Source organism: Salinivibrio sharmensis (assembly GCF_001995985.1).
In the GTDB taxonomy this organism is placed as follows: Bacteria; Pseudomonadota; Gammaproteobacteria; order Enterobacterales; family Vibrionaceae; genus Salinivibrio; species Salinivibrio sharmensis.
The window spans coordinates 288,234-345,904 of sequence record NZ_MUFC01000001.1; the positions used below are offsets into that span (position 1 = coordinate 288,234).

53 protein-coding genes and 5 tRNA genes (2 of these 58 cut by a window edge) are annotated in these 57,671 nt (G+C 51.2%); 28 read left to right on the forward strand and 30 right to left on the reverse strand.

Annotated elements, in window-relative coordinates; all coding sequences use genetic code 11:
• Together BZG74_RS01375 and BZG74_RS01380 are read right to left on the reverse strand one after the other, a co-directional pair.
• Positions 1-667, reverse strand: the 5' portion of a protein-coding gene (locus BZG74_RS01375) for an L-carnitine dehydrogenase (protein WP_077771016.1). It extends 290 nt beyond the left edge of the window; 667 of the gene's 957 nt are visible here — the first part of the coding sequence; its start codon is at positions 665-667; the stop codon falls past the left edge of the window.
• Positions 664-1,575, reverse strand: a complete 912-nt coding sequence (locus tag BZG74_RS01380; RefSeq protein WP_077771017.1) for a BKACE family enzyme — start codon at positions 1,573-1,575, stop codon at positions 664-666. The genes BZG74_RS01375 and BZG74_RS01380 overlap by 4 nt, the downstream gene beginning before the upstream one ends.
• A gap of 285 nt (positions 1,576-1,860) precedes the next feature.
• Between BZG74_RS01380 and BZG74_RS01385 the strand changes: the two genes are divergently transcribed.
• Positions 1,861-2,088: an addiction module antidote protein gene (locus tag BZG74_RS01385; protein ID WP_235605689.1), complete on the forward strand. Its 228-nt coding sequence runs from the start codon at positions 1,861-1,863 to the stop codon at positions 2,086-2,088.
• 453 nt (positions 2,089-2,541) lie between these two features.
• Here the strand turns inward: BZG74_RS01385 and BZG74_RS01390 are convergent, their stop codons facing one another.
• The 7 genes from BZG74_RS01390 to BZG74_RS01420 form a co-directional block, all read right to left on the reverse strand.
• On the reverse strand, positions 2,542-4,266 hold the full coding sequence (locus BZG74_RS01390) for an AIPR family protein (RefSeq protein WP_077771126.1): 1,725 nt from the start codon (positions 4,264-4,266) through the stop codon (positions 2,542-2,544).
• A 333-nt stretch (positions 4,267-4,599) separates the two neighbouring features.
• Positions 4,600-6,294 (reverse strand): UvrD-helicase domain-containing protein, encoded by a 1,695-nt coding sequence (locus BZG74_RS01395; protein WP_077771018.1) that lies wholly within the window; start codon positions 6,292-6,294, stop codon positions 4,600-4,602.
• 46 nt (positions 6,295-6,340) lie between these two features.
• Positions 6,341-8,287, reverse strand: coding sequence for an ATP-dependent nuclease (locus tag BZG74_RS01400; RefSeq protein WP_235605690.1), 1,947 nt, complete (start codon positions 8,285-8,287; stop codon positions 6,341-6,343).
• A 214-nt stretch (positions 8,288-8,501) separates the two neighbouring features.
• Complete coding sequence (locus BZG74_RS01405; protein WP_077771019.1) at positions 8,502-8,924, reverse strand: CBS domain-containing protein; 423 nt, start codon at positions 8,922-8,924, stop codon at positions 8,502-8,504.
• Positions 8,921-9,271, reverse strand: a complete 351-nt coding sequence (locus tag BZG74_RS01410) for a P-II family nitrogen regulator (RefSeq protein ID WP_025674528.1) — start codon at positions 9,269-9,271, stop codon at positions 8,921-8,923. Before BZG74_RS01410 ends, BZG74_RS01405 begins: the two co-directional genes overlap by 4 nt.
• 9 nt (positions 9,272-9,280) lie before the next feature.
• On the reverse strand, positions 9,281-10,063 hold the full coding sequence (locus BZG74_RS01415; RefSeq protein WP_077771020.1) for a DUF1538 domain-containing protein: 783 nt from the start codon (positions 10,061-10,063) through the stop codon (positions 9,281-9,283).
• A complete protein-coding gene (locus BZG74_RS01420) occupies positions 10,060-10,785 on the reverse strand; it encodes a DUF1538 domain-containing protein (RefSeq protein WP_074213141.1) in 726 nt (241 codons plus the stop codon). The genes BZG74_RS01415 and BZG74_RS01420 overlap by 4 nt, the downstream gene beginning before the upstream one ends.
• 226 nt (positions 10,786-11,011) lie before the next feature.
• On the opposite strand from BZG74_RS01420, the gene BZG74_RS01425 reads away from it, so the two are divergent.
• Positions 11,012-11,908 (forward strand): TIGR01777 family oxidoreductase, encoded by an 897-nt coding sequence (locus BZG74_RS01425; RefSeq protein ID WP_077578575.1) that lies wholly within the window; start codon positions 11,012-11,014, stop codon positions 11,906-11,908.
• Positions 11,909-12,022: 114 nt separating this feature from the next.
• On the opposite strand, the gene BZG74_RS01430 is transcribed toward BZG74_RS01425, so the two are convergent.
• A complete protein-coding gene (locus BZG74_RS01430; RefSeq protein ID WP_077771021.1) occupies positions 12,023-14,464 on the reverse strand; it encodes an ABC transporter permease in 2,442 nt (813 codons plus the stop codon).
• Entirely contained in the window at positions 14,454-15,140 is a 687-nt protein-coding gene (locus BZG74_RS01435; RefSeq protein WP_077667497.1) for an ABC transporter ATP-binding protein, read from the reverse strand. The genes BZG74_RS01430 and BZG74_RS01435 overlap by 11 nt, the downstream gene beginning before the upstream one ends.
• Between BZG74_RS01435 and tesA the strand changes: the two genes are divergently transcribed.
• The 3 genes from tesA to BZG74_RS01450 all read left to right on the forward strand — a co-directional run bounded on the left by tesA (position 15,139) and on the right by BZG74_RS01450 (position 17,897).
• Positions 15,139-15,753, forward strand: a complete 615-nt coding sequence (gene tesA, locus BZG74_RS01440) for a multifunctional acyl-CoA thioesterase I/protease I/lysophospholipase L1 (RefSeq protein ID WP_077771022.1) — start codon at positions 15,139-15,141, stop codon at positions 15,751-15,753. The genes BZG74_RS01435 and tesA overlap by 2 nt on opposite strands.
• Positions 15,750-16,610 (forward strand): SDR family oxidoreductase, encoded by an 861-nt coding sequence (locus tag BZG74_RS01445; RefSeq protein WP_235605691.1) that lies wholly within the window; start codon positions 15,750-15,752, stop codon positions 16,608-16,610. The genes tesA and BZG74_RS01445 overlap by 4 nt, the downstream gene beginning before the upstream one ends.
• Positions 16,611-17,042: 432 nt before the next feature.
• Complete coding sequence (locus tag BZG74_RS01450; protein ID WP_077606006.1) at positions 17,043-17,897, forward strand: co-chaperone YbbN; 855 nt, start codon at positions 17,043-17,045, stop codon at positions 17,895-17,897.
• Between the two features lie 3 nt (positions 17,898-17,900).
• Here the strand turns inward: BZG74_RS01450 and cueR are convergent, their stop codons facing one another.
• Positions 17,901-18,362: a Cu(I)-responsive transcriptional regulator gene (gene cueR, locus BZG74_RS01455; RefSeq protein ID WP_077771023.1), complete on the reverse strand. Its 462-nt coding sequence runs from the start codon at positions 18,360-18,362 to the stop codon at positions 17,901-17,903.
• 103 nt (positions 18,363-18,465) lie between these two features.
• On the opposite strand from cueR, the gene BZG74_RS01460 reads away from it, so the two are divergent.
• Both BZG74_RS01460 and BZG74_RS01465 read left to right on the forward strand, forming a co-directional pair.
• Complete coding sequence (locus BZG74_RS01460; protein ID WP_077771024.1) at positions 18,466-21,279, forward strand: cation transporter; 2,814 nt, start codon at positions 18,466-18,468, stop codon at positions 21,277-21,279.
• Between the two features lie 12 nt (positions 21,280-21,291).
• Positions 21,292-21,729 (forward strand): DUF411 domain-containing protein, encoded by a 438-nt coding sequence (locus BZG74_RS01465; protein ID WP_077771025.1) that lies wholly within the window; start codon positions 21,292-21,294, stop codon positions 21,727-21,729.
• A 54-nt stretch (positions 21,730-21,783) separates the two neighbouring features.
• Here BZG74_RS01465 and BZG74_RS01470 read toward each other — a convergent pair.
• A tRNA-Pro gene (locus BZG74_RS01470) sits at positions 21,784-21,860 on the reverse strand.
• Between the two features lie 53 nt (positions 21,861-21,913).
• Positions 21,914-21,990 (reverse strand) — tRNA-Pro (locus BZG74_RS01475).
• A gap of 308 nt (positions 21,991-22,298) precedes the next feature.
• Here BZG74_RS01475 and BZG74_RS01480 point away from each other — a divergent pair.
• Both BZG74_RS01480 and smrA read left to right on the forward strand, forming a co-directional pair.
• Positions 22,299-22,436 carry a DUF3149 domain-containing protein gene (locus tag BZG74_RS01480; RefSeq protein WP_046073685.1) on the forward strand — a complete coding sequence of 46 codons (138 nt, stop codon included), beginning with the start codon at positions 22,299-22,301 and terminating at the stop codon, positions 22,434-22,436.
• Between the two features lie 145 nt (positions 22,437-22,581).
• Positions 22,582-23,166, forward strand: coding sequence for a DNA endonuclease SmrA (gene smrA, locus BZG74_RS01485; RefSeq protein WP_077771026.1), 585 nt, complete (start codon positions 22,582-22,584; stop codon positions 23,164-23,166).
• Positions 23,167-23,236: 70 nt separating this feature from the next.
• Here smrA and BZG74_RS01490 read toward each other — a convergent pair whose 3' ends face one another.
• From BZG74_RS01490 to hemA, 10 genes are all read right to left on the reverse strand, one after another.
• On the reverse strand, positions 23,237-23,854 hold the full coding sequence (locus BZG74_RS01490; RefSeq protein WP_077605845.1) for a LysE family translocator: 618 nt from the start codon (positions 23,852-23,854) through the stop codon (positions 23,237-23,239).
• A 17-nt stretch (positions 23,855-23,871) separates the two neighbouring features.
• Complete coding sequence (gene ybaK, locus BZG74_RS01495; protein ID WP_077771027.1) at positions 23,872-24,345, reverse strand: Cys-tRNA(Pro) deacylase; 474 nt, start codon at positions 24,343-24,345, stop codon at positions 23,872-23,874.
• Positions 24,346-24,442: 97 nt separating this feature from the next.
• The gene (gene ushA, locus BZG74_RS01500) at positions 24,443-26,116 is read right to left on the reverse strand and encodes a bifunctional UDP-sugar hydrolase/5'-nucleotidase UshA (RefSeq protein ID WP_077771028.1); all 1,674 of its coding nucleotides are present in this window, start codon (positions 26,114-26,116) and stop codon (positions 24,443-24,445) included.
• A gap of 272 nt (positions 26,117-26,388) precedes the next feature.
• Entirely contained in the window at positions 26,389-27,735 is a 1,347-nt protein-coding gene (locus BZG74_RS01505) for a Na+/H+ antiporter NhaC family protein (RefSeq protein WP_077771029.1), read from the reverse strand.
• 257 nt (positions 27,736-27,992) lie between these two features.
• Complete coding sequence (kdsA, locus tag BZG74_RS01510; protein ID WP_077771030.1) at positions 27,993-28,844, reverse strand: 3-deoxy-8-phosphooctulonate synthase; 852 nt, start codon at positions 28,842-28,844, stop codon at positions 27,993-27,995.
• 31 nt (positions 28,845-28,875) lie between these two features.
• Positions 28,876-29,685: a SirB1 family protein gene (locus BZG74_RS01515; RefSeq protein ID WP_077605842.1), complete on the reverse strand. Its 810-nt coding sequence runs from the start codon at positions 29,683-29,685 to the stop codon at positions 28,876-28,878.
• Positions 29,686-29,687: 2 nt separating this feature from the next.
• Positions 29,688-30,071, reverse strand: coding sequence for a SirB2 family protein (locus BZG74_RS01520; protein WP_077771128.1), 384 nt, complete (start codon positions 30,069-30,071; stop codon positions 29,688-29,690).
• Positions 30,072-30,102: 31 nt separating this feature from the next.
• On the reverse strand, positions 30,103-30,948 hold the full coding sequence (gene prmC, locus BZG74_RS01525; protein ID WP_077771031.1) for a peptide chain release factor N(5)-glutamine methyltransferase: 846 nt from the start codon (positions 30,946-30,948) through the stop codon (positions 30,103-30,105).
• Positions 30,948-32,036: a peptide chain release factor 1 gene (gene prfA / locus BZG74_RS01530; RefSeq protein ID WP_077605840.1), complete on the reverse strand. Its 1,089-nt coding sequence runs from the start codon at positions 32,034-32,036 to the stop codon at positions 30,948-30,950. Before prfA ends, prmC begins: the two co-directional genes overlap by 1 nt.
• A gap of 11 nt (positions 32,037-32,047) precedes the next feature.
• Positions 32,048-33,307, reverse strand: a complete 1,260-nt coding sequence (hemA, locus tag BZG74_RS01535) for a glutamyl-tRNA reductase (RefSeq protein WP_077771032.1) — start codon at positions 33,305-33,307, stop codon at positions 32,048-32,050.
• 298 nt (positions 33,308-33,605) lie between these two features.
• Here hemA and lolB point away from each other — a divergent pair, with 298 nt between their 5' ends.
• From lolB to BZG74_RS01575, 8 genes are all read left to right on the forward strand, one after another.
• Positions 33,606-34,196 (forward strand): lipoprotein insertase outer membrane protein LolB, encoded by a 591-nt coding sequence (lolB, locus tag BZG74_RS01540; protein ID WP_077771033.1) that lies wholly within the window; start codon positions 33,606-33,608, stop codon positions 34,194-34,196.
• Positions 34,189-35,046, forward strand: coding sequence for a 4-(cytidine 5'-diphospho)-2-C-methyl-D-erythritol kinase (gene ispE / locus BZG74_RS01545; RefSeq protein WP_077771034.1), 858 nt, complete (start codon positions 34,189-34,191; stop codon positions 35,044-35,046). Before lolB ends, ispE begins: the two co-directional genes overlap by 8 nt.
• A gap of 32 nt (positions 35,047-35,078) precedes the next feature.
• Positions 35,079-36,026: a ribose-phosphate pyrophosphokinase gene (locus BZG74_RS01550; RefSeq protein ID WP_046073862.1), complete on the forward strand. Its 948-nt coding sequence runs from the start codon at positions 35,079-35,081 to the stop codon at positions 36,024-36,026.
• Positions 36,027-36,219: 193 nt separating this feature from the next.
• Positions 36,220-36,810 carry an aminoacyl-tRNA hydrolase gene (gene pth, locus BZG74_RS01555; RefSeq protein ID WP_077771035.1) on the forward strand — a complete coding sequence of 197 codons (591 nt, stop codon included), beginning with the start codon at positions 36,220-36,222 and terminating at the stop codon, positions 36,808-36,810.
• Between the two features lie 24 nt (positions 36,811-36,834).
• Positions 36,835-37,926: a redox-regulated ATPase YchF gene (gene ychF / locus BZG74_RS01560; RefSeq protein ID WP_077599572.1), complete on the forward strand. Its 1,092-nt coding sequence runs from the start codon at positions 36,835-36,837 to the stop codon at positions 37,924-37,926.
• A gap of 269 nt (positions 37,927-38,195) precedes the next feature.
• Positions 38,196-38,272 (forward strand) — tRNA-Met (locus BZG74_RS01565).
• Positions 38,273-38,324: 52 nt separating this feature from the next.
• Positions 38,325-38,411, forward strand: a tRNA-Leu gene (locus BZG74_RS01570).
• 17 nt (positions 38,412-38,428) lie between these two features.
• Positions 38,429-38,503: transfer RNA gene (locus tag BZG74_RS01575), tRNA-Gln, on the forward strand.
• A gap of 62 nt (positions 38,504-38,565) precedes the next feature.
• Here the strand turns inward: BZG74_RS01575 and BZG74_RS01580 are convergent.
• Complete coding sequence (locus BZG74_RS01580; protein ID WP_077771036.1) at positions 38,566-39,177, reverse strand: HAD family hydrolase; 612 nt, start codon at positions 39,175-39,177, stop codon at positions 38,566-38,568.
• A gap of 21 nt (positions 39,178-39,198) precedes the next feature.
• Positions 39,199-40,359 carry a 2-octaprenyl-3-methyl-6-methoxy-1,4-benzoquinol hydroxylase gene (locus BZG74_RS01585; RefSeq protein ID WP_077771037.1) on the reverse strand — a complete coding sequence of 387 codons (1,161 nt, stop codon included), beginning with the start codon at positions 40,357-40,359 and terminating at the stop codon, positions 39,199-39,201.
• A 283-nt stretch (positions 40,360-40,642) separates the two neighbouring features.
• Between BZG74_RS01585 and miaB the strand changes: the two genes are divergently transcribed.
• From miaB to BZG74_RS01615, 6 genes are all read left to right on the forward strand, one after another.
• Complete coding sequence (gene miaB / locus BZG74_RS01590; protein ID WP_046073700.1) at positions 40,643-42,067, forward strand: tRNA (N6-isopentenyl adenosine(37)-C2)-methylthiotransferase MiaB; 1,425 nt, start codon at positions 40,643-40,645, stop codon at positions 42,065-42,067.
• Positions 42,068-42,121: 54 nt separating this feature from the next.
• Positions 42,122-43,207: a PhoH family protein gene (locus BZG74_RS01595; protein ID WP_077771038.1), complete on the forward strand. Its 1,086-nt coding sequence runs from the start codon at positions 42,122-42,124 to the stop codon at positions 43,205-43,207.
• Positions 43,204-43,674 carry an rRNA maturation RNase YbeY gene (gene ybeY / locus BZG74_RS01600; RefSeq protein ID WP_077599577.1) on the forward strand — a complete coding sequence of 157 codons (471 nt, stop codon included), beginning with the start codon at positions 43,204-43,206 and terminating at the stop codon, positions 43,672-43,674. The genes BZG74_RS01595 and ybeY overlap by 4 nt, the downstream gene beginning before the upstream one ends.
• Before the next feature lie 18 nt (positions 43,675-43,692).
• Positions 43,693-44,565 (forward strand): CNNM family magnesium/cobalt transport protein CorC, encoded by an 873-nt coding sequence (gene corC / locus BZG74_RS01605; protein WP_077771039.1) that lies wholly within the window; start codon positions 43,693-43,695, stop codon positions 44,563-44,565.
• Positions 44,552-46,117, forward strand: a complete 1,566-nt coding sequence (lnt, locus tag BZG74_RS01610) for an apolipoprotein N-acyltransferase (protein WP_077771040.1) — start codon at positions 44,552-44,554, stop codon at positions 46,115-46,117. Before corC ends, lnt begins: the two co-directional genes overlap by 14 nt.
• A gap of 72 nt (positions 46,118-46,189) precedes the next feature.
• A complete protein-coding gene (locus BZG74_RS01615; RefSeq protein ID WP_077771041.1) occupies positions 46,190-46,768 on the forward strand; it encodes a lipid-binding SYLF domain-containing protein in 579 nt (192 codons plus the stop codon).
• Between the two features lie 114 nt (positions 46,769-46,882).
• Here the strand turns inward: BZG74_RS01615 and BZG74_RS01620 are convergent, their stop codons facing one another.
• On the reverse strand, positions 46,883-48,055 hold the full coding sequence (locus tag BZG74_RS01620; protein WP_077771042.1) for a DUF2066 domain-containing protein: 1,173 nt from the start codon (positions 48,053-48,055) through the stop codon (positions 46,883-46,885).
• 293 nt (positions 48,056-48,348) lie between these two features.
• Between BZG74_RS01620 and BZG74_RS01625 the strand changes: the two genes are divergently transcribed.
• Positions 48,349-49,599 carry a uracil-xanthine permease family protein gene (locus BZG74_RS01625; protein ID WP_077771043.1) on the forward strand — a complete coding sequence of 417 codons (1,251 nt, stop codon included), beginning with the start codon at positions 48,349-48,351 and terminating at the stop codon, positions 49,597-49,599.
• A gap of 73 nt (positions 49,600-49,672) precedes the next feature.
• Here the strand turns inward: BZG74_RS01625 and gltX are convergent, their stop codons facing one another.
• The 3 genes from gltX to zipA all read right to left on the reverse strand — a co-directional run bounded on the left by gltX (position 49,673) and on the right by zipA (position 54,351).
• Positions 49,673-51,097, reverse strand: a complete 1,425-nt coding sequence (gltX, locus tag BZG74_RS01630) for a glutamate--tRNA ligase (RefSeq protein WP_077771044.1) — start codon at positions 51,095-51,097, stop codon at positions 49,673-49,675.
• 167 nt (positions 51,098-51,264) lie between these two features.
• The gene (gene ligA / locus BZG74_RS01635) at positions 51,265-53,280 is read right to left on the reverse strand and encodes an NAD-dependent DNA ligase LigA (protein ID WP_077771045.1); all 2,016 of its coding nucleotides are present in this window, start codon (positions 53,278-53,280) and stop codon (positions 51,265-51,267) included.
• Between the two features lie 111 nt (positions 53,281-53,391).
• Positions 53,392-54,351, reverse strand: a complete 960-nt coding sequence (gene zipA, locus BZG74_RS01640; RefSeq protein ID WP_077771046.1) for a cell division protein ZipA — start codon at positions 54,349-54,351, stop codon at positions 53,392-53,394.
• 309 nt (positions 54,352-54,660) lie between these two features.
• Here zipA and cysZ point away from each other — a divergent pair, with 309 nt between their 5' ends.
• The 4 genes from cysZ to ptsI form a co-directional block, all read left to right on the forward strand.
• Positions 54,661-55,419: a sulfate transporter CysZ gene (cysZ, locus tag BZG74_RS01645; RefSeq protein ID WP_077771047.1), complete on the forward strand. Its 759-nt coding sequence runs from the start codon at positions 54,661-54,663 to the stop codon at positions 55,417-55,419.
• 180 nt (positions 55,420-55,599) lie between these two features.
• Positions 55,600-56,568 carry a cysteine synthase A gene (cysK, locus tag BZG74_RS01650; RefSeq protein ID WP_077771048.1) on the forward strand — a complete coding sequence of 323 codons (969 nt, stop codon included), beginning with the start codon at positions 55,600-55,602 and terminating at the stop codon, positions 56,566-56,568.
• A gap of 318 nt (positions 56,569-56,886) precedes the next feature.
• Positions 56,887-57,144, forward strand: a complete 258-nt coding sequence (ptsH, locus tag BZG74_RS01655) for a phosphocarrier protein Hpr (protein ID WP_077771049.1) — start codon at positions 56,887-56,889, stop codon at positions 57,142-57,144.
• 50 nt (positions 57,145-57,194) lie between these two features.
• Positions 57,195-57,671 carry the 5' end (the start) of a phosphoenolpyruvate-protein phosphotransferase PtsI gene (gene ptsI, locus BZG74_RS01660; RefSeq protein ID WP_077771050.1) on the forward strand. Its footprint extends 1,251 nt past the window's final position, so 477 of the gene's 1,728 nt are visible here — the first part of the coding sequence; the start codon lies at positions 57,195-57,197; the stop codon falls past the right edge of the window.

The window sequence follows — 57,671 nt, forward strand, 5'->3', positions numbered from 1 at the left end:
GCAGGCCACAGCCATAAACCACTGCCGCATCAATTTCCTCGGTGGTCGCCACCCCATCGTTAACCAGGTGCAAGGCTTCACGCCACAGTGCTTCCATCAAGCGGTCAGCAATGTGCCCCTCGATTTCACGCTTAACCACCAAGGGACGCATTGCCAATTCTTGGTAGAGTGCATGGGCGCGATCGATATGATCGGATTGAGTGGCTTCGCCGCCCACCAATTCCACCAACGGCAGCAGGTACACCGGATTAAAAGGATGCGCGACGATGACGCGTCCGGGAAGATGATCACAATCACTCTGCAGCTCGGTAGGCTTAAACCCAGACGTCGATGAGCCAATAATCGCGTTTGGCGCCGCGGCCGCATCAATTGCCGCCAAGGTCTCACGCTTAATATCAATGCGCTCCGGCACGTTCTCTTGAACCAGCTCGGCCTCTTTCACCGCCTGCTCAAGGGTATCAACAAAGGTTAACCGAGCAGGATCTGCGTCTTCAGCCAGCCCTAGCTTTTCTAACGATGGCCAGGCATTGGCCACGAAGGCACGGGTGCGAGTAGGCGCTTGTGGGTCGGGATCATAAGCAACCACGTCCCAGCCTTGCGCCAAAGCGCGCGCAATCCAACCATTACCAATCACGCCAGTGCCGATGACCGCTAACTGCTTGCTCATTGGTCACCTCCTTCAACCGGTTTACCGGTTTTAGGGTCAACCAGTTTCAGCGCGGCGCGCGTTTGTGCAGGGGTCATAATACGACCGCCGAGGTTTTCAATGATGGTGATCGCCTTTTCTACCAAGCCGCCGTTGGTCGCCATTACCCCTTTTTCTAAATAGAGGTTATCTTCCAAGCCCACGCGCGCATGGCCACCCAGCAACATGGCTTGCGCCACCATCGGCATCTGATGGCGACCAATTCCAAACGCCGCCCAGTTGGCGTTTTCCGGCAACTTATTGCGCATTGCCAGCATGGTTTCGGTGTCCGCTTCCGCGCCCCATGGAATGCCTAAGCAAAGCTGAAACAGCGGATCGCCCTCGAGCAAACCTTCTTTTTGCAGCTGACGCGCAAACCAAACGTGGCCTAGGTCAAAGCACTCCAGCTCTGCTTTCACGCCCGCGGCCTGCACCATACGGGCTTGCTCACGCAGCCAGTCAGCGGTGTTAATGTACACCATGTCGCCAAAATTCAGGCTGCCGCAATCTAAGGTACAAAGCTCAGGCAAGAGCTCGCCCACTGGCGCATGGCGCTCGGCTGGGGTTTGCATATCGGTGCCCGGGCCGCCACGGCTTGGGTCTTGGGCATCCGGCACCCAATCCCCGCCACCACCGCCGGTGATGTTCATGACAATATCGACGTCTGATTCGCGAACACGCTCCATCACCTCACGAAAGTGATCAATGTTGTGGCTAATGCGGCCCGTTTCAGGATCACGTACGTGAATATGAGCGACACTGGCACCAGCACGCGCCGCCTCAATACAGTTGTCGGCAATCTGTTTTGGCGTGATTGGCACATTGGGGTTTTTGCCCGTGGTATCGCCCGCACCGGTGACGGCGCAGGTAAGAATGACGCTGCGATTCATGTTCGGCCTCTTGTCGCTTGATTAAACTGGCCACAGTGTGTCCGGAATAACACGCCACAACTTAACACTAAGCGACATAAAAGACGCATAAAGAGACATTGTGAGTTATTGGCAGGCTGACGGAATGGCGCGAAAAGCCACAGGATAGCGTTAACCATGATAAGGTTTATCGATTTTTATTTGAGCATAGCGGATCACAGGCGTTGCTTAAGCGCTAGACTAGAAGGCATGAAAGCGGCGGCAGATAGCAAGACCTCACATGGTAGATGTAAAAGGGATTCAGCGATGATAACGACACACCCATTTGATCCAGCGGTGCTCTTGGACAATCAAGAAACACTTCAAGCTTACTTAGACGAAGCGGTGCAAACGGGCGATCCCGCATTTATCGCCGACGCTCTGGGTGTGATCGCACGCGCCAAAGGAATGGCAGATATCGCCAAGCAAGCCGGTCTTTCACGAGAAACGCTCTACCGCACACTCAGCCAAAAAGGCAATCCCTCAAGACACTGATAGCGATTGTAAATGCGTTAGGGGTGGAGTTGAGACTTGGTGGGTCGAAGCTACTGAATTCATAGTGGCGACAGCGGCACAGCTATCAAATGTGGAATGTCACTCAGCTGGACATCCTGGGAAATGAGCAAGCCCGCACTAAACAATGCGGGCTTTGAGTGGAGTGACACGAAAAGGGTAAGTCGATGTCATTTTGGCTTGGAAATGGACAAAAGTGAGTTACGAATTTCAGCCGATATTTGGATTGAGGATAACCTCAGCTACTGCAAATCATTTAGAACACCACAAAATAACGCCCAATAGTACAGTGTTGCTATCGAAGAGCCTACTCAAAGCCTATAAAAAGCACAAAACTGCTACTTTTAGTTTGCGCATCTAAACCGTCCAGCATAATTAGAAAAAAGGCTCCATTAGGAGCCTTAATCGTTATTAGAAAAGGAATCATCTGATTGATTATGGAGCTTTGATTGCAGCCTTCAAGCCGTTGTAGAGTTCCGGTTGACTCATACTTACGGCTGAAACTATAGCGCGAAAAGACGAAATAGCTTTCTCAATGTCTGTTGTGTTTTTTAAACCACCTGCTAACGCGTCATTCAGATGTATACATAGTGGTAAGGTTGTTTCTACAACAGAACTCCAAATTTGTTTTGCTTCAGACGGTGACATGTTCCCAAATGCAATTCTAAACCTGTTTGGTACTTGTCTACCTAAAAATACCTCAGTACAGGCAGCTATCGCTGATGTGAAAAGGTATATAGAACCACGTTGTCGGAAAAATGCTAAGATATCCTCATCAACTTTTGTTAGTGAAGCTTTTGTTGAAATTTGTTGTTTTTTCTCTGTGATCGCTTTTACAAGACTGTATGCGCACACTATATGCGTCGCTTTCGTATTTTCATTGAAATATTTAGAGTAATATCTGTCGTTAACCCAGATACCTGATTTCTGGTTATAGGCCACAATTGGATCCCCATGAAAAGCTGCCAACGCTTGACCCACAGCATATGATGCTAAAAGGTTAGGCCGTCTTTTTATCGCGTCACCAGCCCCACCACGCCTTCCTCCTTCGTATTCTGCTTCTGGGATATAATTCATTTCATCTTTGAGGCGCTTCTGTATTTTGTCTGTGCTCCTAAAATCCGCAGCTTCAACTTTATTTTGGCTATTGTTGAACTGGATTATACGTTGTACAAGATCTGCATCACCGTTGTCTATTGCAATAAAACGAGCTTGAACCATTGCATGCTTTGAAGGCAACCTCCTCGCACTACCTATTGCGCCAGTCGTTTGTGCTCCATTTACAATGGATAAACCCTCCAGCATCAATTGGTCATTTTCGTAGGAAAAACCATGAGTTAAAATTGTAAGACCGTTGTTATAAGCCCAAAAATTTTGTGGGTCGTTATCCGCAGTGTTCTTTATTCCATTATTTATGTTGGAATTGCTCGAACGAGAACCCAAGTAATCACGAATATTCGCAGAGAATACTTTCGTTTTATGCTTTTTGTATAATCGATATAAATCTTGTAGAGAAATTGCTGTGTTAAATGCTTCCCAATGGGGCCCTTTAACCGTATAGCCATCTTTACATTGTATCGTGACTGTTTCGCTTACTAAAATCGGGGTCTGACATTCTTCATACCAGTCAGACAGCATTGTTTGACCAACTTCATAGGCATGGACATCTAATTTAGTTGCTGGGAAGGCTGCGTTGAGTGCCGTTATGGCAGTCTGCTGTACAGATACAAGCTCATCATGTACGTTTAGGGACTCGGGCAAGTTATGGACATACCAGATGTAAACCGTCTTTATTTGCTTTTCACTTAAAGCTGTTCGGAAGTTAATAGCTGCTGACTTAATTCGATCAGGTACATCAGCAATGTCACGTTGGATAAGCCATGCAAGACCTGTATTGAGATCAGACGCCTTATTGGCAGGGGCTGTAGGACGCTCTTTTGTCGAGTAGTAACACTGACAAATTACAGCGTATTCGTCTTCGGTATTTATATATACGAGATCTAATTTTTTATCATCATACCCATCAGTAATTGCGTCAGCAGCTATGTTTTGAAGATCGTCTACACCAAACTTTAGGGCAAGAGAAAACAGTGCTAGTCCATTATCTCCATATTCAGTTAAATCTGAATTTGACTCGTAAGCATTCTTCCAACTACTCATATGTTCCCTTTTAGCTAACTTTAGTTGCACTGCAACCAATGTATGTTGCATCAGTAACATAATCAACAACGCAATCCAAATAGATGCTTATGACCACATAGCTTTTCAACTTGGTGTGAAGACGATCATCTTATTAAAGTGTCCAGACGATGATAGCCCATCGAATTTACCCTCGTAATACATCGCAGGAGGTCACAGCAAACAGCATTGCCAATTTGGATAACTTTTCATAGGGCTTTTGCTCGTCAATAACTTGTGAATGAGTTTTTACCTAAACAGTTTTGGGGCAAAAATCACTCATTCACTAAAATAGAACAAATTATCCAGTTGCACCTATTCAGGAATAATTACTCTCTGTCCAACCATCCCTAACTTAACCATATCATCCATAATGTTACGTATGTGGGCGTAAGATGAAGGTCCGGTATGTTGCCTTCTCTTTGCGCTTGAAACTAACAGCCTTGACTTTGCCCTTGATAGCGCCACAAAGACTGTAGAGCGTTCTTCATCAAGCTTGCTGTGACTCATACCGAATCGAAAGAATGGAAAATCTTCAAACCCCAACAAGATAACAGCCTCGAACTCCGCCCCTTTGCTCTTATGAATTGTCATCATTCGGACAGCATTTACACCAGAAATCAAATCAACAGCATCAGCCCATGAAGCAGTCTTCAATCTTGCTTTTTCCAATTCACTAAGAACCCCATTAATAGTTTCTGTCACAAAAGCCTTATGTCCATACTGACTCCAAGCATGTCCAAGGTATTCGCAAAAAAACTCATCGATGAATTGATTAGTAACTTCTCGGATATGCTCAACACCAAAAGCCTTATCTTGCATAATATCTCTTACGTTAGATATATAGTATAAGAGCGTACTAAGTTCGTAGTCCTCATAGCGGCCGCATTTAGGGTGGCTATAGAGGTAAAGATCCCTCAGGCACTCCCAAGAGGGTATATCTCTCGTTCTTGTAAGTAATGTTAGAAATGAGACGACAATCTTCCCCAAGGGCTCTGAAAGATGATCTTGCATCGCAGTTTCGTCAAAGCTCAAAACACCACATTTAAGCAATGCATTGCTTATGTGGTAACCATAGTTGTTATTGGTGTTTATTCGAAAGAGCACTGCGATATCATCGGGTTTAATACCATCTTCATTGACCCACTGGGCTATCCTTAGGGCCAATTGTTCTGCTTCTTGCTCTTCATCATGATATACAAGTATTGCGTAATCATTTGGATTAAGCGCAGTAGTTTGAGTTTGTGGGCTTGAGCTCTTATCATTAATTGGCCACCACAAAGAACCCAAGCAATTTAGGTATGTCTTAAGCTCGGGAGCCGCTCTAAAATTCGAATAAATAACTTTCAGCTCAGCATTAAAATCACGCTCGAATCGGTAAAACCCATCAGGCAACGCTTTAGCAAACTTCATAATCGCCTGTTTAGAGTCACCGACAACCGTAACGACACTTTCCGTGTTACAAAACAGCGTTTTTACAAACTCGTATTGGACACCATTTAAGTCCTGAAATTCATCTATAAAAACATACTTATATGCAACCCTAAGTGAAGCCATAAGGTCACTAGATGAATTACAGACTTCAAGGGCGATTGACGTTATATGGTCGAAGTTCAAACTTTTGGGGAAGTTGGAACTCCCACCCGTTATCTCATAATCTAAACTGGGTTGTCTGTGCTTTGGTAATACGCACATAAACCTATCCACGATACTTTTTGTAAAAGCCTCAATTGTGAAGGAGTGAAATCTCTCAGACAATTCATTCCCACACCGTAGTTGCACACGCTCTTTAAGATTCGAAGCTGCTTCCCTTTTACGAGAGATCGATAAAATACTAAATGGCCATTCACAACGTTCCGTCTCTAATAGAAAACAGGCCTTCTGCGCTAAAATTTCAGTTTTGCCTGCTCCGGGACCAGCCCAAACGGCCAAATTGGCATTGCTTTGGATGATTTCAAGTGATTTATCATCAAATGTCAGACCATCTTTGGGAACCCAAGTGTCAATCATATCGCTTACTCCGGTAAAGAAGATACTTCACGAGTAATATGCTTTATCATCTCTTTAAGGCTATGAGGAATCTTGTTTTTGTTTTTTCCGCTTCAAAGTCAATTTCCTCAAGAGCATGAATATGGGAGACTGGTTTCCCTTTGCTACCTAGAAAACGATAGTTGTACCAATTGAATCGTGCGGCATCATTTTGTTCGTTATAAAAGGCTTCAGCTATAGCTTTCGAGTAACTAGGCTTCAAAACTGCAGACTTTAAATCATCCCACGGTTTTGTCCTTGGTCCTTTCTCCCCCTCAAGCTTTACATCATAATATTCAGGAAACGCTACTTGCATTGAGTAGTCCAAATCCAAGGGAGTAGAGAAAAACACACCTTGCCCACTCAGTATCTCCAAAGCGGTTTTATTGTAATCGTTATATTTACATCCCATTGGATTCACTGAGGGATCATCAAAATCAGAATGGGGTTTTATAAGTGGTCTTATACCCCTCAACTCTTGTTGTTGAAGCACATAATCAATTCGCCCCCATCCACCACCATCCCTTCCGTAGTCCAAGTCAAGCAATGTGACATACGGGATATTTAGTCCTTCTAATAGTCGCCAGAAATGGTTTACATGCCTGCCCCCTAAGGGAGCAACACTGACAAAGCTATCATCTATATCAACGCCACAGTGTGATAATAGTTTTGGAATGACGATTTGCTCACTCTCACCCTCCCCCAAAACAACTAACCGGGCGAAATAGATCTCTGGGTATGCCTTGACCGCACCAGCAACAAATTTATATTGCTCATCGCTTGGTTCTGGTAAGTCTATCTTAGAAACAATCGTATTTAGCGACTGCTTCTCTCGCCGGAAATGCCGAATTTGTTTCGGTTCGATCCTACCAACCAAACTAGGTGAGTGTGTAGTAACCGCAACCTGAGCATTGGTCTTTTTAGCAAGCTTTGTCATGGATTTAACTATGCGCCCAAGATAGTGAGGCGCAAGATGATTTTCCGGCTCCTCTAAAGCAAGCATGGTGTATATGGGCCTCTTGAGCCTTTTCTGATCGAAATGACGTCTGTTTTCCATATCCTGGAGCGTTTTTGACTCCATCTCATGGACCGCTTGGATAATTGAGATGTGTAGAAGTGATCTCTGACCATCACTCAATCTTTCCATCGATGCAATAGCACCGGACGTAGACTCAAAAGATAAAGATATTGTTTTCAACAAATCTTCCGACTGTAAGGGTAAGAAATTGAGCTTTGCTTTACTGAAGACCTCACCCGAGTACATCTGTTTCCAGCTATTTTTTAAATGCTCCTCAATAAGGTTTACAGCTCCATTCTTTGATATTTCATTGCTAGCCTTCTCGGTATATTCCACCGCTTTTTGAAGCTCACCGTCTGGCCCTTTATTCCATTGGATAGCATCCAAGAGCCTTCCGAGCAAAATTTTGGTAGAAGAGCTTATTTCCTTAAAAGGGTTGCGGCTCGCTGGGATATAGTGAACTTGAATGTTATTTCTATCAGACCGACGAAGATCGCGTTTATCACGAGCTTCAAATTCATCCTTATCACTAAGAATGAAATAGACTGATTCATTGACAATACCTTCAGGAGACACGTCATCAACGGTTAACTCCGCCTCGAGCCTTATTCTAAGCATTGTTTTTCCACCCCCCTCAGCGTTGAAACACATTTGATTAAATGCACTCGCTACGGCGGTCAGGTCATCTCCTCCTTGAAGCTCGGGAAACTCAAACCAAGCCTCTATAAAAAGCTCTTCAGCACGAGACACACTTGATGATGAACAATGAAAATCATCAACCAAAACCTTTCTAGTGGATTCTGTTACACCAAACATTCTACTTAGAGCATGAAGTGTGGAAGTTTTACCACTACCGTTGAGCCCTATAAGGGTCGTGAGGTCTTCCTCAAACTCAATTTCTGTTGGTTTCTTTCCAAAACATTGGAAGTTTGATATACGGACTTTAGATAACTTCATCTTTAAATCAATAATTTACTGGCTGTAATAATACGTTTGTACCATGTGTTTCATTAGGAAAAACTTGATTTAGATCGCACGAGAGAGCGAATTCAAAGATTAGTTTTAGTAAGTAATATGTCTTGCCTTGCAAGTGAAGTGATCCACAACGTTAAATGGAAATGGGGCAAAAATGAGCTAGCCCCATTCCCTCCAAACCACCTAACATCACCCCCTAATCCTTCCTATGCTGGCTCTCCACTTCTTCAGCGAGCATGCCGTAGATCACGATCAGGTTATAACTGACCATACCGAGGACTTGGCCGTTTTCGATTACAGGGGCGCGGCTGATGCCGAAGCGTTCAAATAAACGGGCGCAGTATTTCACATTCATATTGGGAGAGACGCTAAGCGCGGGTTTGGTCATAATTTCATAAACGTTGACCCGTGATGGCGCGCGGTTTTTGGCGAGCACTTTTTTGGCAATGTCGTTCATTAACACAATGCCGAATTCGTCATGCTCATCGCGTTTATTGACGATAATCGCTTTTACTTCTTCTTTTCGAGCAATGCGGATCGCTTCTTCGACCGTGGTGAGCCCATCAATACACACGGCATGGGCATGCATCACATCTCTTACCGTTTTATGTTGTTTCATAACTCGTCCTTCACCACTTCGGTTAATTCTCGCATTTGGTGGGCCACGCCCACGGCATCTTCCACATCAATTTGCACCGCGATGCCACTGCCGGAGGTGGCATCAAACTCGCCCACATCATTAATGGTTTCGAGTATGGTGCGCGCTAAGTGCTCTTCCACCAAAAAGATGGCCACGTCTCGCTGCACATCCAGCGTCAGCCCTAAAAAGGTTTTCTTTTTCACCAAGCCTTCGCCACGCGCGTTGTTAATAATGGTCGCGCCGGTAGCGCCGGCTTGTCTGGCGGCATCGAGCACCGCATCGGTTTTGGCATCTTCAATAAACGCCATGATTAATTTGAACCGCATAGGCTCTCCTTACGATGAACGCTGTGCGTGCTTTTTCTGTAAATAGGCTGTGATTTGGGCATAGCCCATCACGGTGATCATCGGAAACAAACTGGCAAACGCAATTAAGCCAAACCCGTCAAGCATCGGGTTTCTTCCCGGTACGGTAGAGGCTAGCCCCAACCCCAGCGCCGTCACCAAGGGCACGGTCACGGTTGAGGTGGTCACTCCTCCAGAATCATAGGCCAAAGGCACGATAAACGGCGGAGCAAAATAGGTTTGGATCACCACCACCACATAGCCGGTGATGATGTAATAATGGAGTGGATCGCCCACCACAATGCGGTAGCATCCCAAGGCAATCCCCATTGCCACGCCGAGCGCCACCGAGGCCCGCAAGCCGTTCACCCGAATCGCCCCACCCGACACTTTGGCCGCTTTAATCGCCACTGCAATCAATGAGGGTTCAGCCACCGTGGTGCTAAAGCCAATCGCTGCGGCAAACAGATACACCCAGTAATAGGCTTGCCAGTCGATCTCGCCGCCTGCTTTGAGTGCTGCGCCGACAAAATCAGTGGCAGTAAGCTGCTCGGCCATCGACGAACCGAGTGGAAACAATGCCAGCTCGAGCCCCATTAAAAACAGGCTTAAGCCCAAAATGACATAGAAAAAGCCGAGAAAGATCCGTTTGGGATTGTTAAGCGCTTTGCGCAATACAAACAGCTGAAAGCCAAAGATGATCGCGATAATCGGGATCACATCGCGCACGGTGGAGAAAAAGGTGTCGAAGAACAGGGTGAGTGGATTATTCATGCCACCACCATGCCGTAGGCCATCACGAAGATCATCGGCGATAGCGAGGCAAAGGCAATCAAGCCAAAGCCGTCCACCATAGGATTACGTCCTTTGATCACGGTCGCCAGTCCCACGCCGAGCGCGGTGACCAATGGCACCGTGATGGTCGAGGTGGTCACCCCACCTGAGTCGTAGGCGATGCCGATAATACTCGGCGGTGCGACCATGGTCATCGCCACCACCAGCAAATAGCCGCCAATAATCAAACGGTGGATCGGCCAGCCTTTCATGATTCGCACCACCCCCAGCACAATCGCAAAGCCGACCGAGAGCGCCACGGTTAGCCGCAGGCCGTTGGCATAGTTGTCTTTGGCCGCTTCGCTGGTGTGTATCATCCCGCCATTGGCGGCGACATCTGCCGCCTCTGCCGCCACCGCGGTGAGTGCGGGTTCGGCAATGGTGGTGCCAAAGCCGAGCAAAAACGCGAACGCAATCAACCAACCTAAGCTACCTTTATGGGCAAGGGAGTGCGCCATGGATTCGCCAATCGGGAATAGCCCCATGTCTAAGCCGTATACAAATAAGGTCAGCCCGACGACCACCAGCACCAACCCAAAGGTGATGGATATCCAATTGGGCAGCGGTTGTTGCAGAACAATCACTTGAAAAAAGCCAATCACTAGGATGATAGGTAAGAGATCGCGAAAGCTTCCTAGCAATGATTTGAATAACGCTTGCATGTAGGCGACATGACTCCCTGCGCAATAAAATGAAAAACGCACCTTTTATGTGCCTATTTATGTTAGCACTCCCAATTTGGGGTGCGAGGAGCAGAAGAGAAAACTGCGCGATCAAACCGATTTTGGTTGCGGCACGTAACAGGATACAAAGCAATCACTTGCGCTAAGTCTAAAACCCTCTTAGCGTTAGTAATAATCACCATTACCCGACGTTAGGACATCAGGCATGAAACTCTTAATCACTGGCGGCACTGGCCTGATTGGTCAGGCGTTAATTCCACGCTTGCTGACCGAGCATCAAATCACTGTGTTATCCCGCTCCAAGCAAAAGGTCTCCCAGTGCTTTGGCGATAAGGTCACCCCGTTAGAGCGGCTTGATGACCTCCCTCACCTCAATGATATTGATGCCATTATTAATTTGGCGGGTGAGCCGATTGCCGATAAACGCTGGAGTGAGCAGCAAAAAGGGATTATCTGCACCAGTCGCTGGGGGCTAACCGAAAAACTGGTGGAGAAAATTCATGCCAGCAGCACCCCACCACACACCTTTATTAGCGGCTCGGCAGTAGGCTATTACGGCGATCAGCAAGACCGCAGCTTTGACGAAACCTTGGTGGTCCATGCCGATGATTTTGCCCAACATGTATGCCATCAGTGGGAGAAAATCGCCTTAAAAGGCGCGTCGCAACAAACGCGCGTGTGCTTGCTGCGCACCGGCGTGGTGTTAAGCGCTGAAGGTGGTGCGCTAAAGCGGATGATGCTGCCATATAAACTCGGGTTGGGCGGCCCAATTGGCAAAGGCCAGCAATACATGCCGTGGATTCATATTGATGATATGGTCGGTGCGATTATCCATCTGCTCAACACCCCTGAGCTTAAAGGGCCGTTTAACTGCACCGCGCCAGAGCCGGTCACCAATAAACGCTTTAGTCAGGCGCTTGCCCGTGCCTTAAAACGCCCGCACGTGTTCTTTGTCCCCACACTGGCAATTAAAACCATGATGGGCGAAGCCTCGCATTTGCTGCTCGATAGCCAGCGCGCCCTGCCTCACGCACTCGAAGATGCGGGCTTTCAATTCCAACACCCCAAGGTGGAAGAAGCCATGCAGTCACTTTTTAAATAGCGGCCCTTTCCTATCACACAGCGTGTTGCTTGCTAGCCGTTCTGCACAAAAAAGCGGGTATCAGTTTTCTTGATACCCGCTTTGTCATCGACGAATCAGACACGTTTTATCGCGTTAACGCCGTTGCGGGTCAATCAGTTTGCGCAACATCGAGGCGACCGTGACAAACACCAGCGCTACCGCCAACATCGGCAACACCGCCCAAAGCTCTGGGTGAAGGCGTACCTCCATTTCAAAGCCCCATTTCAGCAGGCCAACCATCGCCGCTTCTGCGCCCAGCACTGCCATCAGGCCAGACACAAAGGCCATCACGCCGTACTCGCTCCACAAGGTGCGCTGAATACGGGTGCGGCTCGCGCCCAAGGTGCGATAGAGGTTTATCTCCTGCTGACGCTCGCTCAGGCTGATACGCAGCAAGGTGAGCAGCAGTAATAAGCCGCTGATCACCGCCAGCCCTGCCAACACCGAAAGCGACAAGCCAATTTGACGCAAAATCGATTGAATACGGCTGCTCATGGTACGCAAATCAAGCAGCGTGACGGTCGGATACTCCCGCGCCAAGCGATTGAGCAGCGGCGTTTGCGATTCATCGAGCCTGAAGCTCACCAGCCAGTTGGCGGGTTTGTCGGCAAGCGTCTCGCGGTCGAAAATAAAATAGAAGTTAGGCCGCATATTGCGCCACTCTACCTCACGAATCGAGTTCACCGTGGCAGTAAAGTCTTGGCCGGTCACGCTAAAGGTCAGGCTGTCGCCTATCTCAATCTCCAAGCGCTCGGCAATGTCGGCCTCCACCGATACACCATTCTCAGTTGGCCAGTCTCCGGCAATCACCTCATTGTGCGACGGCAAACTGTCTCGCCAGGTAAAATTAAGCTCGCGGCGCAAGGCCTCATCCGCTTCATCACGCTCGGCTTCATCGGTGGGGATCTGGTAACGCTCACCGTTTTTGCCCACCAGCCGGCCACGCACGATTGGGTAGGCATCAGAGCGCATCAAGCTGGCGTCGTCGAGTTCACCCACATAGTCTTGCTGCTCACTCGGGGCGATATTCAGCGCAAACACATTGGGCGCATCGGGCGGCAGCATCCGTCCCCAATCAGCGAGCAAATCGGTGCGCAGCAGCCAGATGATCGCCAAGAGCATAAAGGAGATCGCCAGCGCCCCTAACTGCACGCTGCTAGCCAGTTTATTGCGGGTAATTCGGCTTAAGGCGAGCTTGACCGACGGCGCGCGCACCCGTGATTTCACCAACCTAAGCAGCCCTAACCCTGCCAGCGCCAGCAAGGCGATCATTACCGCCATCGCCCCCAGCACTGTCCATAGCAAGGTGTTGTCAAACGCCCACAGTGCAAGTGCTCCCACCGGTATCGCAATCAAAACAGCCGCGGTGCCGCGACGGCGACGCCCACGAGCCGCCTGCGATTGCACGGCCGCTAACGCGGGCGCATCCAGCAATTTAAGCAGCGGCACACCCAAGGCAGGCAGCGCCACCAAAAGCGCGACGCCGGGCGCAAGCACCCAAGGCACCCAGCCATAGCTTGGCAGCGGCGAGGGCAGCACATCGGTCAGCGGTAAGCGCAATAGTACTTCGAGGGTGTACCCCGCAGCCAAGCCCACGGCGGTGGCAAGGACAAACAATAAGGTTAACTGCCGAGCCAACCAGCGCCGCACCCATTGTTGGCTGGCACCTAAGCTTTTTAGCATCGCCACCAAATCGGCGCGGCTTTTAGCATAGTGCTGACAGGTTAGGGTTAAGGTGGCCGCAGCCATCACAATCACCAGCACCACGGTTAACGACAGGTACTGGCGACTGCGATCCAGCATATCACCGGTGCGATCGGAGGTGTTTTCATCCATCCAGCGCTCGCCATCTTGCAACGTGTAGCTGGCTTTAGCCGCGCTTAGGCTGGGCTCGTCACCGGTTAAAAAGTAGCGATAACGCACCCGACTGCCTTCGCGTACCACGCCAGCGGCAGGCACATCGGCTCGATGCATCATCACCGCAGGCATTTGGCTAAAGGGGTTAAACGACAGCTCCGGCTCGGCGGCTAAGGTGCCGCTGACGTTGAGGTCGAGGTTACCAATCGAGACGCTGTCGCCGGGTTTGACATCCAGCAAACTAAACACCCGCTCGGAGAGCCATAGCTCACCGGGTTGAATGCGTCGGTCACCGCCAATCGCTTGACCGTTTTGCTCCAACACCAAGTCGCCGCGTAGCGGATACAGGCTATCCACCGCTTTCACACTCACCAGTTGCATGTTTTGCTCGCTGAACGCCATGGTGCCAAAGCGGGTTTGGGCAGATACCGTGGCACCGGCTTGTTTAAACGCCTCAATTTGTTCGGTGTTAAGCGCCTGACGAGTACGCAGCACGGTATCGGCGGCAATCAGATTGCGCCCTTGCTGGGTGAGCACGTTTTCAATGCGATCGGCCAATGCCGACAGCGCAAACACACAGGTGATGATCAGTGCCAGCGCCACCGCCACTGGCCAAATTTGCCCGTGTAACAGTTCACGCCACGCCCAGCGATTGAGTAGTCCGTTTTTACTCGCCATTCACTCGCTCCTGTAGTTTGCCGCTGTCCATCATCAAGGTACGCTGACAACGCTTTGCCAGCGCTGGATCGTGGGTGACCAATACCAAGGTGGTGCCATGCTTTTCGTTCAGTTCAAACAATAAATCGATGATGGTCGCCGCGGTTTTTTGGTCAAGGTTGCCGGTGGGCTCATCGGCAAACAGCACTTGTGGGCGGATAATAAAGGCACGCGCCAAGGCCACCCGTTGTTGCTCCCCGCCAGAGAGCTGTGAAGGTAAGTGTGTTTCCCGTCCTTGCAAGCCCACCGAGGCCAGCAGTTGCTTGGCGCGGGTTTCATCTTCTTCCTCACCGCGAATGGTCAGCGGCAGCATCACGTTCTCAAGCGCGTTCAGTGACGGCACCAGTAAAAAGCTTTGGAACACAAACCCCACCGATTCAGCCCGCAGCGCCGCGCGCGCATCTTCATCCAAGGTGGAAAGCTTGTGGCCGAGCAGATCGACCTCGCCTTCACTGGGCGTATCTAGTCCTGCAAGCAAGGTCATTAAGGTGGATTTTCCTGCGCCGGACACGCCCATCAATGCAATCGACTCGCCTGCCTCGATTTGTAGCGAGACATCCTGCAGAATGGTAAGCGGCTGTTCGCGTGTCACGACATGTTTTGCAATTTTTTCGGCTCGAATAACAGGAGAGGCCATGTTACGCATCCTTACTTTGTTGTGTTTTTTGTGGGTGAGCAGTGCCAGTGCACAAACGCTCCTTGTCCTTGGTGACAGCTTAAGCGCTGGCTACCAAATGGCGGCTGAACAAGCCTGGCCTGCCAAGCTGCCGCGCGCGCTCAACGACCATGATGTCGAGGTTGAGGTGATTAACGCCAGTATTTCCGGTGACACCACCGCCAATGGCCTGCAGCGTCTGCCGCAATTATTAGAACGCCACCAGCCCGAATGGGTGCTGATTGAACTCGGCGGCAATGATGGCCTACGCGGTTGGCCATTTAACCGTATACGAGACAACCTTAAGCAATTGATCACTCAAACCCGCGCAGCCGATGCCACGCCGTTGTTGGTGCAAATTCAAATCCCGCCTAATTATGGTCAGCGCTATGCACAAGGATTTGCTGATATTTATCCTACACTGGCAGAGCAAACACAAACCCCATTACTGCCCTTTTTTATGGAGACTGTGATCCAAAAGCCTGAATGGATGCGTGACGATGGCATTCACCCGATGCCGGCCGCACAAGCTTGGATTGCCGATTTTATGGCGGAAAAGCTTGCACCTTATTTGTCTGATGCGACTCAATCATGAACGGGGATCTTATGGACGCTGCCTCACCGCTCAATAACGCCATTTTAATCACCGGCTGCTCCACCGGCATCGGCTATGCTTGCGCCAAAGCCTTGCATAAGCAAGGGCACACGGTGATCGCCAGTTGTCGAAAGCCAGACGATGTCAGCCAGTTACAGCAAGAAGGCTTAACCTGTATCCAATTGGATGTATCAGACACGGCCAGCATCAACCAAGCAGTCGAAGCGGTCGAGCAAATGACAGGTGGCAAACTCTTTGCAGTGTTTAATAACGGTGCTTATGGCCAACCCGGCGCGCTGGAAGATTTGCCCACAGAGGCCTTACGCGCTCAGTTTGAGACCAATGTGTTTGGCTGGCACCATTTAACCCAAGCCTTATTGCCGATGCTGCTTAATTACGGCGAAGGACGCATTGTGCAAAACAGCTCGGTGCTGGGCATCGTGGCATTGAAGTATCGCGGCGCCTATAACGCCAGCAAGTTTGCCCTCGAAGGCTGGACCGATACTTTGCGTTTAGAGCTGAGCGACACACCGATTAAGGTGAGCTTGATTGAGCCTGGCCCAATTGAAACGGCATTTCGTGCCAATGCGCTCAGCGCCTTTAAACACTGGGTCGACCCCAATAAAAGCCGTCATCAACAGGCCTACCAAGCCCAACTTGACCGCCTCGCGGCGGACGAAGGCGGCAACAAATATACCCTGCCCGCCGACGCGCTTGTCGCACCATTGACGCATGCCTTGTTCTCGCCTCGCCCCAAGATACGTTATCGAGTCACTCAGCCCACGGTGTGGATGGCGGTTCTAAAACGCGTGTTACCCAGCCGCTGGCTGGATCGGGTCTTGCTCAAAGGCGGTTGATGCAACAGCGAAAAAAACGCCAAAAAAGCGTGGTTGCTGTCGCATTTGTCATACGCTTGTCATAGACGAGCGCTAATCTGTCCGTCACCGGTGGAAAACGTCCTTTAGAACACTATCCACCAATAACGCAACACCCTCGATAACAATCATAAAGGAGCCGGCTGATGACCTTACATCAATTGAACTGGCTCTGCTTGAGCGTCGCTTTGTGCGTGGTGCTCGTGTTGTAACTCGCACTTGCTTTGTAATGACTTCGCTTGCAGACCGACGAAACAGGCCACCCTTGGGTGGCTTTTTCGTGCCTGTTACGTTTCGCCCCTTTTCGCCTTTCGGTACTATCCGCCATCACTCGCCCAAATACACGCCCAGTTGCTTGAATTTCTGCACGTTTGCCCCCACCCTTAAGGAAAATCCACTTGGTCAGGATCCATGATGAACGCAAACTATATCGTCGAATTAACCGAGCATAATTTTCAGCAGATTCTAGAGTCGTCGTCTCGCACGCCCGTATTGGTGTACTTCTGGGCGAACATGATGCCTGAAAGCGTGGAGCTTAAGCCCACGGTTGAACAAATTGCTCACGACAGCCATGGCAGCTTTACGCTGGCAACTATCGACTGTGAAGCGCAGCAGCTGATTGCCGCGCAGTTTGGCGTGCGAGCGCTGCCAACCTTGGCGCTGTTTAAAGACGGTCAACCTGTGGATGGTCTTGCCGGCCCGCAAAATGAAGAGACCGTGCGCGAGATGCTCAATAAGCATTTGCCCAGCCCAGAAGATCAAGCGTTTGAGCAAGCCCGTCAGCTCATGGCCGAAGGCAATTACACCGATGCCTTGGTGATTTTAAAGCCACTGGAAACCAGCCACGGCGATAAAGGCGAGTATAAGCTGGCGATGGCTGAATGCTTGGTCGAGACTCATCAGTTTGATGCGGCGCAAGCGCTGCTCGATACCGTGCTGATGCAAGACCAAGACGCGACCTACAAAAGTTTGGTGGCAAAAATTGAGCTGCATAACCAAGCGATTGATGCCCCTGAAATTCGCCGTCTGCAGGCCCAACTCGAAGAGAACCCAGACGACGCCAACGTCGCCTATGAATTGGCGGTGCAATTTAATCAGATTAATCGCAGTGAAGAGGCGCTGGAGTTACTGATGAACATTCTTCGCCGCGATATGAATCATGCCGAGGGTGAAGCCAAGAAAACCCTGATGGATATTCTTACCGCACTCGGCCAAGGCAATGAAGTGGCGTCGCGTTATCGTCGTCAGCTCTACTCACTGCTTTACTAACGGTTAGTTTGTCAGGGGCGATTCAGTCTCTGACGCGCAACAACTTGAGGAGCTGGTGTCTAATTCACCTAGCTCACTGTCACCGCGCAGTGCTTCGATGATCGGGCACTGCGCGTCTCCATCACCGGGACACGCTTGGGTGAGCGCTTGAAGGGTGGTTTTCATCGCCGCCAGTTCTGCGATTTTCTCATCAATTTCTACCAGTTTACTTTCGGCGCGCGCTTTGACATCGGCACTGCGTAAAGACGGATCGCGCGATAACGCCAACAAATCCGCACTTTCTTCCAAGGTAAACCCCACCAATCGTGCACGGCGGATCATTTGCAGCTCATTGATATGCTGCTCGCGATAATCGCGATAGCCGTTCTCCGCTCGATGCGGTGGCGTGATCAGCCCTTTCTGCTCATAAAAGCGAATGGTTTTGCTGGTTAAGCCGGTTTTTTCTGCCACTTGTTGAATTTTCATTTCACTCGCTTGACCTTCCAGTAGCTATAAGGTTTACAGTTTAGCCTAACTGAAGTTGCGACAATCGCCAACATCGAATGACGTCAGGCGATAAGGAGAGGCAATGACCACCACCGACACTAACATCACCTACTACACACTGCCGCTGAGTGGCTTAAGCTGCCAAGGCTGTGTGAAAAAAGTGACAAAAGCGCTTGATGATATCGACGGGGTTCGCATTGAGGACATTGACACCCAGTCAGTGTCATTAGAAGCCCTGGGTGAGAGCACTGAGTACCCGCTACGCCAAGCGGTTACCGCGATTGAAGCGCTCGGCTATCAGGTCGGCTACCGTCACTACTTCACCTTAAGCGGGCTAAACTGCGGCCGTTGTGTGGCCAAAGTCGAAGCAACGCTGGACGAGCAGCCCACGGTGTTTTCTCATTCGGTGAGTAAAACAGAGGCGCACGTCCACACCAGCTTAACTGCTGATACGTTGATTAAAATGGTTGATCAGCTCGGCTATCAGGCTGAGCTTGCCACCAACGATGACCAAAGCGCTCATACTGACCATGACGCAACCTCAGACATGGACAGTGATAAAGAGTCAGACGCCGAGCTCAGTGACAGTTCACACAACCGCTCCGCCGCTTCTGGCTCTGAACAAGCGCATTCATCCAGCGATGACACCGCAAAAACTACCAACCAGACGACCCGTCAGCAATACGTATTATCGGGAATGACCTGCGCTAGCTGTGTAAGCAGTGTCGAAAACGCGATCAACAGCGTTGATGGTGTGGCCAATGTAAGTGTGAATCTGGCCGAGCGCAGTGCGATTGTAAAAGGCAACGCCGCACCTGACTCCATCGTTGAGGCCGTGGAAAACGCTGGCTATGGCGCAGAGAAAGTCGAGGATGACAATGATCGTCGCGAGCGCCAGCAGCACCAACAAGCCGCCGAGTTAAAAAACTTTAAACGCAGCACGATCGCTGGCTTGGGCCTGGGTGGCCCGATAATGGCTTGGGGGATATTGGGTGGCAGCATGACCATTCAATCCACCCAGGATCAGTGGGCGTGGGGCGCGGTGGCCATCCTTACCCTCTTGCTGCTCGCCACCGGGGGCCGTCATTTCTTCGCCAATGCCTGGCAAGCACTGAAGCACAAACGTGCCACCATGGATACCTTGGTAGCGCTAGGGACAGGCGCGGCATGGCTCTACTCTACTGCGGTGGTACTCGCCCCTGCCCTGTTCCCCGAGCAGGCTCGTCATGTGTACTTTGAAGCCTCAGCGATGATCATTGGTTTAATCAGCTTAGGCCACGCGATAGAAGCGCGTGCGCGTGCCAATACCTCCAAAGCGCTTGATCAGCTACTTGATTTGCAGCCGCCCACGGCGCTGGTTATCGAGAACGGCCAGGAGACGGAGCGCCCGCTTGATGAAATTAAACAAGGGATGACGCTACGGGTAAAACCGGGGGCGAAAGTGCCGGTAGATGGCGAAGTGGTCGATGGCAACAGCTATATCGATGAGTCGATGCTCACGGGTGAACCCGTGCCGGTCAGCAAACAACAGGGAGACACCCTGCACGCCGGGACAGTCAACCAAAAAGGGAGCTTGACGTTTAAAGCCACCGGCGTCGGTAGCGATACCATGCTGGCGCGTATTATCGATTTGGTGCGCGAAGCTCAAAGCAGTAAACCCGAGCTGGCCAAGCTTGCCGACCGCATTTCCGCGGTGTTTGTACCGATCGTGGTCGCCATTGCGTTGGTCACAGCGGCTATCTGGTATGTTGTCGGCCCCGAGCCGTCGGTCAGCTACATGCTAGTCACCGCCACCACGGTGCTAATTATCGCGTGTCCATGTGCGCTTGGCCTCGCCACGCCTTTATCGGTCACCGCGGCGGTCGGTCGCGCTGCCGAAGTCGGGGTATTAATTCGTGATGCGGATGCGCTACAAACCGCGGCCAAACTCCACACCTTGGTCTTTGATAAAACCGGGACATTGACACGCGGCCAGCCGGAAGTGACCAATGTAAAAGCGATTAACGACGACCAAGCGCGCTTGATGGCGATCGCCGCCTCGCTGGAGCAACACTCCGAGCACCCGCTGGCACAGGCCATTGTTAATTATGCCAAGGCACAGGATCTGTCGCTGCCAACGTCAAACGACTTTAACAGCGAATCTGGCAAAGGGATCCAGGCGCAGATTGATGGTACGCGTTACTTCATTGGCAACCAAGCCTGGATGGACGCACAAGGGATCGAGACTTCCTCCCATAAAAGTGACATTGATGCCATGACTCAGCGTGGCGAGACCGCTATCTATCTTGCCAATGCAGACAGTGTGCAAGCGCTGATTGGCGTCAGTGACCCCATTCGTGACGATGCGATTGACGCTGTGGCTAACCTGCAATCGCAAGGCCTCGAAGTGATCATGCTCTCTGGTGATCACCCTGATACGGCCAATGCCATTGGTCGTCAGCTAGGGATTGATCACGTGATTGCTGGGGTGCTACCCGATGAGAAATCGGAACAAATTCAACAGCTGCAACAGCAAGGCAAGCGCGTCGCTATGGTTGGTGATGGCATTAATGACGCCCCGGCACTCGCACAAGCCGATGTGGGTGTCGCTATGGGCAGTGGCAGTGACATTGCCATAGAAAGTGCGCAAATCACTCTGATGCACCAGCACCTGGGGGCATTGGCTAACGCGATTGCTTTGTCTCAAGCCGCCGTGCGCAATATGAAGCAGAACCTCTTTGGTGCCTTTATTTATAACACCTTAGGGATCCCAGTCGCGGCCGGTATCCTTTATCCATTCACTGGCATGTTGCTCAGCCCAGTAATCGCAGGGGGCGCGATGGCGCTATCTTCGATTACGGTTGTCACCAACGCCAATCGACTACGTTTTTTCAAAATAAAATCAAACAATAAGTAACAAGGAGCGAGAATGAAGCGTTTACAACTACTTGTAGCAACAGTGGGTCTAATGAGCGCCTCGGCAATGGCCGCGAGCGGTGTGGTGTATAAATCGCCCAGCTGTGGCTGTTGCGACGATTGGGTTGAGCACATGACGCAAGCCGGTTTTGAGCTGGAGGTTAAACCGCATGACGATATGGCGTCCATCAAGCAAGAAATGGGTGTGCCTGCCGATATGCAGTCGTGCCACACCGCACGCATCAACGGCTATGTGATTGAAGGGCATGTGCCAGCCAAAGAGGTGAAAAAGCTACTCGCTACCCATACTGGGTTAGAAGGGCTGGCGGTAGCTGGCATGCCGATCGGCTCGCCGGGCATGGAATATGGTGACCGCCACCAGCCCTACACAGTGATGGCGTTTGATGACGCAGGCAACACACAAGCCTTCCAGCATTACCCAAAACCATAAGCTCACCGTCAGCATAACGAAAAAAACCCCAGCCTCTCGGCTGGGGTTTCTTATTGGTCGGTGAAGAGGGATTCGAACCCCCGACCCTCTGGTCCCAAACCAGATGCGCTACCAAACTGCGCTATTCACCGTTGATGCTTTTTACGTCAACCAAGTAACCTTCGATCACTCAGCTTTAAAATAATGGTCGGTGAAGAGGGATTCGAACCCCCGACCCTCTGGTCCCAAACCAGATGCGCTACCAAACTGCGCTATTCACCGACATCTCTGACAAGTTTTACGAATGGGCAGTGAACTTGTCAAGCAGCTTGGTATGCGTTTAAGTGCATCCTGCCTGCTGAGGTCGCCTATCATACTCAAGCATCACGAAACCTCAAGCCCTAGCGGCGTATTTTTTCATTCAACCACTTTAAACGGTGAAACTCGCATCAGTTGCGCACAGTTTGTGATCAGATCGTTGTTAACAAATGTTGATAATTTGTTCGCCATTTCTCTTGATCCTGATCAGTATTCAACCTGCTTCCTATTGGCATCCTGACCCTACATTAACGGATACGAGGGTACAGACTATGGACTTTTGGCTTGATCTACTTTTCGGCAACGCCGTGGGCTTGTCATCCATGATTGTCATCATCTGTACATTTGGCCTGATCAGCTTTTTCGGCGGCTATTTTGTCTACAAAGTGATGACTTCCAAACCTCAATAACCTGTTTTATTGCCTACCTATCTTTAAGCAAACTTGCTTAACCTGGAGTTGCATGGTTGGTCACAGAGTGTGGCTCTAGGTTTCTTTTTTTATTTTCGTTTATACTGTCCCTAAATGACTCCACGACGCACATGGCAATGTAGTGATGAGTGATAAAAACGAATTTGAGCTGTTCCGAGAAATGATGTCAGATGTCGCGCCCATCAAGCAGGACACGGTTGAGGATCAAACAGGATCGCATCAGCCTACTGAAGCCCAGCTTGCACGCCAACAAGCCGCGCAGAAGCTGGCAAACAGCGATCCTGAATACCTGTCACTCGAGTACGCCCAGATGGTCAAGCCCGACGAGGTGATGGCCTACAAGCGCGATGGCGTGCAGGATGGCGTGTTTCGTAAACTACGACTAGGCAAATATGACGTCAACGCCAGGCTCGACCTGCACAAGATGTCATTGGAAAAAGCCCGCGATGAAATTTTACGTTTTTTAAAACAATGCCAGCGTATGGATGTGCGTACCGTGATCATTGTGCATGGAAAAGGCGAGCGTAGTAACCCACAGGCAATGATGAAAAGCTATGTCTGTCAGTGGCTACAACAAATTTCAGATGTGCTCTGCTACCATTCGGCTCTGCGTCACCAAGGCGGTACCGGCGCGTTGTATGTGATGCTGAAAAAAAGCCAAGAGAAGAAGCTAGAAACCCGCGAGCGCCACTTAAGTCACCGCCCCTAAATGCAAAAAGACTGGCGGGCTGCCAGTCTTTTTATTAACGCGTCTGTTTGTTGCCTCTAGCTTCGCCTCACTATTGCAGCGTCACCACCACACGTACCGCCAGCGCAATCAATACCACGCCTGAAAGCTTATCCACCCACGCGCCGTGGTGACGTAGCTTGTCGACAATGGCTGGGCTAGACAACAAAAAGGCTATCAAGGTGTACCAAAGCCCATCAATCAATAATGGTGTCAACACAATCACACTACGACTAAATAAGTCCGTACCCACCGCAACAAACTGACTAAACAAAGCAATAAAAAATAGCGCCAGCTTTGGGTTGAGCATTGAGATCATCGCCCCATCGCGTGCCGCCTCGCCTAAACTGGCGGGTTGTCCCGCTTCTAATTTAGCTGCCACCCCGCCTTTACTGAGCAATGATTTCACCCCTAACCAAGCAAGGTACCCAGCGCCGGCATAGGCAATAATGGTAAAGAGTAGCGGAGACTGCTTAAAAATAACCGCCAGCCCTAACATGGTAATGAGCGCATAGAGGCCAACCCCTAAGGCATGCGCCCATGAAGCGACAATGCCATGTAAGCGGCTATTGGCAAGACTATGCTTTGCCATTACTACCAAACTAGGACCTGGCGACATCGCTCCTAGCATGCAAACCAACGCGAGCGACGCCCAAATGGTAAGTGTCATCTGTGTATCCTTCTTATTTATTCGCCAATCGCGGCATAATGCCCTGCAGTTAAAGACAGCAGATCGTCCGGTGAGAGTTCGATTTCCAGTCCACGCCGCCCGGCACTGACACAAATGGTCTCAAACTGCTGTGCGGAGCTGTCGACAAACGTCGGTAGCCGCTTTTTCTGGCCTAGGGGGCTGATCCCGCCCACCAGATAGCCTGTTGTGCGCTGTGCCACTTGCGGATCGGCCATGGTCGCTTTCTTGCCACCCGCCGCTTTGGCAGCGGCTTTTAGATTAAGACTGCCTTTCACCGGGACAACCGCCACCGCCAGCTGCTTGCTGTCACCATTAATACAAAACAATAATGTTTTGAATACCCGAGCCGGGTCTTGCCCTAACGCTTGGACAGCTTCTTCACCAAAGTTAAGGTTATTGGGATCGTGCTGGTACTGGTGAACTTCAAACGCAATGCCTTGTTTTTCTGCTAATTTGATTGCAGGCGTCATCGTTTTGCCACTTGTTTGTAAACCAGTCACTAATGATTACATAAAAAAAGCGGCACCGCATCGGTACCGCTTTTTGTTCTGACAATCTTACAGCCATTTATTTGTAAACGATCTCGCCTTGTGGCGCATAGTCGTTAACATCGATTGGGCTGTTGTCTTCCAGGTAGTCTTTCAGTACTTCTGCATCAACAAAGCCAGTATTGACGTTACCAGGGTGGTTAGTCAGTTTTGGATAGCCGTCGCCGCCCGCAGCGTTAAAGCTTGGCACGGTGAAGCGATAGGTTTTATCCATATCAATAGGCTCACCGCCAATCTTCACGTCATGGACTTTACCGTCTTCAACGGCCATCGACAGACCCGCAAATTGCGCGTAGGCACCCGAATCAACTGGCTTGGTCCCTACCACATTCAGGTAATCCATCACTTCTTTACCGCTCATGTCGGTATAGGTGACCATGTTGCCAAACGGCTGCACTTTAAGCACATCTTTATAGGTGATGTCGCCGGCAATGATAGAGTCACGCACACCGCCTGAGTTCATGACCGCAAAGTCTGCTTTGGCGCGCTCCATGTGAGCAGTTGCAATTAGACGGCCTAGGTTGGTCTGCTGGAAGCGCACAATGTTGCGATCGCCCACTAACTTGCCATTGCTCTCAGCAATTTTCACGCTCAGCTTCTCTTGGCCTTTGTCTTGGTAAGGCTTCAAGAAATCATACAGCGCTTGGTCTTTTTCAATTTCATCTTGAATAAAGACGCGTTTTTTCTCGCCATCAACCTTAATTTTCTTCTTCAGGTTAACCGGGATCAGGTCATAGCTAACCAGGCTAAGGTCGCCGTTTTGGAATTCAAATTCCGCTTTACCGACATACTTGCCCCACTCATGGGCTTGCATAATCCACGCGCCATTTTGTTGGTCCGGCGTACAGGCATCACCAGGCTCGAAGCTCTTGTTATACATGTTCGGGCCTTCCATACACACCGGCTCTTGTGAGTGGCCACCGATGATAAGGTCGAGATCACCTTCATCCATGTAACGCGCTAGCGCCACATCGCCCGGGGCGTTAACACCACTTTTACCGTCTGCATAGTGACCCATGTGGGTCGCCGCAATGATGATGTCAGGCTTCTCGGTTTCTTTGAGCTTGGCGATCACTTTTTTCGCTTCCGCTTTCGGGTCACGGAAATCGAGCGAGCCAATGTATTCTGGGTTACCGATTTTGGCCGTGTCTTCAGTGGTCAGACCCACAACCGCAATTTTCAACCCATTGCGCTCAAACATCTCGTAAGCCTGATACTTACGTTCACCGGTTTCTTTGTCGTAAATGTTGGCAGAGAGCATCGGGAAGTCGGCCCACTGCATTTGCTGTTCAAGCACGCTAAGCGGGTTATCGAACTCGTGGTTACCAATGGCCATTGCATCGTAACCAATTTGGGTCATCCCTTTGAAATCAGGCTCCGCTTGCAGCAAATCTGACTCTGGTACCCCCGTGTTGATGTCACCGCCCGACAGGAGCAGTACTTCGCTGCCTTCCGCTTTAGCTTCTGCGCGCAGATCATCAATTAGGGTTTTACGTGCTGCCATGCCGTATTCGCCATAGCGGTTGTGCCAGAAACGACCGTGGTGATCGTTGGTATGAAGAATGGTGAGTTTATAAGTGGTATCTGGCGCCCAACCTTGCTCTTGTGTCTCTGAACCAGAGTTGGCACAGCCTGCCAATGATGCAATTAACGCAGCGCTGACCGCTGCCTTTAAACAAAGACGTTCCTTCATGATCATAGACCTTTTTAGCGATGGATAAACCACCATCGACATCATTGTCGGTGGTTATAAAACGCTATCTAGTCTAAAAGAATTGATGCTATGGTGCTGAGTGATTTCAGATTTTTGTTGCTGTGATCACCTTACAACGCCTAGCTAAGGCGACTTTGGTGATCGAGACAAAATTTCTAGAGCCTGCACTCTAGACAGATCAAAAACGGCGCAGCCTTTGCTTACCTATCTAGACAAGAAAAGACAGCGCCGTGATGTGTCAACCGTAGCGATTAAGCGCGACGCGCTTGCCACCATCGGCGGCTAATCACCGCAATCAATGCGGACGCGGCGAGGAAGAAACAGTAGTAAGAGTGGCTAACAATCACCAACGGCGACAAGCCAAAGCTCGCGCCAAGGAGCAGGATTTGTGCGCCATAAGGGATCAGGCCTTGTACCACGCAGGAAAAGATATCCAGTAAGCTGGCACTGCGTTTGGCCGGCACCGAGTGCTCACTGGCAATGTTTTTCGCCACTTGCCCAGAGACCACAATCGCGACCGTGTTGTTGGCGGTACACAAGTTGGAAAAAGACACTAACAAGGCAATACCAAATTCACTCGCGCGGGAGTGATGCGAGCCACGTTTTTTCTCAAAGCGGGCGATCACTCGATTGACGGCTTGGGTCAAAAAGCTCAGTCCGCCTTGGCAGCGCATCAGCTCGGCAATTCCGCCAATCATCAGCGACAGAACAAAGATTTCTTGCATGCTGGCAAAACCTGCTTTGACCTCTTGGCTGAAAGTCAGCAGCGTGAAGTCTGGGGTGCTCATTAACCCCACACACAGCGCCAATGCAATCCCAGCGGTGAGCACCACAAACACGTTTAATCCCGCCAGCGCCAATACAATGATCGACAAATAGGGTAATACCGCCAGATAGTTAATGCTCTTTGGTGCGTCAACGGGTGCGCTTTGGTTGTTAAACACAAACAGAATAATCGCGGCAACCGCGGCGGGAATGGCTATCCCCACGTTCTCTTTGAATTTGTCGCGCATGCTACAGCCTTGTGAGCGCGTCGCGGCGATGGTGGTGTCAGAGATAAAAGAAAGGTTATCACCAAACATCGCCCCGCTTAGCAGCACACCGGCCATTACGGCTGGTGCCTGCCCCGTGGCTGTCGCCATGTTCAATGCAAAAGGTGCTAATGCGGCAATGGTGCCCATTGAGGTGCCCATTGCCGTTGAGATGAAAGCGGCAATCACAAATAGCCCGGGTAAGATTAAGCTTTCTGGGATCAGGGTCAGTCCGAGGTTAACCGTGGCCTCTACCCCACCCGTGGCATCGGCAACCGCGGAAAAGGCGCCAGCGAGCAAATAAATCAAGCACATGGCAATAATGTCGCCGTGCCCCATACCGCGAATAAACTGTTCAATGGCGGTGTTCAGACGCTCACGGCTCAAGCCAATGGCCAAAATCACTGCTGGCAGAATAGCAACGTGCGCAGGAAGCTGATAAAACGCGTAGTCCGCGCCTTCTAGGGTAAAATACACGCCCGCCCCGATAAAAAGGGTTAGAAATAAAAGTAGGGGGAGGAGTGCGAGCGCTGAGGGTCGCGGTGTGGTGTTTGCTGATGTTGTCATGGCAGTTTTTGTAATACCTCTTTTAAAACTGTGATCAAGGTTACAGACCTCTAGCCGTCCAGTCAACAAATGGACGTCTAAACATCTAAATATCTTGATTGCTTGTCTAGATTGCTGACGGGTTGCTCAGTTAATAACTCTGAATTCGTGCTTGGATGCATGCGACCACTTCGTCATGCCTGCCATGTCGTGTGTCCGCAGATACAAAAAAAGCTGCCATTTCGGCAGCTTTCTTATCGGTATCGATCGACTGTTAATTAGCGGATATCGATCTCTTCAAAGTTTTTAATCACATCATCCAGCGACTTCATTTGTGCCAGGAAAGGCTCAAGTTTGTCCAATGGTAGCGCTGACGGCCCATCACAACGCGCATTGTCTGGGTCTGGGTGCGCTTCGATAAACAAACCGGCAATTTTGGTGCCTAAACCCGCACGAGCCAGATCAACCGTTTGTTGACGGCGTCCACCCGATGCCGCGCCTTGTGGATCACGGCATTGCAGCGCATGGGTAACATCAAAGATGATCGGGCTGCCTTTAGAGGCCTTTTTCATCACATCAAAGCCCAGCATATCCACCACCAAGTTATCGTAACCGTGGCAGCTACCACGCTCACACAAGATCACCTTCTCGTTACCGCACTCGGCAAACTTATCGACGATGTTTCCCACTTGTCCAGGGCTCATAAATTGGGGTTTTTTAACGTTGATCACCGCATCCGTTTTGGCCATCGCTGCCACCAAGTCGGTTTGACGGGCTAAGAACGCTGGTAGCTGGATCACGTCCGCCACTTCCGCTACGGGTGCCGCTTGCTCTTGCTCATGAATGTCGGTGATCACTTTGACGCCAAAGGTGCTTTTCAGCTCTTCAAAGATCTTCAGGCCTTCTTCCATTCCCGGTCCACGGTATGAGTGCACTGACGAGCGGTTCGCTTTGTCGAATGAAGCTTTAAACACATAGGGAATGCCAAGCTTGTCGGTGACCTTGACGTAATGCTCACATATTTGCATGGCCAAATCGCGTGACTCCAGCACATTCATGCCAGCAAACAAGGTAAACGGGCGATCATTGGCAACCGATGTATCGCCAATGTGGACGGTTTTTTGCGTCATACAGGTATCCTTAGTCATGCGTCATCACGCATCAATGTAACGTCGGTTGCTCTTCGTTAAGCGCTTTTACTTGCATTTTTAGCAGCTCTGCTGCCGGGTCATCCGGGCATTGCTCAATAAAATACTCGTAATCAGTCGCCGCCACACGATCACAATCCAATTGTTGGAAAATATAGCCGCGGTCGCGAATTTCGTAAGGATCATCAGGGCTAAAGGTCAGCGCCAGCTCACTACAACGCAGCGCCATGGCATACTTTTCTTCCCGTAACAAAGCACTTTTCGCCACGGTCAGCCAACGGCCGATAATGGTCGGGTTGTCACTGGACTGCAAGTGCGACGCTTCAAGCTCGGCAAGTGGCCCTTGGCTCCCTTTGAGCCAGCCACGTAAAATGCGCTCGTTAACCCGTTCGCCGTTAAACGGGTTGATGAAAACGGGGGCGTCCTCTAATTCATCAATACGCAGCACGAGCTGGCTGGGAAACGCCATTGGTTTAACGGGCAACGACAAGCGCTCGCACAGGTATAAGAAGACGGCACCCAATGAGGCTGGGATCCCAGTTTTACGCTCTAACACCTTATTAATAAAAACATTGTCAGATGAAAAGTACTGCTCAATGTCTCCTTTAAATTGCCACTGGTGATAAAACAGACGACACAGGCCATCTAGGCGTAACGCCATATCAGGCTCGGCACCAAGCTGATGCTCGGCTTCGTCGGCAAGACGGTCCAGTGACGCTTTCACTTGATGCACATCGACAGACGGGTCGATGGCATGGTTGAGGGTTGCAGCCCCTTCAGCCAGTGTCAGCGCGTCTAGTTGTTGATCGGTTAATGGCATCATGTTTATCCCATTACGTGAGGAACTTTGAGTAGTGCAAGGTTAGCCGCGGCATACGCCCACCCTAATGCGCCTAAAAAGGCTACCGTTCGGAATAATTTGCCTCGGCTGTAGTGCAAGGCGACAAAGCCCAAAGCAATGTAAGCTAAGACACAGGTCAGCTTTTCCGTCAGCCACGCGCCAGATTCGGTGAAGGGAATAAACCCGGTCACAAAAATCAGCGCAACACCGGTGCTTAGTAATAGGGTATCGACCACGTGCGGGGTGACCTTAACCCATTTTTTATTCATCATCTCACTGCCACGCATCACCCAGATAAATCGGATCACGAATAACGAAAGGCTTAACACCACGGTCAATAAGTGGGTGTGCTTGAGGGCCATGTAGATCATAACGATTCCTGCTTCCTATCAGTGTCAGTTAAAGTCGCTGTACCAAGGTGACTCTATCGAGCCCAGCGTAGTCTTGTTGTGTTTTGGCATCGAGCCAGCCGGCGTCTTTCCATGCCGCCCGGACCGCTTCGCCTTGATTGTAACCATGCTCGACCATCAACCAGCCCCCATCGACCAGGTACGTGGGCGCAATTTTACCGATATGACGAATCGCGGCTAAGCCACTTTCTTCGGCTACCAAGGCACTGGCAGGCTCAAAGCGGACATCGCCTTGCTGAAGGTGTGGATCATCGCCATCAATGTACGGTGGGTTACTCACAATCACGTCAAACCGATTCATATCACTGAGTGCGCTGAACCAGTCGCTTTGAATAAAATGTGCGTTTGAGAGGTGGTTGTCGTGCGCATTTCGGCTTGCCAAGGCCACCGCTTCAGGCATCAAGTCAACCCCCACGACAGTGATATCGGGGCGCTCGCTGGCAATGGCTAAGGCCACGGCGCCCGTCCCTGTACCTAAATCCAGTACACGACAAGGCGTCGGAGGTAGCACGGCCAGCGCTTGCTCCACCAGCAGCTCGGTTTCAGGGCGCGGGATCAAGGTCGCCGGTGAGACACTGAGTCGTAGCGTCCAAAAATCGCGATAACCCAAAATATACGCCACGGGCTCACCTTGGAGGCGACGAGCAAACAACTGACGAAATTGCGCCAATTGTGCTGCAGTGAGTTTGCGCTCTGGCCAGGTGTAAAGGTAACTGCTTGGCTGTCCTAACACATGGCAGAGTAACGCCCTTACGTCGACGCCTGCAGAGCCGCCCGATAAGGCGGTCAGCTCTGTGGTGCTATCGGCCAGTAATGCGCTGATCGTCGCTGTCATTATTGCTGCTCAGACAAGGCGGCAAGTTGGTCGGCTTGGTGCTCTTGAATCACCGGGTCGACCAAGCTATCCAGGTCACCTTGCATCACATCGTCGAGGCGATACAAAGTCAGGTTGATTCGGTGATCCGACACCCGCCCTTGCGGATAGTTGTAGGTGCGAATCCGGTCTGAGCGGTCGCCCGAGCCCAACAGGTTGCGGCGCGTCGACGCCTCTTCTGCGGCGCGCTTTTCTTCTTCCGCCTTAATCAAACGTGCCGCCAATACCGACATCGCTTTAGCGCGGTTTTTGTGTTGTGAGCGCTCATCCTGACATTCCACCACTGTACCAGTCGGCAAGTGAGTAATACGAATGGCAGAATCTGTGGTGTTGACGTGCTGACCACCGGCACCGGATGCACGGAAGGTGTCAACTTTCAGATCGGCTGGATTAATCTCTGGCGCTTCCGCTTCTGGGATTTCTGGCAAAATCGCTACAGTACAGGCCGAGGTATGCACGCGCCCTTGTGATTCTGTTGCGGGCACGCGTTGTACACGATGGCCGCCAGATTCAAACTTCAGCACACCATACGCGCCTTCACCGGCAACACGGGCAATCACTTCTTTAAAGCCGCCGTGCTCCCCTTCACTGGCACTAATAATTTCCAGTTTCCAGCCGCGCTGCTCAGCATAACGGCTATACATGCGGAATAAATCCCCAGCAAAAATCCCAGCTTCATCTCCACCGGCACCGGCACGAATTTCCAGGAAGCAGTTGCGGTCATCGTTCGGATCTTTTGGCAGCAGCAGGATCTGGAGCTGATCGGTCAGTGATGCAATGGTTTGTTCAGCCTGCGCCACTTCTTCTTGCGCCATTTCACGCATCTCTGCGTCATCTTCGTTGGCCATCTCTTTTGCAGCCGCTAAGTCTTCTTGCGCTTGCTTGAACTCAGTGAAGCACTTGATCACCTCTTCCAGCTGCGAATACTCTTTCGACAACGCGCGGAATTTGTTCTGATCATTAATGATGTCTGGGGTGCCGAGCAGGTGCTGGACTTCTTCGTAACGCTCAGATAGCGACTCTAGCTTGGCTAATATTGATGCTTTCATATGTCTCTTCGTTAGTTGTCACTGTCCAGCCCCAGACAAACACGCATCACCGCCAGTTTATCTGGTTCACCATTTTGTGCAGCTTGCTGCATCGCCTGCGTGGGGGGGTGGATCAGTTTATTGGTCAGACGGTTACTCAGCTGGCGTAATACGCTTTCTGCGTCAGCGCCATTGGCTAGAGCCTGAATACTTTGCTCCAATTCCGCCTGTTTAATGTGTTCAGACTGTGTACGATACTGCTTGATACTGTCTACCGCTTCGCGTGAGCGCAGCCAGCGCATAAAATCAGCACTCTCTTCGGTCACAATCACTTCGGCTTGAATCGCCGCGAGTTTTCGCTGCTCGCGGTTGTGCTCCACAATCGACTGTAAATCATCCACGCTGTATAAATACGCGTCTGCGAGACTGCCCACGTTTTCATCAATGTCACGCGGCACGGCTATATCAATCAGCAACATGGGTTGGTGACGCCGCTGTTTCAAGGCTTTTTCTACCATCACCTTTTCAATCAATGGCATAGGCGCGGCCGTCGAGCTAATCACAATGTCGGCGTGGCAGAGTTGCTCTTCAAGGGCATCGAGCCCCGACACTTTCGCGTCAAATTGCTCGGCAAGTGCCTGTGCACGTGATTGCGTGCGGTTAGCAAAAATAATCTGACTGCATTGGTGCTCTTTTAAATGCCTCGCCACCAGCTCAATGGTCTCGCCAGCGCCCACGAGCAAGGTGGTTACGTCTGATAACGACTCAAAAATCTGGCGCGCCAATGTGCACGCGGCAAAAGCCACTGATACCGCATTGCCGCCAATCTCGGTCTCGGTACGGACCCGCTTGGCCACCGCAAAGGCTTTATGAAATAATTTCTCCAATGAGCCAGAAATCATTCCCGCCTCACCCGCACTGGCATACGCTTGCTTGACCTGCCCCAGTATTTGCGGCTCGCCTAACACCAAGGAGTCTAACCCGCACGCTACCCGCATCAGGTGCTTCACCGCAGACTGCTCTTCATGGTAATAAATGCTGGCCATCAGGCTGTCGCTACTGAGCTGATGAAAGCGCGTTAGCCACTCAACCAATACCCCAACACCCGGCTGGTTTAGCTCTGCATAAATCTCAGTACGGTTGCAGGTTGAAACGATCACGCAACTGCGCACCTGTGGATGCTCGGAAAGCTGCCCTAACGCCTGCTCAAGTTGTTGCGGCGAAAAGGCGACCTTTTCCCGCAGCTCGACGGGGGCCGTTTTGTGATTAATTCCGAGAACTAACAGGCTCATGAAGCGTTGTTACCGACAGCACCAGTAAGGATTGGAGCGGAGGATTTTACTTGATGCCCCCCGCGAATTAAAGCGAACATTGTATCGCAGCATTTTCGTGGTACGGAAATGTGAAGCCTCGCGAGATCGATGTAAAGGTATACAACAGCTAACATGGCTTTATTTCCTCCACACAACCAAGCGCTTGACTGACTTCTCTCCGTCCGGCGCTTGTGGCAAAGTAGCGTTACACAGCGATTGGGGTCGACTAACGACAACAACCGGTCGGTTGACGAAAACAAAAAGGATACTCGGTTTGATGTTCTCCTCTGTACGCGTGAGCGTCTTGGCACTGTTTTTAGCGCTACTCGCGGGGTGTGCCACGGCGCCAGCCCCGACCACGGAATGGCAAAGCCATCACGATGCCCTTGCGTCGATAGATAGCTACACGGCACGGGGTAAGGTCGCATTTATTGCCCCTAGCACGCGCTTTTCTGCCAATTTGTACTGGCGGCACTCGCCCGCCCAATCTCAACTGCGACTCACCAACTTTCTCGGCACCACCTTGCTGTCGTTAACCATGAATGAACAAGGTGCGGTCTTGATTGATGACCAAGGTAAGCGCTACCAAGATACCGATCCGGCCCGTTTGGTCACCTATTTGACCGGTGCCCATTTACCCATCGACGCACTTGCGCCTTGGCTGATTGGGTTACCACGCGCACAAGATAGTTTTTCGCTGGGGCCAGACAACCGTGTCGCGATCCTCAAAGGGGCGCAAGGTTGGGACATTGACTATCAAGATTACAGCGCTGATACACAGCCTGCGCTACCCAAACGTATAACTCTGACCCGAGACCAGCAAACCGTTAAGTTGATGATTTCTGATTGGACGCTCGATAATGACTAAACCCACCTTTTGGCCCGCGCCTGCCAAACTTAACTTATTTCTCTACATCACCGGCCGTCGTGACAATGGCTATCATGAGCTGCAAACCCTGTTTCAGTTTCTTGACCATGGAGACACACTCGCTATTACGCCAAACGCAAGTGGTAAGATCAGCCTCAGCCCCGCAATAGATGGAGTCAGTGAACATGACAACTTGATTGTCAAAGCCGCGAAAGCGTTGCAGCAGCATACAGGGTGCCAACATGGTGCGCACATCGATGTAGAAAAACGCCTTCCTATGGGCGGCGGCCTGGGCGGTGGATCATCCGATGCCGCCACCACACTGGTTGCACTCAATCATTTATGGCAAACCCAACTCAGCCAACAAACGCTGGCGCAACTTGGCCTGACGCTGGGCGCTGATGTACCGATTTTCATTTATGGCCAGGCGGCAGTGGCTGAAGGCATTGGAGAAGTCTTTACGCCAGTTGCGCCACGCGAGAAATACTACTTGGTGGTAAAACCTGACGTGTCTATTTCCACCGCTGCAATTTTTACTCACCCTCAGTTGCAACGAAACACGCCAAAGCGCACAGTTTCTGCGCTAATGGCACAAAAATACGAAAACGATTGCGAAAAGATAGCCCGGAAACAATTCCCCGAGGTTGATAAGGCTGTTTCGTGGCTGCTAGAATACGCGCCGTCTAGGATGACTGGGACAGGCGCGTGCGTGTTTGCCGAGTTTGACACCGCACAAGATGCCCAGGCCACACTCGACACTATGCCTAACTGGCTGACAGGGTTTGTTGCACGTGGGTTGAATCGTTCACCCCTACTTGATGCGCTGCAGCAACAAACCGTCGGTCAGTGACTACTAAATGGATGCAACCCGAGGTTTCCACCGTGCCTGATATGAAGCTGTTCGCTGGTAACGCGACACCCGTTCTCGCCCAACGTATCGCAAACCGTCTTTACATGTCACTGGGTGACGCCACTGTAGGCCGTTTTTCTGACGGTGAAGTGTGCGTTCAGATTAACGAGAATGTGCGCGGTAGTGACGTGTTCGTCCTCCAGTCCACCTGCGCCCCGACCAATGACAACTTAATGGAACTGGTCGTCATGATAGACGCGTTTCGACGTGCATCGGCTGGCCGCATAACCGCTGTTATCCCTTACTTTGGTTATGCCCGTCAAGACCGCCGCGTACGCTCCTCTCGTGTTCCTATCACCGCAAAAGTCATTGCAGATTTCCTTTCTAACGTGGGTGTTGACCGCGTCCTTACTGTCGATCTCCACGCTGAACAAATCCAAGGCTTCTTCGACGTGCCTGTCGATAACATCTTTGGTACCCCTGTTCTGCTTGAAGACATGCTGGCGAAGAACCTGGAAGATCCCGTGGTTGTGTCTCCTGACATTGGCGGCGTGGTGCGCGCACGCGCCACTGCGAAACTGCTAGATGACACTGACATCGCGATTATCGACAAGCGCCGTCCACGTGCCAACGTCTCACAAGTGATGCACTTGATTGGCGATGTTGAAGGCCGTGACTGCATCATCGTTGATGACATGATTGATACCGGTGGCACCCTGTGTAAAGCGGCCGAAGCGCTGAAAAACCGTGGTGCTAAGCGCGTCTTCGCGTACGCGACTCACCCCGTTTTCTCTGGTGATGCACCGAAGAATATCGCTGAGTCTGTGATTGATGAAATCGTGGTGACGGACTCCACCCCATTGAGCGCTGAAATCCAGGCCACTGGCCGCGTATCGCAATTAACGCTCTCTGGCATGCTCGCTGAAGCGATTCGCCGCATCAGCAACGAAGAGTCTATCTCTGCGATGTTTAACTCGTAAGCTAGCCACCAGGCATTGAGTTAACCACAGCAACAGCGCCTAAGCGCCCTGCCCTTGTGCAGGGTGTTTTTTTATCTGCCATTTGCCGGTGCTGGCTCGACCCTTTAGTCACAACAATGGTAGGATATGTCGCCTTTTTGCGTGGGCGCGATGCTCACCGGCTACGATGAGTAGACAGATAGCGAGAAACGTCGTGAGTAATCAGATCCGCTTACTAGTTGGATTGGCCAATCCAGGGCCAGAATATGCCCAAACACGCCATAACGCGGGCGCTTGGGTCGTGCAAGAGCTTGCGCGGATCCACAATGCGCCGTTGAAAGAAGAAAAAAAATTCTTTGGTTTGACGGGCCGTATCAATGTCCACGGACACGATCTACGTTTGTTGATCCCAACCACGTACATGAATTTGTCCGGGAAAGCCGTGCAAGCACTGGCGAATTTTTACAATATTCCCGTCGACGCCATCATGGTGGCGCATGACGAACTAGACTTACCACCCGGTGTGGCCAAGTTTAAACAAGGTGGTGGGCACGGTGGCCATAATGGCCTGCGTGACATCATCAGCAAACTGGCAAATGATAAATCATTTTATCGACTCCGGATTGGTGTTGGCCATCCGGGTCACAAGGATAAGGTGGCGGGATATGTGCTTACCAAAGCCCCCGCCAATGAGCAAAGCCTGTTAGAACAGGCCACTGACGAGGCTGTTCGCAGCCTTGAAATACTGCTCAAAGACGATCTTGCTAAAGCGCAAAATCGTTTACATACCTTCAAAGCACAGTAATTTTGATTAAAGGGTTACCATCTCATGGGTTTTAAATGTGGCATCGTGGGCCTACCAAACGTAGGTAAATCCACACTATTTAACGCACTGACCAAAGCGGGCATTGACGCCGCTAACTTTCCATTTTGTACCATCGAGCCAAACACGGGCGTGGTGCCTGTGCCTGACTTACGCTTGGATGCGTTAGCCAAGATTGTGAACCCACAAAAAGTGCTACCGACCACCATGGAGTTTGTCGATATCGCCGGCTTGGTCGCGGGTGCATCACGCGGTGAAGGCCTGGGTAACAAATTCCTGGCTAACATCCGTGAAACCGACGCCATTGGCCATGTGGTGCGCTGTTTTGAGAATGACAATATTGTCCATGTATCAGGCAAAGTCGACCCTGCTGATGACATTGCCGTGATTAACACCGAACTGGCGCTCGCCGATTTAGAAAGCTGTGAGCGCGCGATGCAGCGCAACGCTAAAAAAGCCAAAGGCGGCGATAAAGACGCCAAGTTTGAGCTGACGGTATTGGAAAAACTGCTGCCCGTGCTGGAAGAAGGCAACATGTTGCGCTCGGTCGAGTTGAGCAAAGAAGAAGCCGCCGCGGTGCAGTATCTTAACTTCTTGACGCTCAAACCCACCATGTACATTGCCAACGTCAACGACGATGGCTTTGAAAACAACCCTTACCTCGACAAAGTACGTGAGATTGCCGCGCAAGAAGGTGCCACTGTGGTAGCCGTGTGTGCGGAAATTGAAGGCGAAATTGCCGAACTGGACGCTGAAGAAGCAGCTGCGTTCTTAGATGAGATGGGCCTTGAAGAGCCAGGCCTAAACCGCGTTATTCGCGCCGGTTACGAGCTGCTTACCTTGCATACCTATTTCACCGCTGGTGTAAAAGAAGTACGTGCGTGGACGGTGCCGATCGGCTCTACCGCGCCACAGGCGGCAGGTAAAATTCACACCGACTTTGAAAAAGGCTTTATCCGCGCCGAAGTGGTTGGCTATGATGATTACATTGCTAACAATGGCGAAAGCGGTGCCAAAGATGCCGGTAAGTGGCGCCTTGAAGGCAAAGAGTACATTGTTAAAGACGGCGATGTGATTCACTTCCGTTTCAACGTTTAACGCGCAAGCGTTAAGCCCCTCTGGGTGTGTTGTCGAGACCCCACCCTATTGATTTTGAGCCAGCCTGCGGGCTGGCTTTTTTTATTTGAATCGCGCTAGCCACAGGCTAAACGTAAGACTTGGACGCATATTGTTGGCAAAATCAGCACAAGCTGGTGAATATTGCAGCCAACGAGATGAAAATCATAAAAAAATAGCCAGCCATACTTGACGCTCTAGCTCTCTATCCGCATAATCCGTTCCGTCTTAAGGCTTTCGCCTTACAGCGTGGCTACGTAGCTCAGTTGGTTAGAGCACATCACTCATAATGATGGGGTCACAGGTTCGAATCCCGTCGTAGCCACCATTTATTTTTTGTAATTTGGCAGCGTTTTTTATTGCCGAGTTACCCACCTTTTGCGGAGGTGGCGGAATTGGTAGACGCGCTAGCTTCAGGTGCTAGTGTCCGAAAGGACGTGAGGGTTCAAGTCCCTCTCTCCGCACCAAGTTAGGCAACGCCTACTGGGGTATCGCCAAGCGGTAAGGCAACGGGTTTTGATCTCGTCATTCCCAGGTTCGAATCCTGGTATCCCAGCCATATTAAAAAGCCCACATCATGTGGGCTTTTTTGCGTTTAAAGGCTCATGTGTACCGCATCCACTACACCACGATTCCCAGCTTGGCCAGTTCTGCGCGACCTTGCTGTGCATCGGTAAAGGGGATGCCCGCCATGCCCAGCGCTTTCGCACCCTCGACGTTCGCAACCCTGTCATCCAAAAACACACAAGAGGCTGGATCGAGGTGGTAGTCATCCAACAAGCGTTGATAAATGGCAGGCTCGGGTTTTAAGTACCCTACTTCGGCTGACACGATGGCACCATCAAACAGCGACCAAAACGCATAGCGCTGTTTTAAGAACGCCACGATTTCGCGCACATTATCGGTTAACGCATAAACCCCGTATCCAGCCTCTTTGGCCGAGCGAAGCAAATCAACACTGCCGTAAAGACAAATTTGAGTCTGTTTGATGTAATAAAACAGCGCTTCAAGCTGCGCGGGGCTTAGCGCCGTGTCATCGGCAAAATGCTGCTTGGCTTGCGCCTCGGTGAGCCTGCCACGATTCAGCGCTTGCCAGGTATCGCTCTGGAAGATTTGATTGACATAAGCGTGTGTATCCGCCGCGTCCCCCAACGTTAGGCGAATAATTTCTTCTGGTGACCAACGCACGATCACATTGCCAATATCAAAAATAATGTTCTGGTAGCCCGTCATGTCACCTCCTTGTCACCAAGACTAAAGCCCTAGTGCATACTTCAACACCTGCTTTTTCACCGGGCCACTGTATTCAGCCAGTTTAAACACCGCATTACGTGCCAGTTTTAAAGGCGTCACTTGGTTACTGAACGCGGCATAAAACACATCCATCCCCGTTTGCATCATCATGTTATCGGTGCGGCGTGCTTTTTCGTATGCCGCTAACGTTGACTCCGCTTGCCATTCTGCGCCCGCATCGGCACACGCATCCAGCAATGCGGCGACATCTTTAAAGCCTAAGTTCACCCCTTGCCCTGCCAGCGGGTTGATGGTGTGGGCGGCATCACCAATCACCACGACCCCATTACGATGGTACTGCTGAGCATGACGGCGTGTTAGTGGAAACGCGCCCCAATTGATGGGAGTGACGTCACCAACTTGTGGTGGGAAATGGCTCACTATCTCGGCTTTAAGCTGTTCGGCATTGAGCTGACACAACTGTTGAACTCGCGCTGGGCTGTCGTACCACACTAGCGAGGCGTTGTGGCCACAAAGCGGCAACAGCGAGCGCGGCCCGGTGGGGAAAAACTGCTGCCAGGTAATGTCCTGTTGGGGGGCGGCCGTTTCGACATGGATGAGCATACAATGCTGGCGATAATCCCAGCTGGTAAGGCCAATTTGCGCGTAGTCTCGCACTTTGGAGTGGGCACCATCCGCACCGATAAGCCAAGGGGCACTCAGGGTGTCACCACTGTCTAAGTGAATTTGGTGCAGTTCGCTTGTTTGCGTGATGTTGGTGATCGAGGCCGGTGAGACGAGGTGCAAATTGTCAACGCGAGCAAACTGTTGCCACAGACCGAGTTGAATCAAGCGGTTCTCGACCATATATCCTAATTGTGGCAAGTCGAGTTGGTCAGCACTGAAACACACACGGCTGTCTTCCGCTTCCCAGGTTTCTAGGCGGCGGTACGGGCAAACACGCATGGCTTCAACACTGGCCCACGCACCGAGATCCTTGAGCAGGCTCACGGAGGCATGAGAAATCGCCGAAACGCGCAAATCCATCGGTTGTGAAGGTTCAAAAGGCTCAGGGGGCTGGCGCTCAATTAACGCCACCTGGCGTCCTTGGCGAGCAAGCCCAAGTGCCGCCGCAGCGCCAACCATGCCACCGCCGACTATAATAACTTCAAATTGATTCATGACCGCCTCTTTGTGCCGTTGATGCAAGCATTCTACTGAAGGTAAACGAGAATTCGATATCAATCCGATCAAAGTGAGGGCAAATTCGCTTTTCCGAGCGTGCCTTTGTCGCGTTCGCTCAAACGTTTAGCCGGATCGACGTGATTTCTCCGAACCTGTGATCTGGTCAGCGATATTGGAAAGCAGTACAATACGCGGCTTGCCAAGCTGATTGACTGATTAAAAACCATACAGCTTGAAAGGGTAATGTCGTCCATAAGATTAACAATGAGCGTGAAGTTACATGGCTAAGAAACTGCTGATCAAAACCTGGGGTTGCCAAATGAATGAGTATGACTCATCCAAAATGGCAGATCTGCTCAATTCTGCCGGTGGCTATGAGCTGACCGAACAACCAGAAGACGCAGACGTTCTCCTTCTCAATACTTGCTCGATTCGAGAAAAGGCACAAGAAAAGGTATTCCATCAACTCGGGCGTTGGAAAACCCTCAAAGACAAAAACCCAGAGCTGGTGATCGGTGTCGGTGGCTGTGTGGCAACCCAAGAAGGCGATCATATTCGTGAGCGTGCGCCTTATGTGGATGTGATTTTTGGCCCGCAGACCTTGCACCGCCTACCGGAGATGATCAAGCAGTCACGCTCGGATCATGCGCCAGTGATGGACATTACCTTCCCAGAGATCGAAAAATTCGATCGTCTGCCAGAGCCTCGTGCAGAAGGGCCGACCGCCTTCGTCTCAATTATGGAAGGCTGCTCAAAATACTGTACGTTCTGCGTGGTCCCTTACACCCGTGGTGAAGAAGTCAGCCGTCCGCTGGATGACGTATTGTTCGAAATTGCACAGCTGGCCGAACAAGGTGTGCGTGAAGTTAACTTGTTGGGACAAAACGTGAACGCCTACCGCGGCGACACTCATGACGGTGATGTGTGCACGTTTGCGGAGCTGCTGCGTTATGTCGCGGCCATTGATGGTATTGACCGTATCCGTTACACCACCAGCCATCCGGTGGAATTTACCGATGATATCATTGAGGTGTATCGTGATACCCCTGAGGTTGCAAGCTTCTTGCACCTGCCGGTACAAAGTGGCTCAGATCGGATTTTGACCATGATGAAACGCCCGCACACGGCGATTGAGTACAAATCAAAAATCCGTAAGTTGCGTCAGGCGCGTCCGGATATCACCATCAGCTCTGACTTTATCGTGGGCTTCCCGGGTGAAACCGAGCAAGATTTTGAAGCGACCATGAAATTGATTAAAGATGTCGATTTCGATATGAGCTTTAGCTTTGTTTACTCGTCTCGTCCAGGCACGCCGGCTGCCGATATGCCAGACGATACGCCAGAGCAAGTGAAAAAAGAGCGTTTATACCGCTTGCAACAACAAGTAAATAGCCAGGCCATGCGCTATTCACGCATGATGCTGGATACCGAACAACGTATCTTGGTTGAAGGCCCTTCACGCAAAAATCTGATGGAGTTGCGTGGTCGTACCGAGAACAACCGAGTGGTCAACTTTGAAGGCTCTGTCGATTTGATTGGCCAATTTGTTGACGTCAAAATAACCGAAGTGATGCCAAACTCGCTGCGCGGCGAGCTGGTTCGTACCGAAAAAGATATGGACTTGCGTGTCGCCGTCTCGCCAACCGAAATCATGGCGAAGACGCGCAACGAAAACGAGCTTGGTGTTGGTGTTTTCACGCCATAACGCGTTCATCAATTCAACGGTGCCGGGTAACCGGCGCCGAAAGCGAGGATAATCTTGTCTAAAATCATCTCTCTTGACCTGAACCTAGAACCTGCCGACAACACCCGTCTTGCCAACTTATGTGGCCCGTTTGACGATAATATCAAACAGCTTGAGCGCCGCTTGGGTGTTGAAATTAGCCACCGCCATAATGCATTTACTGTGATGGGTAAGCCCCATACAGCCAATGCCGCGGTCGATATTTTAAAGCGCTTATACGTCGACACTGCCCCTGTGCGTGGCAGCTCGCCAGACATTGAGCCCGAAGCGATTCATTTGGCGATCAAAGAGTCGGGCGTGTTGGAGCAAAACACCGAGTCGAGCATTCCTTACGGTAAAGAAATCAACATCAAGACCAAAAAAGGGGTGATAAAACCGCGTACGCCCAACCAAGCGCAGTACATCGCCAACATGGTCAACCATGACATCACCTTTGGTATCGGCCCTGCGGGGACGGGTAAAACCTACCTTGCTGTCGCGGCTGCGGTTGATGCGCTTGAGCGTCAAGAGATCCGTCGTATCCTCCTGACCCGTCCTGCGGTTGAAGCTGGTGAGAAGCTAGGCTTTTTGCCCGGTGACTTGAGCCAAAAGGTCGACCCTTACTTGCGTCCGCTTTACGATGCGCTATTTGAAATGCTCGGCTTTGAACGGGTCGAGAAATTGATCGATCGTAACGTGATCGAGGTGGCACCTCTTGCTTATATGCGTGGCCGAACCTTGAACGATGCCTTTATTATCTTGGATGAGAGCCAGAACACCACAGTCGAGCAGATGAAGATGTTCTTGACGCGGATTGGTTTTAATTCACGGGCAGTGATCACCGGTGACGTGACCCAGGTCGACTTACCGCGCAATGCGCGCTCAGGCCTGCGCCATGCGATTGAAGTGCTCGCGGACGTTAACGAAATTAGCTTCCACTTTTTCCAAGCGGATGATGTCGTCCGTCACCATGTAGTCACCCGCATTGTTCAAGCGTACGACAAATGGGAAGCGGAAGACGCCAAAGCCCGTAAAGAGGCCGAGGCACGTCGCCGAGAAGCGCGTGAAGCCCAGCAAGTTGCTGCGCAGCCTGCCACTACTAACTCACAGGATCCGTCATGAGCTACTATGTCGATGTGCAAATTGCCTGTGAGAACGAGCAAGGCTTGCCCAGTGACGATCAGCTCCAAGCTTGGTTTGAGCAGGCCGTGCGCACCGCTCGGCCCCAAGCGGAAGTGACGATACGCATCGTCGATGAGGGCGAGAGCCAAAGCCTTAATCGCGATTATCGCGGCAAAGATAAACCCACAAATGTGTTATCTTTTCCGTTTGATGCCCCTCCTGGGGTTGAGATTGATTTACTCGGTGATTTAGTCGTGTGTCGCCAAGTTGTTGAACAAGAAGCACAACAACAAGGTAAAGCACTGATGGATCATTGGGCACATATGGTTGTCCATGGTAGCTTACACTTACTGGGTTACGACCATATTGAGGATGATGAAGCCGAGCAAATGGAGGCGCTGGAGCGAGAGCTTCTCGCCGCTATGGGGGTCAGTGACCCTTATGCTAACGACTTCGTCGAGCGTTAACTAACTGAATGAAACTGAATGAACGACGATAATTCGCAAAACTCAGACGGTCCGAGTAGGAAGACCTTCTTCGAACGGCTGGGTCAGTTTTTCCAAGCTGATCCAAAAGACAGACAAGAGCTGGTGGACGTGTTCCGAGACTCAGAGCAAAACGCCCTGATCGATCACGACACACGGGACATGCTGGAAGGTGTGATGCAAATCTCTGACATGCGTGTGAGAGATATCATGATACCCCGTTCGCAGATGGTAATCGTTGAACGATCGCAATCATTGGAAGCGATCATTAATATTATTATTGATGCCCAACACTCTCGTTATCCTGTGATCAGTGATGACAAAGATCATGTTGAAGGCATCTTGCTTGCGAAAGATTTGTTGCGCTATCTGCGCCCAGATGCCGAAGACTTTGACATCGAAAAAGTGTTACGCCCCGTGGTGGTGGTGCCTGAGAGTAAACGCGTCGATCGTTTGCTCAAAGAGTTCCAAGAAGAGCGCTACCACATGGCGATCGTCATTGATGAGTTCGGGGGCGTGTCAGGGGTTGTGACCATTGAAGACATTCTCGAAGAGATCGTCGGTGAGATCGAAGACGAATACGATGACGAAGAGGAACAGGAAATCCGCCAGCTCAGCCGTCATACGTTCTCGGTCAAAGCCCTGACAACCTTGGAAGACTTTAATGAGCATTTTGGCGCCCAATTCCAAGATGATGTGGTGGACACCATCGGTGGTCTGGTGATGACCAGCTTTGGCCATCTCCCTGATCGCGGTGAAGAAGTCGACATTGGTGATTATCACTTTAAAGTGACGGCTGCCGATAGTCGTCGTATCATTCAGCTACAAGTCACTATCCCAGACAGTAGCGAAGTTAACAGTGAAAACGCCTAACCGTTTATACCAAAGTGGGCAGTCATTACTGGCTGCCGCTTTTGGTGCCTCCGCCACCCTCGCCTTTTCCCCCTTCTCGTACTGGCCATTCATGCTGGTTGCTTTGTGGGGCTTGTTCACCCTGCTGCAAACCGCCTCGCCTAAACGCAGTGCATGGCTAGGATTCTGCTGGGGACTCGGCCAATTTACCACTGGCGTTAGCTGGGTTTATGTCAGCATCGACCATTTTGGTGGCATGCCTGCCATTGCCGGCCTGTCGTTAATGGCATTGCTGATTGCGTACCTCTCCCTCTATCCGGCGTTATTTAGCGCATTGGTCAACAAACTGCCCATTCGCCAGCCCGGTATCAAGTGGTTAGTCCTCGCCCCCGCGCTATGGCTGGTGATTGATTGGCTTCGAGGCTGGGTGTTTACCGGTTTTCCTTGGCTATGGCCTGGCTACAGCCAAATCGACAGCCCACTGGCTGGCATTGCCCCAGTGTTCGGGGTGCAGGGGATCACGCTTGTATTGGCCATACTGGCTGGCCTGCTCGCGATCATCACGCCTCGCTGGGGGCATTGGCAAGGAAAAGTACGTCATCGCGCCATCGCCGCGGGATTAGGACTGGTCGCGGTCAGCTATGGCCTTGGTAGCATTAACTGGGTAACAAAAACCGACCAACAGCAGCAAATTTCGTTAATCCAAGGCAATGTGCCGCAAGCGCTGAAATGGCGCCCCGATCAGCGCTGGCCAACGCTGATGAAGTACCTGGATTTCACCCGCCAGCATTGGGACAGTGATGTCATTATTTGGCCAGAAGCCGCCGTTCCGGCCCTGGAGCGCGAACTGCCCCGCTTTTTCTCTCAGCTTGATCAAGCCGCCAAGCATAACCAAACCACGGTGATCACTGGCGCGCTCGACCAAAATGAACAGGGCGCGTACTTTAACAATGTCCTGGCGCTGGGCGCTGGCACACCGGCGTATCGCTATCCGGCGCCGACCCAATACAGCAAGCATCATTTGCTACCGTTTGGCGAGTTTGTCCCCTTTGAGGCGCTATTACGCCCGCTCGCGCCGCTGTTTAATCTGCCGATGTCATCATTTTCACCGGGCGAGCCGATTCAGTCCGCGCTGCCCGCCAACGGCTGGGACTACATTACCGCGCTTTGTTATGAAATAGCCTTTCCCGCGCAAATCCGCGACAACTTGAACGCCGACAGCGACGCCATTATTACGCTATCGAATGATGCGTGGTTTGGTCGCTCGATTGGCCCCTGGCAGCACCTTGAAATTGCACGAATGCGCGCACTTGAATTTGGCTTACCAGTGATGCGGGCCACCAATAACGGCGTTACTGCCTTGGTGGATGAGCACGGCAAGCTTCAAGCGACGCTGCCCCAGTTTGAAACTCAGGTGCTGACCACACAAATAACCAGAACGGAAGGCATAACGCCTTATCGCCAATGGGGCAATACGCCGCTGTGGCTTTGGGTCATTTTCAGTGGCGGCCTGGGCGTAATGGTTTGGCGTCGCGATACCCGTAAGCCAAGCAAAATCTCAACAAACCTCTGACATTACCAGCAAGTGACTGACGTAACCTGATTGTGCTTTTAGTCATTTAGATTAAGCCATAAGGAGATAACCATGTTACGTCGTTCTCATCGCTGGTTTGCATTGGTCATCGTCGCACTGACGGCATTGACCGGTTGTGCGACCAGCTCACAGCAAGACCAGGTGCGCCAAGCCAACCTCGCGCGCGAACAGTTTAAGCAGTACCCACAAACCCAACCTTTTTTCGATAACGCCTACGGCTATGCCGTCTTTCCTTCTGTCGGCAAAGGGGGTTTTTGGGTAGGCGGTGCCTATGGTAAAGGCGTCGTATATCGTCAAGGCTCCCCAGTGAGTGCCGCAGAGCTCAAACAGGTCTCGGTCGGGCTGACCTTTGGTGGTCAAGCGTTCAGTGAAATTGTCTTCTTTAAAGATAAAACCGCGTATGACCGCTTTATGCAAGGGCAAGTGGAACTCGGCGCGCAAGCGTCAGCCACCGCATTAACAGAAGGGGCGTCAGCACAAACCGGCACCTCTGGCACTTCAGCCTCCGCCAGTAACCGTCAATCGCGGGCTTACTACGTAAATGGGCTCACGGTGTTTACCCACGCCAAAGGGGGGTTAATGGTTGAAGCAGCGCTGGCTGGACAACAGTTCTCCCCAGCTAGCTGGTAGTTGCTGACGGGGACGGAGAATAAAAGCTGTCAACGTATTTCAGGACGGGACAGCCCCATCAAAAATGGCTAGCCGTGTAGGCTAGCCATTTTAGCTTGGGTAATTGCTTAAACGTTATGGCTGCCAGACGAACCATAGACGCTTCTCCGCCGACGGTTGTGGCTCAGGAGCAGCCGTTTGTGTGCTGTCGCTAACCGCCTGGACCGCCGTCTCGTCACCTTGTTCAAGGTCTGCATCTGGCTGCGCGGTATTTTCCTTCTTGCTAGCTGCTTGTGATGTGCTTGCGGTATAAGCCTCTTGCTCCTGCGTGGTCATCAACCGCACTTCTCGGTTGGCCGTCAACTCTTTAACCAGCGCTTGCTGAGAGGCTGCCAGTCGCGCATCAAATACCAGAGTATGGTCATTCAGTTCACGTAAATGCACACCTTGTATCGCATTAAGTGCTGCCAAGGTTTTCTCGAGTGCGACATAATCATCTCCGTTCTCAATACCGCCGACCGCAATAACCACAGACGCGCTGTCTTCGCTTTGATCAAGGATGACGCCGGTTTGCTCCGCGTAATAGTCGGCCAATGAGTGAATCATTGCAGTGGCATCGCTTGCCTGCCCACGGGTTTGATTGGTTTGCATTTGGTTTGCATCAGGGAAAAGCTGCCAGCGAATACCTTGCTCGGTCAGTTTGGCAATCACAATGCCGTCTGGCTGGTAACGCTCACTGGCTTGCTCAACAGGCTGAATAAACCCACCCCACAAATCACTGCTCGAAATCGCCATCAAGTCATCAAAATCGCCTACAGGAATGAGCACAGGCAATCCGCGCAATGCCGCTGCCTCACGCAGCTTATCTATCACTGGGCGCTCACTTTGCTCCCAAATAATTTGCCGTTCGACACCGCGGTCATCCACCAGCCACACCAGCACAGACGGGCGTGGGCTTCCCCACAAAGGGAGCCCTGCTTTGCGCAGTATTTCGCGCACCTGTTGGCTATCAAATCCGACTTCTAACGTGCGCTGTGTCGCGCCATCCGCCCCTTGATCACGCTCACCGTAACCGAGTTGGGTGATCAAGCTATCTACCTCTTGCTGCGCTTGTTTCACCGCTGGGTTGTTTGACAGGTTTCGCTTGCCGGACACCTTGGTCAGTACGGCACTTAACCCTTGTTTTTTTGCCGCTTGTTGGGACGTTTGCGCGCCATTATCAAGCGGAATGCTGGCGTGATAAAGGTCGTTTGCCAGCGCGCTAGGCAACCATAAACAGGCAATGAAGGCCAACACAAATCGATTCATAGTCTTTCCACATGGATAAATGGGAGTCCAGCGATCATAAGCTGACAGCTCTAGGTTCAGCAATCCTTAATGGCAAAAAAGATAACGCGGACGCGATAAAGTCGCTGTCTCCTCGTCCACTGCCCGCGTCCCCTACAAAAGCCGATATCGATAACGCACAAGTCTGTTCCCTTGCCTTAGTGATGAAATCCGTTACATCATTTATTTGCTAACGATCTCACATTTAGAAACATGACAGGAATCACAGAAACGCTTTGTGCTAGCATTGCGCGATTTTTTTCGGAGGTGAGATCATGATGCAAGTTTTACAAGGGGCACAAATGCTGTTCGTCGCATTTGGAGCCTTGGTGTTAGTGCCGCTGTTAACCGGGCTCGATCCCAACGTCGCACTCTTTGGTGCCGGAATAGGTACCCTAATCTTTCAAGTTATTACCCGCCGCTCTGTTCCTATTTTTCTCGCCTCTTCTTTTGCCTTTATTGCTCCCATTCTTTACGGCGTTAACAACTTCGGTATTCCTGCCACCATGGGTGGACTGATGGCCGCCGGGGTTATCTACCTCATCATGGGTGCCATTATTCGCGTGAAAGGCGTAGACATTATTCACAAATTACTTCCTCCCGTGGTGGTCGGCCCTGTGATTATGGTGATTGGACTTGGCCTGGCACCCACCGCCGTCAATATGGCGCTGGGAAAAAGTGGCGACGGCAGCGAGCAACTCATCGCTGGGGATATCGCTATCTGGATCGCTTTACTGTCACTGCTAACCACCATTGCGGTCAGTGTCTTTGCCAAGGGCTTTTTCAAACTGGTTCCCATTATGGCCGGTATTGCGGTTGGCTATGTGGCAAGCCTGGTGATGGGAATTGTCGACTTTACCCAGGTGGCCAATGCCAGCTGGTTGATGATGCCTGCCTTTACCTTGCCAGAATTTAACATCAACGCCATTTTATTTATGATCCCCGTGGCCATTGCGCCCGCGGTGGAGCATGTGGGCGATATGCTGGCAATTTCCAATGTCACCCGTAAAGACTACCTTAAAAAGCCCGGTCTGCACCGCACCATGGCAGGTGACGGCGCGGCGACGATCGCCGCCTCCATGTTTGGTGCTCCGCCGAATACGACTTACAGTGAAGTCACCGGCGCGGTGATGCTCACCAAAGCATTTAACCCTAAAATTATGACCTACGCGGCGATCACCGCCATTGTGCTGGCGTTTGTGGGTAAACTGGGAGCACTGCTACTGACCATTCCTTTGCCGGTGATGGGCGGCATTATGATCCTACTATTTGGCTCTATCGCCACTGTGGGTCTTAATACCTTGATTCGCAATCAAGTAGACCTTCACGACTCGCGCAACCTTGCGATTGTCGGCGTCACCTTGGTCTTTGGGATCGGAGGGATGGCCTTTGGCATTGGCGATTTCAGCTTACAAGGCATCAGTTTATGTGGCTTGGTCGCCATCGTGCTTAATTTGGTGCTACCTCGTCAAATGGGCGAAAACCACATCGTTGATAGCGCGCAGATGGAAGAAGAGTCGCATTAAGACAGGCGATGACAAACTAAAAAAGGGCGCCGCAGCGCCCTTTTTTGATTGTGCCGTGGTATGTCCACGCTCGTTAGCTTTGTGCAGCACGCGCTTCAACCACTTTGATGGCTTGTTCGATACGCGCCACCACGCGATCTTTACCGATAAGGTGCATCACCGCATCCACCGAGGGTGATTGACCACCGCCAGTGACTGCAACACGCAATGGCATACCGACTTTACCCATACCCACGTCTAGCTCTGCACAGGTATCCGCAATCACCGCTTTCAGAGCATCAACCGTCCACTCGTCCAGCGCTTCAATCTTGCCTTTTGCCACTTGCAGTGGTTCAAGCGCGACTGGACGAAGGTGTTTCTTGGCGGCGGTTGCCTCAATCTCATCAAAGTCTTGATAGAAATAACGGCTTTGCTCGGCCAGCTCAACCAGGGTGTCACAACGCTCACCCACCAGCTGGATAACCTGGGTCAAAGCAGGTCCTGTCGAGGCATCAATGCCTTGCTGATCCAGGTGCCATTGCAAGTGTGACGCGACCTCAGCTGGATCACCGTTTTTGATGTAATGGTTGTTCAGCCAACGCAATTTTTCCGTGTTAAAGGCAGAGGCTGACTTACTGATCGCTTCTAGGGAGAAGAAATCAATCATTTCTTCCATCGAGAAGATTTCTTGGTCGCCGTGAGACCAGCCCAGACGCACTAAGTAGTTACGCAGTGCTTGTGGCAAGAAACCTTGGTCGCGGTATTGCATGACGCTCACCGCACCATGACGTTTAGACAGCTTGGCACCATCATCGCCAAGGATCATCGAGCAGTGAGCAAACTCAGGGACAGGCGCGCCCAGTGCTTCATAAATGTTAATCTGACGCGGGGTGTTGTTAATGTGGTCTTCCCCACGCACCACTTGGGTGATCCCCATATCCCAATCATCAACCACTACACAGAAGTTGTAGGTTGGGCTTCCGTCGGTACGGCGGATGATCAAGTCATCCAGTTCACTGTTCGCAATTTCAATCCGGCCGCGGATCTTATCGTCAAACACCACCTTGCCCTCTTTGGGGTTGCGGAAGCGAATGACGTGTGGGTCGTCAGCGTTTGCTTGGCTGTTGGCCGCAATCACCTTGGGATGATTGGCATCGTAGCGTGCTTTCAAGCCATTCGCTTTTTGCTCTTCACGAATTTCTTCTAGCAGCTCTTTGGGGGCATAACACTTGTAGGCTTTGTCTTCTGCCAACAGCTGATCAACGAGCTCATTGTAACGATCAAAGCGTTTCGTTTGGTAGTACGGCCCTTCATCCCAGTTTAAGCCAAGCCATTCCATGCCCTCTAAAATGGCATCAATCGCTTCTTGGGTTGAACGTTCGATATCTGTATCTTCAATACGCAATACAAATTGACCACCTTGGCTGCGTGCTGCCAGCCAAGAATAAAGTGCGGTACGCGCGCCACCAACATGCAAAAAGCCGGTTGGGCTGGGGGCAAAGCGGGTTTTAATCGTCATTAGGATCCCTATCCCAGTGCTGAGAATAATATGTAACGGTTAGTTTACCAGTACAGGTAAATTCCACAATCCGGCCATGTCCAGACATGGAACATGGCCCTATAAACTATTGCGCGTGCGCGAGATGATTCGCTCGAGTGGCTCGGCACACAACGTGATGGGTAACGCTACTGATTGAGCATGGCAATCATCTGATCTTCATCGAGTACCGTGACGCCCAAATCTTGCGCTTTGGTCAGTTTGGAGCCAGCGGCCTCTCCCGCCACTAACATGTCGGTTTTCGCCGAGACACTGCCGGTCACTTTAGCACCCAACGCCTGTAGCGCCGCTTTAGCATCACTGCGAGACATTTGCGACAAAGTACCCGTCAGAACAATGGTTTTACCGGCTAACGGTTGCGCATCTGGCTCAGAAGGAGCACTGATTTCCGGCCAGTGGATCCCTGTTGCCAATAAGGCCTCCAGCACACTTTGGTTGTGCGGCTCGGCAAAGAAACGGACGATGTGACCCGCGACAATCGCACCGACATCCGGCACATTAATGAGTGCCTCTTCATCGGCAGCACGCAGCGCATCAAGAGTATGAAAGTGCAACGCGAGATTTTGCGCGGTCGCCTCGCCTACCTCACGAATCCCCAAGGCATAAATAAAGCGTGGCAAGGTGGTGGTTTTGGCTTTTTCCAGTGCATCAACCAGGTTCTGGGCTGATTTAGGCCCCATTCTGTCTAGCTGCGTCACCCGACCGGGGGTCAAGGTAAAGAGATCGGCTGGCGTCTCAATCAGCTCTTTTTCGATTAACTGCTCAACGATTTTATCGCCCAAGCCGTCAATATCCATGGCCTTACGTGACGCAAAGTGTTTGATTGCCTCTTTGCGCTGCGCCAGACAAATCAAACCACCGGTGCAGCGTGCGACCGCTTCACCCTCGATACGCGTCACCGCTGAATCACAGACCGGACACGCGTCGGGAAACACGATTGGTTTTGCCTGCTCAGGACGTCGGCTTTCCACCACGCCGACAACCTGAGGGATGACGTCACCGGCACGGCGGATCACCACAGTATCACCAATATGCACGCCTAACCGCTCGATTTCATCACCGTTGTGCAAGGTGGCGTTACTGACCGTCACGCCGCCCACGAACACAGGCTCAAGCTTAGCGACTGGCGTAATCGCCCCAGTGCGGCCCACTTGAAACTCGACATCGTTTAGGGTGGTGATTTCTTCTTGCGCCGGGAATTTGTAAGCTATCGCCCAACGCGGCGCGCGCGCCACAAACCCTAACCGCTCTTGGCTATCAATGCTGTCCACTTTGATGACGACACCGTCGATTTCGTAGGGCAGCGCATCACGGCGCGCCATAATGTCTTGGTAATAGGCTTTCACGCCGTCTAGCCCTTCCACCCGTTTCACTTCCGGACTGAGCGCTAGGCCCCATTTTTTGAGCTTTTGTAAGCGTTCACTTTGCCCTTGGCCGAAGGGAGTCGACATCACACCCACCGCATAGGCATAGAAGCTCAACGGTCGGTTGGCGGCGACTTTAGGATCCAGTTGGCGTAGGCTGCCTGCCGCCGCATTGCGCGGATTGGCAAAGGTTTTATCGCCTTTTTTAAGCGCAGCCTCGTTAAGTGCCTCAAAGCCCGCTTTCGGCATGAAGACTTCACCTCGCACTTCAAGCCGTGTTGGCCAATCCCCCTTCTGTAGCGTGAGGGGAACATTACGAATGGTTTTGACGTTGTGGGTAATGTTCTCGCCCGTGGTGCCATCTCCTCGCGTCGCGGCTTGAACCAGCTCACCATTTTCGTAAATCAGGCTCACCGCTAACCCATCGAGTTTAGGTTCACAGGTGTAGGTCACGGCCTGCTCTGCCCCCAGCGATAGGCGCTCTTTCAAACGACGTTCGAAGGCATCCAAATCCGCCGGCTCAAAAGCATTATCGAGCGACAACATGGCAAGCTCATGGGTCACGGTTTCAAAGGCACTCAGTGGCGCGCCCCCGACTCGCTGACTCGGTGAGTCGCTAGTTACCCATTCAGGGTGTGCCGCCTCAATGGCTAATAAGTCTTGCATCAAGCGGTCGTACTCGGCGTCAGGCAGCTCTGGGCTATCTTCGACGTAGTACCGGTAGGCGTGATAGTTGAGCTGGTGCTTTAAATCATCGAGTTGTTGTTTGCTGTAAGCCATGTTTGATTCGTCGTCTGAGCGGAGTCGGTTGCGGGCAAGTATATCGATAAATCACAGACAGCGGGAGCCATGTCCCGCTGTCTGCTTAAACCATAGTCGCGTGCAGGCAGGCTATTTGACCATAAAGGCTTTAACGCGCTCGCGATATTCATCCAATCGTGACGGAGTCATCATGGTGCGTGCGTCATCCAGCACTAAGCCGCCCAATTCATCCGCGATTTGCTGGGCCGTTTGTAGCATGAGTTTGAAGTTTTGCTCAGGCTCACCGTAACACGGCAAGGTCATAAAAAAGCTGATGCCCGGTGTTTCAAAGCTTTCACTATGGCTGACATCGAAGGTACCGGGTTTGACCATATTCGCGACACTGAACAACACTTTCCCGCTACCAGACAAGTCAGAATTGCGGTGATAAATGCCCATATCGCCAAAACGGAGGCCGTACTGTTCCAGAGTAGGAATAAGCTCAAGCCCAGTGAAAACTTGGTTATTGTTCGCATGAACATGTAACACCAGCACTTCGGTATCATCAGCCGGGGCTTCATCCTGTTGCTGCTCGCCCGTGTCTTGCGAGTCTGTTTGCAAAGGCGCATCAGCATCAACAGCTTCACTGGCGGGTGCGTGTGGCGCTGGCTCGTCAGTCTCTTCGGCATGTGAATATACAGGCGCTGGCTCATCGCTCTCTACATCCTCAGAACTCGACGTTGTGGTAGAGAAAGAGGGCTCATCATCCGTCGCCGACATGGAGGGATAGACCGATTCCTGCGGCTCAGAGGCCGTCTCAGTTTGGCCTGCAAATAAAGGATCCACATCAGGTTTCTCGCCAAAGCTCATCGCAGGCTCTTGGCGCGCAGGCTTGTCGCTCTCACTTTTCGCGCGACTGACGACCCTGACTGCGCCAATACCATCTTGGTCAAACTTTTGATCGTCACTGTCATCATCAAGCTTTCCCAGCGGCTTTTCGCCAAACTTGGTCGTCTTTTCTTTCTTGTTTGTCCAGAGGCCATGCAAAAGCAAAGCTGCGATTGCTAGTGCTCCCAACACAATCAGTACAAGGCGCAATTCCTGCATCATCGATTCTCAAATCTATCTATGTTCAGCGTTTTGATTAGCTTATGTCACAACGCCAACCAGTTTGCAAAGGGTAGCGCGATCATAAGCGGGGCCTGTTGGCTGACGCAATGCGTTAATGGTCAACTTAGTTAACTGTATCAAAAGTTGGGGACAATTTAACGAATAGCGACACACAAATCGTTAAACTTTATCATTATTAGGCCGTTGTCATCCCAGCGATTCCCCCCGTAATATAGCGCACATCGTTAATTTTGTATCAACCGCTTGCGTGCGGCTTGTTGTGACCAACATTGTTATCAAGGAGATATCATGGCGAATTATGCTCGCCCCCGTCCTCAAAGTGGCGCTGGCTACTTGTTCCAGGGTTTTTCATTGATGATGGCACCCGGCTTACGCCGCTTTGTGATCATTCCTATTTTGATCAATGTGTTGCTGCTGGGCGGCGCCTTCCTTTACCTACTGTCACAGTTTGGTGATTGGATAGACCATTGGATGGCGAGCCTACCCGAATGGCTCTCTTGGCTTTCATTTCTCATATGGCCTTTAGTCGTCGTGGCGATCCTTGTGGTGTTCTCCTACGTGTTTAGCACGTTGGCTAACTGGATAGCGGCGCCGTTCAATGGCCTGTTGGCCGAACATGTGGAAGCCAAGCTGTCAGGAACGCGGGCACCGGATGATGGCTTGGCTGGCATCGTTAAAGATATCCCGCGGGTGATGAAACGAGAATGGCAAAAGCTCGCTTACTACATCCCCAGAGCACTCGGCTTTTTGTTGCTACTTTGGATACCCGCAATCGGACAAACCGTGGGGCCTGTGATCTGGTTTTTGTTTAGCGCGTGGATGATGGCGATTCAATACTGTGATTACCCGTTCGATAATCACAAGGTGTCGTTTCCCGCCATGCGCCAGACCTTAAACCAACAACGTGGCGCATCGCTAAGCTTTGGTGCAATAGTTATGCTATTTACTATGACGCCGTTGCTTAACCTGCTGGTGATGCCTGCAGCAGTATGTGGCGCAACCGCCATGTGGGTGGATAATCACAAAGCCTCATTGGGGCGTAATTAGCCTGTTTAGCCGGGAATGTTCTACGCTAAAGCTCACATCGACGATGTGGGCTTTTTTCGGTTAACCAATCAGTTATTGGTTAATGTCACAATAAGATATAACCAACCGATCCTTTCAAAACCAAGCAGCAGAGATATGCTTGGAGTGTTATTAAAATCGGTGTCATGAAGGAACGATACAATGGGCAAGATTTACGAAGATAATACACAAACCATCGGAAATACACCGCTAGTTCGCCTGAACCGCGTGGCTAAACCAAACGTGTTGGCCAAAGTTGAGGCACGCAACCCAAGCTTCAGTGTTAAGTGCCGTATCGGTGCCAACATGATTTGGGATGCAGAGAAAAAAGGCACCCTCAAACCCGGTATCGAATTGATTGAGCCTACCAGTGGTAACACAGGGATCGCACTCGCCTATGTCGCAGCGGCACGTGGTTATAAGCTGACCCTCACCATGCCGGAGTCTATGAGCCTTGAGCGCCGTAAGCTGCTTAAAGCCATGGGCGCGAAGCTAGTGCTCACTGAAGCACCAAAAGGCATGAAAGGCGCGATTGCCAAAGCCGAAGAAATCATGGCGGCAGAGCCAGGCAAATATCTGATGCTGCAACAATTCGACAACCCAGCCAACCCTGAAATCCATGAAAAGACCACAGGGCCTGAAATCTGGGAAGACACTGACGGTGAAATCGATGTGTTTGTTGCCGGTGTTGGCACAGGTGGTACCCTAACCGGTGTTAGCCGCTACATCAAAAACACCCAAGGCAAAGCCATCACCACAGTGGCGGTCGAACCTGCCGAATCGCCAGTGATTGCACAAACGATCGCGGGTCAAGATGTGCAGCCTGCGCCTCACAAAATCCAAGGTATTGGCGCGGGTTTTGTGCCGAAGAACTTGGACGTGAAGCTTGTTGACCAAGTGGTCTCTGTCAGCTCAGACGAAGCGATTGCAATGGCTCGCCGTTTGATGGAAGAAGAAGGCATCTTGGGCGGGATTTCTTCAGGTGCAGCGGTGGTTGCGGCAAACAAAATTGCCGAGCTTCCCGAGTTTGCAAATAAGAAGATCGTCACAATTTTGCCAAGTGCAGCAGAGCGTTACCTTAGCTCACCACTGTTTGCTGGGATGTTCACCGAGCTGGAAACCGAGCAGTAACAGCAGGTTAGGCAATCAGCCTCCACCCCCCCCTATTCGCAAAGGCCCAAATTGGGCCTTTTTTGTTTGATTTTTATATTAAGCTTTAGTAAAACACGTCTGCCTTTTTTATTTTCCGCATCAAAATAAAAGCCCTCGCGCCTAATGAGTGGAAGGTCAAAAATGGCAAAAAGATGACACGAAATTGACATGGATTAAGCTATCAGGTCGATTTCTTGGTTAGGTTAGCGTCAACGGATAGCGAAGTCGCCCGTTAGCGGTTAAGCTAACCTTATATTTAATACATAGATTTAAAAAAATACAGAAACGGGGTGAATCATGTATCAGAAGCAAGTTGAGATTACTGCAGAAAACGGCCTACACACTCGTCCAGCGGCGCAGTTCGTCAAAGAAGCGAAAGGCTACGACGCTGAGATCACCGTTGAGTCTAACGGTAAGAGCGCGAGCGCAAAGAGCCTATTTAAACTTCAAACCCTTGGCTTGACCAAAGGCACTAAGGTGACTATCTCTGCTGAAGGTGCGCAAGCACAACAGGCCGTTGATCACCTAGTAAAACTGATGGACGAGCTGGAGTAATCCGGCTCTTTTTCTATCGGTTTTAAGTTGGATAAACGTAAGGTAAAGCTATGATTTCAGGCATCCTGGCATCACCTGGTATTGCTTTTGGTAAAGCACTGCTGCTGCAAGAAGAAGACGTTGTCATCAATAAAGATAAGATTGATGCGTCTCAAATCGACAAAGAAATTCAGCGCGTATTGGATGCTCGCGAACAGTCTAAGACGCAACTCGAAGCGATCAAAGACAAAGCAAGGGAGACCTTTGGCGAAGAGAAAGAAGCTATCTTCGAAGGTCACATCATGCTGCTTGAAGATGAAGAACTCGAAGAAGAGATCGTCAGCTTCATTAAGTCAAACCTAGCGACCGCCGATCACGCCATCTATAGCGTTATCGAAGAGCAAGCGGTCACGCTTGAGTCACTGGATGATGACTATTTGAAAGAGCGTGCTGCAGATATCCGTGATATCGGCTCACGGTTCGTCAAAAATGCACTTGGCATCAACATGGTGTCGCTGAGCGCAATCAATGAAGAAGTGATCCTTGTT

Coding starts and splice junctions, on each gene's coding strand:
- corC (WP_077771039.1), top strand. CDS start 43,693: ATGAACGACGATAATTCGCAAAACTCAGACGGTCCGAGTAGGAAGACC.
- BZG74_RS01490 (WP_077605845.1), bottom strand. CDS start 23,854: ATGACACTTACCATTTGGGCGTCGCTCGCGTTGGTTTGCATGCTAGGA.
- BZG74_RS01465 (WP_077771025.1), top strand. CDS start 21,292: ATGAAGCGTTTACAACTACTTGTAGCAACAGTGGGTCTAATGAGCGCC.
- BZG74_RS01400 (WP_235605690.1), bottom strand. CDS start 8,287: ATGAAGTTATCTAAAGTCCGTATATCAAACTTCCAATGTTTTGGAAAG.
- cysZ (WP_077771047.1), top strand. CDS start 54,661: ATGGCGAATTATGCTCGCCCCCGTCCTCAAAGTGGCGCTGGCTACTTG.
- BZG74_RS01450 (WP_077606006.1), top strand. CDS start 17,043: ATGAACGCAAACTATATCGTCGAATTAACCGAGCATAATTTTCAGCAG.
- lolB (WP_077771033.1), top strand. CDS start 33,606: ATGTTCTCCTCTGTACGCGTGAGCGTCTTGGCACTGTTTTTAGCGCTA.
- cueR (WP_077771023.1), bottom strand. CDS start 18,362: ATGAAAATTCAACAAGTGGCAGAAAAAACCGGCTTAACCAGCAAAACC.
- zipA (WP_077771046.1), bottom strand. CDS start 54,351: ATGATGCAGGAATTGCGCCTTGTACTGATTGTGTTGGGAGCACTAGCA.
- BZG74_RS01460 (WP_077771024.1), top strand. CDS start 18,466: ATGACCACCACCGACACTAACATCACCTACTACACACTGCCGCTGAGT.
- smrA (WP_077771026.1), top strand. CDS start 22,582: ATGAGTGATAAAAACGAATTTGAGCTGTTCCGAGAAATGATGTCAGAT.
- tesA (WP_077771022.1), top strand. CDS start 15,139: ATGTTACGCATCCTTACTTTGTTGTGTTTTTTGTGGGTGAGCAGTGCC.
- ybaK (WP_077771027.1), bottom strand. CDS start 24,345: ATGACGCCTGCAATCAAATTAGCAGAAAAACAAGGCATTGCGTTTGAA.
- ybeY (WP_077599577.1), top strand. CDS start 43,204: ATGAGCTACTATGTCGATGTGCAAATTGCCTGTGAGAACGAGCAAGGC.
- ligA (WP_077771045.1), bottom strand. CDS start 53,280: ATGGCTTACAGCAAACAACAACTCGATGATTTAAAGCACCAGCTCAAC.
- miaB (WP_046073700.1), top strand. CDS start 40,643: ATGGCTAAGAAACTGCTGATCAAAACCTGGGGTTGCCAAATGAATGAG.
- BZG74_RS01395 (WP_077771018.1), bottom strand. CDS start 6,294: ATGATTGACACTTGGGTTCCCAAAGATGGTCTGACATTTGATGATAAA.
- ushA (WP_077771028.1), bottom strand. CDS start 26,116: ATGAAGGAACGTCTTTGTTTAAAGGCAGCGGTCAGCGCTGCGTTAATT.
- BZG74_RS01625 (WP_077771043.1), top strand. CDS start 48,349: ATGATGCAAGTTTTACAAGGGGCACAAATGCTGTTCGTCGCATTTGGA.
- BZG74_RS01615 (WP_077771041.1), top strand. CDS start 46,190: ATGTTACGTCGTTCTCATCGCTGGTTTGCATTGGTCATCGTCGCACTG.
- BZG74_RS01415 (WP_077771020.1), bottom strand. CDS start 10,063: ATGAATAATCCACTCACCCTGTTCTTCGACACCTTTTTCTCCACCGTG.
- prmC (WP_077771031.1), bottom strand. CDS start 30,948: ATGACAGCGACGATCAGCGCATTACTGGCCGATAGCACCACAGAGCTG.
- BZG74_RS01505 (WP_077771029.1), bottom strand. CDS start 27,735: ATGACAACATCAGCAAACACCACACCGCGACCCTCAGCGCTCGCACTC.
- BZG74_RS01580 (WP_077771036.1), bottom strand. CDS start 39,177: ATGACGGGCTACCAGAACATTATTTTTGATATTGGCAATGTGATCGTG.
- BZG74_RS01620 (WP_077771042.1), bottom strand. CDS start 48,055: ATGAATCGATTTGTGTTGGCCTTCATTGCCTGTTTATGGTTGCCTAGC.
- BZG74_RS01445 (WP_235605691.1), top strand. CDS start 15,750: ATGAACGGGGATCTTATGGACGCTGCCTCACCGCTCAATAACGCCATT.
- BZG74_RS01380 (WP_077771017.1), bottom strand. CDS start 1,575: ATGAATCGCAGCGTCATTCTTACCTGCGCCGTCACCGGTGCGGGCGAT.
- prfA (WP_077605840.1), bottom strand. CDS start 32,036: ATGAAAGCATCAATATTAGCCAAGCTAGAGTCGCTATCTGAGCGTTAC.
- BZG74_RS01585 (WP_077771037.1), bottom strand. CDS start 40,359: ATGAATCAATTTGAAGTTATTATAGTCGGCGGTGGCATGGTTGGCGCT.
- hemA (WP_077771032.1), bottom strand. CDS start 33,307: ATGAGCCTGTTAGTTCTCGGAATTAATCACAAAACGGCCCCCGTCGAG.
- BZG74_RS01435 (WP_077667497.1), bottom strand. CDS start 15,140: ATGGCCTCTCCTGTTATTCGAGCCGAAAAAATTGCAAAACATGTCGTG.
- ptsH (WP_077771049.1), top strand. CDS start 56,887: ATGTATCAGAAGCAAGTTGAGATTACTGCAGAAAACGGCCTACACACT.
- BZG74_RS01410 (WP_025674528.1), bottom strand. CDS start 9,271: ATGCGGTTCAAATTAATCATGGCGTTTATTGAAGATGCCAAAACCGAT.
- BZG74_RS01480 (WP_046073685.1), top strand. CDS start 22,299: ATGGACTTTTGGCTTGATCTACTTTTCGGCAACGCCGTGGGCTTGTCA.
- cysK (WP_077771048.1), top strand. CDS start 55,600: ATGGGCAAGATTTACGAAGATAATACACAAACCATCGGAAATACACCG.
- ychF (WP_077599572.1), top strand. CDS start 36,835: ATGGGTTTTAAATGTGGCATCGTGGGCCTACCAAACGTAGGTAAATCC.
- BZG74_RS01385 (WP_235605689.1), top strand. CDS start 1,861: ATGATAACGACACACCCATTTGATCCAGCGGTGCTCTTGGACAATCAA.
- kdsA (WP_077771030.1), bottom strand. CDS start 28,844: ATGACGCAAAAAACCGTCCACATTGGCGATACATCGGTTGCCAATGAT.
- BZG74_RS01405 (WP_077771019.1), bottom strand. CDS start 8,924: ATGAAACAACATAAAACGGTAAGAGATGTGATGCATGCCCATGCCGTG.
- BZG74_RS01425 (WP_077578575.1), top strand. CDS start 11,012: ATGAAACTCTTAATCACTGGCGGCACTGGCCTGATTGGTCAGGCGTTA.
- BZG74_RS01420 (WP_074213141.1), bottom strand. CDS start 10,785: ATGCAAGCGTTATTCAAATCATTGCTAGGAAGCTTTCGCGATCTCTTA.
- BZG74_RS01430 (WP_077771021.1), bottom strand. CDS start 14,464: ATGGCGAGTAAAAACGGACTACTCAATCGCTGGGCGTGGCGTGAACTG.
- BZG74_RS01515 (WP_077605842.1), bottom strand. CDS start 29,685: ATGATGCCATTAACCGATCAACAACTAGACGCGCTGACACTGGCTGAA.
- gltX (WP_077771044.1), bottom strand. CDS start 51,097: ATGACGATTAAAACCCGCTTTGCCCCCAGCCCAACCGGCTTTTTGCAT.
- ispE (WP_077771034.1), top strand. CDS start 34,189: ATGACTAAACCCACCTTTTGGCCCGCGCCTGCCAAACTTAACTTATTT.
- BZG74_RS01390 (WP_077771126.1), bottom strand. CDS start 4,266: ATGAGTAGTTGGAAGAATGCTTACGAGTCAAATTCAGATTTAACTGAA.